The sequence below is a fragment of the Desulfosporosinus sp. FKB genome (genome assembly GCF_002196705.1).
Lineage (GTDB): Bacteria > Bacillota > Desulfitobacteriia > Desulfitobacteriales > Desulfitobacteriaceae > Desulfosporosinus.
This window is the reverse complement of the sequence record NZ_NADJ01000033.1, coordinates 230,686-288,356: the sequence shown is the minus strand read 5'-3', so window position 1 is coordinate 288,356 and position 57,671 is coordinate 230,686. Positions and strand designations below refer to the sequence as shown.

At 42.2% G+C, this 57,671-nt stretch carries 58 protein-coding genes and 2 pseudogenes (1 of these 60 running past the window's edge); 8 read left to right on the top strand and 52 right to left on the bottom strand.

Features of this window, described 5'->3' with window-relative positions:
* Positions 1–233: 233 nt before the first annotated feature.
* The 3 genes from B5Y67_RS12450 to B5Y67_RS12440 all read right to left on the bottom strand — a co-directional run bounded on the left by B5Y67_RS12450 (position 234) and on the right by B5Y67_RS12440 (position 5,592).
* Positions 234–2,147, bottom strand: coding sequence for an APC family permease (locus B5Y67_RS12450; RefSeq protein ID WP_088226744.1), 1,914 nt, complete (start codon positions 2,145–2,147; stop codon positions 234–236).
* Between the two features lie 81 nt (positions 2,148–2,228).
* Positions 2,229–2,912 carry a response regulator gene (locus tag B5Y67_RS12445; RefSeq protein WP_088226779.1) on the bottom strand — a complete coding sequence of 228 codons (684 nt, stop codon included), beginning with the start codon at positions 2,910–2,912 and terminating at the stop codon, positions 2,229–2,231.
* A gap of 1 nt (position 2,913) precedes the next feature.
* A complete protein-coding gene (locus B5Y67_RS12440; protein ID WP_088226743.1) occupies positions 2,914–5,592 on the bottom strand; it encodes a sensor histidine kinase KdpD in 2,679 nt (892 codons plus the stop codon).
* Between the two features lie 463 nt (positions 5,593–6,055).
* On the opposite strand from B5Y67_RS12440, the gene B5Y67_RS12435 reads away from it, so the two are divergent.
* On the top strand, positions 6,056–6,376 hold the full coding sequence (locus tag B5Y67_RS12435) for a hypothetical protein (protein WP_088226742.1): 321 nt from the start codon (positions 6,056–6,058) through the stop codon (positions 6,374–6,376).
* Positions 6,377–6,571: 195 nt separating this feature from the next.
* On the opposite strand, the gene B5Y67_RS12430 is transcribed toward B5Y67_RS12435, so the two are convergent.
* Together B5Y67_RS12430 and B5Y67_RS12425 are read right to left on the bottom strand one after the other, a co-directional pair.
* The gene (locus tag B5Y67_RS12430; protein WP_088226741.1) at positions 6,572–6,691 is read right to left on the bottom strand and encodes a DUF4023 family protein; all 120 of its coding nucleotides are present in this window, start codon (positions 6,689–6,691) and stop codon (positions 6,572–6,574) included.
* A gap of 102 nt (positions 6,692–6,793) precedes the next feature.
* Positions 6,794–7,084, bottom strand: coding sequence for a hypothetical protein (locus B5Y67_RS12425; protein ID WP_088226740.1), 291 nt, complete (start codon positions 7,082–7,084; stop codon positions 6,794–6,796).
* A 465-nt stretch (positions 7,085–7,549) separates the two neighbouring features.
* Between B5Y67_RS12425 and B5Y67_RS12420 the strand changes: the two genes are divergently transcribed.
* Positions 7,550–8,296 carry a C1 family peptidase gene (locus tag B5Y67_RS12420; protein ID WP_088226739.1) on the top strand — a complete coding sequence of 249 codons (747 nt, stop codon included), beginning with the start codon at positions 7,550–7,552 and terminating at the stop codon, positions 8,294–8,296.
* Between the two features lie 94 nt (positions 8,297–8,390).
* Here the strand turns inward: B5Y67_RS12420 and B5Y67_RS12415 are convergent, their stop codons facing one another.
* The 4 genes from B5Y67_RS12415 to B5Y67_RS12400 all read right to left on the bottom strand — a co-directional run bounded on the left by B5Y67_RS12415 (position 8,391) and on the right by B5Y67_RS12400 (position 11,698).
* Positions 8,391–9,074: a PhoH family protein gene (locus B5Y67_RS12415; RefSeq protein ID WP_088226738.1), complete on the bottom strand. Its 684-nt coding sequence runs from the start codon at positions 9,072–9,074 to the stop codon at positions 8,391–8,393.
* 451 nt (positions 9,075–9,525) lie between these two features.
* Positions 9,526–10,164 carry a carbonic anhydrase gene (locus tag B5Y67_RS12410; RefSeq protein ID WP_088226737.1) on the bottom strand — a complete coding sequence of 213 codons (639 nt, stop codon included), beginning with the start codon at positions 10,162–10,164 and terminating at the stop codon, positions 9,526–9,528.
* Positions 10,165–10,452: 288 nt separating this feature from the next.
* Positions 10,453–11,010, bottom strand: a complete 558-nt coding sequence (locus B5Y67_RS12405) for a flavodoxin family protein (RefSeq protein WP_088226736.1) — start codon at positions 11,008–11,010, stop codon at positions 10,453–10,455.
* 469 nt (positions 11,011–11,479) lie between these two features.
* The gene (locus B5Y67_RS12400; RefSeq protein WP_088226735.1) at positions 11,480–11,698 is read right to left on the bottom strand and encodes a hypothetical protein; all 219 of its coding nucleotides are present in this window, start codon (positions 11,696–11,698) and stop codon (positions 11,480–11,482) included.
* A gap of 196 nt (positions 11,699–11,894) precedes the next feature.
* Between B5Y67_RS12400 and B5Y67_RS12395 the strand changes: the two genes are divergently transcribed.
* Entirely contained in the window at positions 11,895–12,887 is a 993-nt protein-coding gene (locus B5Y67_RS12395; protein ID WP_088226734.1) for a polyprenyl synthetase family protein, read from the top strand.
* Here the strand turns inward: B5Y67_RS12395 and B5Y67_RS12390 are convergent.
* Positions 12,884–13,954, bottom strand: a complete 1,071-nt coding sequence (locus tag B5Y67_RS12390; RefSeq protein ID WP_088226733.1) for a tetraprenyl-beta-curcumene synthase family protein — start codon at positions 13,952–13,954, stop codon at positions 12,884–12,886. The two genes, B5Y67_RS12395 and B5Y67_RS12390, sit on opposite strands and share 4 nt — an antisense overlap.
* A 181-nt stretch (positions 13,955–14,135) precedes the next feature.
* Between B5Y67_RS12390 and B5Y67_RS12385 the strand changes: the two genes are divergently transcribed.
* Both B5Y67_RS12385 and B5Y67_RS12380 read left to right on the top strand, forming a co-directional pair.
* Positions 14,136–14,342 carry a hypothetical protein gene (locus B5Y67_RS12385; RefSeq protein ID WP_047809385.1) on the top strand — a complete coding sequence of 69 codons (207 nt, stop codon included), beginning with the start codon at positions 14,136–14,138 and terminating at the stop codon, positions 14,340–14,342.
* A gap of 61 nt (positions 14,343–14,403) precedes the next feature.
* Complete coding sequence (locus B5Y67_RS12380; protein WP_088226732.1) at positions 14,404–14,670, top strand: spore coat protein; 267 nt, start codon at positions 14,404–14,406, stop codon at positions 14,668–14,670.
* 195 nt (positions 14,671–14,865) lie between these two features.
* Here the strand turns inward: B5Y67_RS12380 and B5Y67_RS12375 are convergent, their stop codons facing one another.
* The 22 genes from B5Y67_RS12375 to B5Y67_RS12270 all read right to left on the bottom strand — a co-directional run bounded on the left by B5Y67_RS12375 (position 14,866) and on the right by B5Y67_RS12270 (position 36,614).
* Positions 14,866–15,072, bottom strand: coding sequence for a twin-arginine translocase TatA/TatE family subunit (locus tag B5Y67_RS12375; protein WP_088226731.1), 207 nt, complete (start codon positions 15,070–15,072; stop codon positions 14,866–14,868).
* A gap of 215 nt (positions 15,073–15,287) precedes the next feature.
* Entirely contained in the window at positions 15,288–16,046 is a 759-nt protein-coding gene (locus B5Y67_RS12370) for a peptidase (RefSeq protein WP_088226730.1), read from the bottom strand.
* 104 nt (positions 16,047–16,150) lie between these two features.
* Positions 16,151–16,444 (bottom strand): hypothetical protein, encoded by a 294-nt coding sequence (locus B5Y67_RS12365; protein WP_088226729.1) that lies wholly within the window; start codon positions 16,442–16,444, stop codon positions 16,151–16,153.
* Positions 16,445–16,536: 92 nt separating this feature from the next.
* Positions 16,537–17,826 carry a glutamate-1-semialdehyde 2,1-aminomutase gene (hemL, locus tag B5Y67_RS12360; RefSeq protein ID WP_088226728.1) on the bottom strand — a complete coding sequence of 430 codons (1,290 nt, stop codon included), beginning with the start codon at positions 17,824–17,826 and terminating at the stop codon, positions 16,537–16,539.
* Positions 17,827–17,849: 23 nt separating this feature from the next.
* Positions 17,850–18,866: an Lrp/AsnC family transcriptional regulator gene (locus B5Y67_RS12355; RefSeq protein ID WP_088226727.1), complete on the bottom strand. Its 1,017-nt coding sequence runs from the start codon at positions 18,864–18,866 to the stop codon at positions 17,850–17,852.
* A 96-nt stretch (positions 18,867–18,962) separates the two neighbouring features.
* Positions 18,963–19,946, bottom strand: a complete 984-nt coding sequence (hemB, locus tag B5Y67_RS12350; protein ID WP_088226726.1) for a porphobilinogen synthase — start codon at positions 19,944–19,946, stop codon at positions 18,963–18,965.
* A gap of 209 nt (positions 19,947–20,155) precedes the next feature.
* Entirely contained in the window at positions 20,156–21,334 is a 1,179-nt protein-coding gene (gene nirJ1 / locus B5Y67_RS12345; RefSeq protein WP_088226725.1) for a putative heme d1 biosynthesis radical SAM protein NirJ1, read from the bottom strand.
* Positions 21,327–22,844 carry a uroporphyrinogen-III C-methyltransferase gene (cobA, locus tag B5Y67_RS12340; protein ID WP_088226724.1) on the bottom strand — a complete coding sequence of 506 codons (1,518 nt, stop codon included), beginning with the start codon at positions 22,842–22,844 and terminating at the stop codon, positions 21,327–21,329. Before cobA ends, nirJ1 begins: the two co-directional genes overlap by 8 nt.
* Positions 22,845–23,046: 202 nt before the next feature.
* On the bottom strand, positions 23,047–23,958 hold the full coding sequence (hemC, locus tag B5Y67_RS12335) for a hydroxymethylbilane synthase (protein ID WP_088226723.1): 912 nt from the start codon (positions 23,956–23,958) through the stop codon (positions 23,047–23,049).
* Positions 23,955–25,292 (bottom strand): glutamyl-tRNA reductase, encoded by a 1,338-nt coding sequence (hemA, locus tag B5Y67_RS12330; RefSeq protein WP_088226722.1) that lies wholly within the window; start codon positions 25,290–25,292, stop codon positions 23,955–23,957. The genes hemC and hemA overlap by 4 nt, the downstream gene beginning before the upstream one ends.
* Positions 25,268–25,906 (bottom strand): bifunctional precorrin-2 dehydrogenase/sirohydrochlorin ferrochelatase, encoded by a 639-nt coding sequence (locus B5Y67_RS12325; protein ID WP_088226721.1) that lies wholly within the window; start codon positions 25,904–25,906, stop codon positions 25,268–25,270. The genes hemA and B5Y67_RS12325 overlap by 25 nt, the downstream gene beginning before the upstream one ends.
* Positions 25,907–26,006: 100 nt before the next feature.
* On the bottom strand, positions 26,007–26,867 hold the full coding sequence (ccsB, locus tag B5Y67_RS12320) for a c-type cytochrome biogenesis protein CcsB (protein WP_088226720.1): 861 nt from the start codon (positions 26,865–26,867) through the stop codon (positions 26,007–26,009).
* A gap of 35 nt (positions 26,868–26,902) precedes the next feature.
* Positions 26,903–28,207: a cytochrome c biogenesis protein ResB gene (locus tag B5Y67_RS12315; RefSeq protein WP_088226719.1), complete on the bottom strand. Its 1,305-nt coding sequence runs from the start codon at positions 28,205–28,207 to the stop codon at positions 26,903–26,905.
* A 321-nt stretch (positions 28,208–28,528) separates the two neighbouring features.
* The gene (locus tag B5Y67_RS12310; protein WP_088226718.1) at positions 28,529–29,497 is read right to left on the bottom strand and encodes a polyprenyl synthetase family protein; all 969 of its coding nucleotides are present in this window, start codon (positions 29,495–29,497) and stop codon (positions 28,529–28,531) included.
* 7 nt (positions 29,498–29,504) lie between these two features.
* A complete protein-coding gene (locus B5Y67_RS12305) occupies positions 29,505–29,867 on the bottom strand; it encodes a twin-arginine translocase TatA/TatE family subunit (protein WP_088226717.1) in 363 nt (120 codons plus the stop codon).
* 40 nt (positions 29,868–29,907) lie between these two features.
* Positions 29,908–30,693, bottom strand: coding sequence for a twin-arginine translocase subunit TatC (gene tatC, locus B5Y67_RS12300; protein ID WP_088226716.1), 786 nt, complete (start codon positions 30,691–30,693; stop codon positions 29,908–29,910).
* Positions 30,694–30,697: 4 nt separating this feature from the next.
* Positions 30,698–31,780 carry a cyclic dehypoxanthinyl futalosine synthase gene (gene mqnC / locus B5Y67_RS12295; RefSeq protein ID WP_088226715.1) on the bottom strand — a complete coding sequence of 361 codons (1,083 nt, stop codon included), beginning with the start codon at positions 31,778–31,780 and terminating at the stop codon, positions 30,698–30,700.
* A gap of 20 nt (positions 31,781–31,800) precedes the next feature.
* Positions 31,801–32,904, bottom strand: coding sequence for an aminofutalosine synthase MqnE (gene mqnE / locus B5Y67_RS12290; RefSeq protein ID WP_170932687.1), 1,104 nt, complete (start codon positions 32,902–32,904; stop codon positions 31,801–31,803).
* Positions 32,905–32,922: 18 nt separating this feature from the next.
* Positions 32,923–33,777, bottom strand: coding sequence for a UbiA-like polyprenyltransferase (locus B5Y67_RS12285; protein WP_088226713.1), 855 nt, complete (start codon positions 33,775–33,777; stop codon positions 32,923–32,925).
* Between the two features lie 27 nt (positions 33,778–33,804).
* Positions 33,805–34,566 (bottom strand): polyprenyl synthetase family protein, encoded by a 762-nt coding sequence (locus B5Y67_RS12280; protein ID WP_088226712.1) that lies wholly within the window; start codon positions 34,564–34,566, stop codon positions 33,805–33,807.
* Positions 34,567–34,837: 271 nt separating this feature from the next.
* Entirely contained in the window at positions 34,838–35,215 is a 378-nt protein-coding gene (speD, locus tag B5Y67_RS12275; protein WP_047809365.1) for an adenosylmethionine decarboxylase, read from the bottom strand.
* A 307-nt stretch (positions 35,216–35,522) separates the two neighbouring features.
* Positions 35,523–36,614: an XdhC/CoxI family protein gene (locus B5Y67_RS12270; RefSeq protein ID WP_088226711.1), complete on the bottom strand. Its 1,092-nt coding sequence runs from the start codon at positions 36,612–36,614 to the stop codon at positions 35,523–35,525.
* A gap of 205 nt (positions 36,615–36,819) precedes the next feature.
* On the opposite strand from B5Y67_RS12270, the gene B5Y67_RS12265 reads away from it, so the two are divergent.
* Entirely contained in the window at positions 36,820–37,842 is a 1,023-nt protein-coding gene (locus tag B5Y67_RS12265; RefSeq protein WP_088226710.1) for a molybdopterin-binding protein, read from the top strand.
* Positions 37,843–37,949: 107 nt separating this feature from the next.
* Positions 37,950–38,387 carry a hypothetical protein gene (locus B5Y67_RS12260; protein ID WP_088226709.1) on the top strand — a complete coding sequence of 146 codons (438 nt, stop codon included), beginning with the start codon at positions 37,950–37,952 and terminating at the stop codon, positions 38,385–38,387.
* 81 nt (positions 38,388–38,468) lie between these two features.
* Here B5Y67_RS12260 and B5Y67_RS12255 read toward each other — a convergent pair whose 3' ends face one another.
* The 8 genes from B5Y67_RS12255 to B5Y67_RS12220 form a co-directional block, all read right to left on the bottom strand.
* Positions 38,469–39,047, bottom strand: a complete 579-nt coding sequence (locus B5Y67_RS12255) for a TerD family protein (RefSeq protein ID WP_047809361.1) — start codon at positions 39,045–39,047, stop codon at positions 38,469–38,471.
* A 61-nt stretch (positions 39,048–39,108) separates the two neighbouring features.
* Positions 39,109–39,687: a TerD family protein gene (locus tag B5Y67_RS12250; protein WP_088226708.1), complete on the bottom strand. Its 579-nt coding sequence runs from the start codon at positions 39,685–39,687 to the stop codon at positions 39,109–39,111.
* Positions 39,688–39,711: 24 nt separating this feature from the next.
* Positions 39,712–40,323, bottom strand: a complete 612-nt coding sequence (locus B5Y67_RS12245) for a TerD family protein (RefSeq protein ID WP_088226707.1) — start codon at positions 40,321–40,323, stop codon at positions 39,712–39,714.
* 21 nt (positions 40,324–40,344) lie between these two features.
* Complete coding sequence (locus B5Y67_RS12240) at positions 40,345–41,118, bottom strand: TerC family protein (protein ID WP_088226706.1); 774 nt, start codon at positions 41,116–41,118, stop codon at positions 40,345–40,347.
* 281 nt (positions 41,119–41,399) lie between these two features.
* Entirely contained in the window at positions 41,400–42,236 is an 837-nt protein-coding gene (locus B5Y67_RS12235; RefSeq protein ID WP_088226705.1) for an HAD family hydrolase, read from the bottom strand.
* A complete protein-coding gene (locus B5Y67_RS12230; RefSeq protein ID WP_242975948.1) occupies positions 42,233–43,348 on the bottom strand; it encodes a cysteine protease StiP family protein in 1,116 nt (371 codons plus the stop codon). Before B5Y67_RS12230 ends, B5Y67_RS12235 begins: the two co-directional genes overlap by 4 nt.
* Positions 43,314–44,783: a phosphoribosyltransferase family protein gene (locus B5Y67_RS12225; RefSeq protein WP_088226704.1), complete on the bottom strand. Its 1,470-nt coding sequence runs from the start codon at positions 44,781–44,783 to the stop codon at positions 43,314–43,316. Before B5Y67_RS12225 ends, B5Y67_RS12230 begins: the two co-directional genes overlap by 35 nt.
* On the bottom strand, positions 44,734–45,933 hold the full coding sequence (locus B5Y67_RS12220) for an HpcH/HpaI aldolase/citrate lyase family protein (RefSeq protein ID WP_088226703.1): 1,200 nt from the start codon (positions 45,931–45,933) through the stop codon (positions 44,734–44,736). Before B5Y67_RS12220 ends, B5Y67_RS12225 begins: the two co-directional genes overlap by 50 nt.
* A gap of 559 nt (positions 45,934–46,492) precedes the next feature.
* Between B5Y67_RS12220 and B5Y67_RS12215 the strand changes: the two genes are divergently transcribed.
* A complete protein-coding gene (locus B5Y67_RS12215; RefSeq protein WP_088226702.1) occupies positions 46,493–46,939 on the top strand; it encodes a demethoxyubiquinone hydroxylase family protein in 447 nt (148 codons plus the stop codon).
* A gap of 10 nt (positions 46,940–46,949) precedes the next feature.
* Here the strand turns inward: B5Y67_RS12215 and B5Y67_RS12210 are convergent, their stop codons facing one another.
* The 12 genes and pseudogenes from B5Y67_RS12210 to B5Y67_RS25910 form a co-directional block, all read right to left on the bottom strand.
* On the bottom strand, positions 46,950–48,188 hold the full coding sequence (locus B5Y67_RS12210) for an FAD-binding oxidoreductase (protein WP_242975947.1): 1,239 nt from the start codon (positions 48,186–48,188) through the stop codon (positions 46,950–46,952).
* 928 nt (positions 48,189–49,116) lie between these two features.
* Positions 49,117–50,217: an aminofutalosine synthase MqnE gene (gene mqnE / locus B5Y67_RS12205; RefSeq protein ID WP_088226701.1), complete on the bottom strand. Its 1,101-nt coding sequence runs from the start codon at positions 50,215–50,217 to the stop codon at positions 49,117–49,119.
* A gap of 555 nt (positions 50,218–50,772) precedes the next feature.
* Positions 50,773–50,994 carry a PC4/YdbC family ssDNA-binding protein gene (locus tag B5Y67_RS12200; protein ID WP_088226700.1) on the bottom strand — a complete coding sequence of 74 codons (222 nt, stop codon included), beginning with the start codon at positions 50,992–50,994 and terminating at the stop codon, positions 50,773–50,775.
* Between the two features lie 175 nt (positions 50,995–51,169).
* Positions 51,170–51,370 (bottom strand): hypothetical protein, encoded by a 201-nt coding sequence (locus tag B5Y67_RS12195; protein ID WP_088226699.1) that lies wholly within the window; start codon positions 51,368–51,370, stop codon positions 51,170–51,172.
* A gap of 81 nt (positions 51,371–51,451) precedes the next feature.
* Positions 51,452–52,522, bottom strand: a complete 1,071-nt coding sequence (locus tag B5Y67_RS12190) for a Xaa-Pro peptidase family protein (protein WP_088226698.1) — start codon at positions 52,520–52,522, stop codon at positions 51,452–51,454.
* Positions 52,523–52,896: 374 nt separating this feature from the next.
* Positions 52,897–53,616 (bottom strand): AAA family ATPase, encoded by a 720-nt coding sequence (locus B5Y67_RS12185; RefSeq protein WP_088226697.1) that lies wholly within the window; start codon positions 53,614–53,616, stop codon positions 52,897–52,899.
* Between the two features lie 262 nt (positions 53,617–53,878).
* Positions 53,879–54,264: pseudogene (locus B5Y67_RS12180) on the bottom strand (ethanolamine ammonia-lyase reactivating factor EutA).
* A gap of 222 nt (positions 54,265–54,486) precedes the next feature.
* Positions 54,487–54,855 (bottom strand): pyrrolysine--tRNA(Pyl) ligase small subunit, encoded by a 369-nt coding sequence (pylSn, locus tag B5Y67_RS12175; protein WP_088226696.1) that lies wholly within the window; start codon positions 54,853–54,855, stop codon positions 54,487–54,489.
* A gap of 21 nt (positions 54,856–54,876) precedes the next feature.
* The gene (gene pylC, locus B5Y67_RS12170; protein WP_088226695.1) at positions 54,877–56,019 is read right to left on the bottom strand and encodes a 3-methylornithine--L-lysine ligase PylC; all 1,143 of its coding nucleotides are present in this window, start codon (positions 56,017–56,019) and stop codon (positions 54,877–54,879) included.
* A gap of 108 nt (positions 56,020–56,127) precedes the next feature.
* On the bottom strand, positions 56,128–56,931 hold the full coding sequence (gene pylD, locus B5Y67_RS12165; protein ID WP_088226694.1) for a 3-methylornithyl-N6-L-lysine dehydrogenase PylD: 804 nt from the start codon (positions 56,929–56,931) through the stop codon (positions 56,128–56,130).
* 86 nt (positions 56,932–57,017) lie between these two features.
* Positions 57,018–57,290, bottom strand: coding sequence for a B12-binding domain-containing protein (locus tag B5Y67_RS12160; RefSeq protein WP_242975946.1), 273 nt, complete (start codon positions 57,288–57,290; stop codon positions 57,018–57,020).
* Positions 57,291–57,392: 102 nt separating this feature from the next.
* Positions 57,393–57,671, bottom strand: a pseudogene (locus B5Y67_RS25910) (BCCT family transporter); it runs 443 nt beyond the window's last position.

Here is a 57,671-nt window from a genome sequence, read left to right as displayed (position 1 = left end):
ACCGGAAAGCAATATTTATTATTCCCATAAATTTATAATGTATTTTTCAAAAGAAAAGCCAGCAAAGGTGTCAATCACCCAGCCGGCTTCTATACTCCGCTCCATCTCATTAATTCTCATGCATTTCCCGATTTACTGTGCTAGATTATTGCTATTTTCATACCTACGCCCCAAAAAGGGACTGTCCCAAAGACAGCCCCAGGTAAATAACTCTTAAAATAATGTCTTTCCACTTATTCTTCCTCAGGTGTATGATAAGGAACACTTGTTACTAAAATATTCTTGTGCAATAAAAGCAATAGCTTCATCAGTTGTCCCGTCTGATTGTGCAAGAAATTCTGCCATATCTTAGGCGGGACAAATTCCGGAATGACCAATGTTACTGTTGTAAAGTTAGGGTCTTTTTCGAGAGTGTCCAAGTAACCTAACAAATCATGAACCGTAGCTCTATATGGAGAATCTACAATATCCAAATCGATTTGGATATTGTTTTGTTTCCAATGTCTTTGGAGTTTCTCAGTCCTTTCCTTATCCGAAGCTATGTGTACGGCCGATATTAAGGGCGTTAGCTCATAGCCGTATTGAAGAGCCTTAAGAACAATTCTGTTCAAATCAAATACAGGAATAACGATCTTGCTCCGATATTCAGAAAGCTCAACATTAGAACGACGATTGGCAATTCTGGCAATCTCCTTATTAAATGCTTCGATGTCTTCTTTAGTCGGTTTAATAAGGGTGATTTCACGTTTGTAAACTTTCGAGACAACATGGAAGAAGAACATGAGTAAAGGAATGATTATGGCAACTAACCATGCACCTTCCATAAATTTAGTAATCAAAAAGATAATAAAGACCAAAAATGATATTAGTCCGCCAAATAAAAAGATTATTAAATCTTTGTAGTAACCCTTTGGTCTAGTCTCAATACAATGTTTAGCTAAGCCAAAACCTGTCAGAGAAAAGCTGATAAAAACACCAATTGCATATAAGGGCAGCATGCTGTGGGTATCACCATCAAAGATAACGATTAAAATGATTCCAATAATACTCAAGGTCCAGATTCCTGCACTATAAACCAAGCGATCGCCTAAGTTTTTGAAATAACGAGGAGCATACCCGTCACGAGCCATGAGACTTAAGAGAATTGGCAAACCCACGAAAGGCGTATTTGCTGCGATGACCAAAATAATTCCAATACCTGCCATTAAAATATAATACATAATTGTTCTGCCGAAAATTAACAGTCCGAGTTGATTAATGATTGTATTGTCATCACTGGGGACTAAATGATATTTACTCGCCAGAAATACCAAGCCTATAAGGCCGACTGCGACAATAGAACCAAGGATAAATAAGGTATGAATGGCTCGTTTCTGGGCAGGAGCTTTGAAAGCGGTTACACCATTACTTACTGCCTCTGTCCCCGTTAAAGCCGTTGTACCGGCTGCCATGGCTTTAAGAAAGAGAAATAAGGTCAGACTCTGAGTATTTGCCGCAATGATAGCATGAGAATAGGGTATGGGGGTAATTCCATAAATTAAATACTTTATTAAACCAAACCCAACTAGGCTAAAAATGCTGATGATATACATATATACGGGTATAGCAAAAAGTTTCGCTGATTCTTTGAGGCCCCGTAAGTTGACCACGGTCATAAAAATGATAATAATACAATCGGCTAAAACTTTATGGGGGGTCGGTTCCAACCAACGGAAGATTCCGGTCAAATTCTCAACGGCCGAACTAACGCTAACTGCAACTGTAAGAATATAATCAATGCTCAGACTCGCACCGGCCAGCAAACCTGCTTTTTCCCCCAAATAGGCATTGGCAACAGTATAGGAGCCTCCTCCTTGAGCATATTTTTGAATAGTACGCCGGTAGAGCATTAAAATGCTTGCAAGAAGCAATACAATGGCACCTGTGACCTTCATGGACGCTGCATAACCGGCAGTTCCAGCTAAGATTAGCACGTATAATATTGCATCCGGAGCATAGCCCTGAGAAGAAATGACATCAGATCCGAAGACCGGAATCCCGCCGAAAACTCCAATTTTATGACTTTCCGCACTCTGTGTTTCAAGAGGATGTCCGAATATTAATGTTCTTAGCTTTAACCAAAATAACTTTTTACTGGCAGAAGCCATACTATTCTCCTCCGATCTTTTCCTTATATAGTGTCTCTCTTTTTTCTTTTTTACCCATGCAGCTGCTAGAAAAATAACTAGTTATAATAATCGGTAACCTACCCCAGGTTCGGTGATAATATGGCGGGGGCGTGAGGGGTCAATTTCAATTTTGCGGCGAATTTGCCCCATAAACACCCTTAAATACTGAGTATCATTTTCGTACGCCGGCCCCCAGACAGTTCGCAGGAGAAATTTATGGGTCAAAACTTTACCTGCATTTAATCCCAGATTTTTCATAAGCTCATATTCCGTCGGAGTCAGTTTAATTTCGCTCTCAGATACTCTAACCTGGCGATGAGATAAATCGAGCACTAAGTCATTGAATTTTAAGATCGGTTCTTCTTCAACTCTTTCCGAATGACGTAAGGCTGCCCGCATTCGGGCCAGCAATTCACCCATACTAAAAGGCTTTGTCACATAATCATCTGCTCCATTATCCAGGGCAGTAATCTTATCCGCCTCCTGTTCTTTAACGGATAAAATGATGATTGGAACCTTTGACCACTCCCTTATTTTATTGAGAACGTCCATTCCGTTTATATCTGGCAGCCCTAAATCCAAAATCACAAGATCTGTACTGTTTAAGGCAACTTCGTCTAAACCGGCTTGGCCCGTTCCTGCTTCTCTCACCTCATACCCATGGCTGGTTAAACTGACCCTCAGAAACCTGCGAATCTGTGTTTCATCATCAATGATTAAGATTCGATGTCCTTTCGTATCTATGTTAATCTCCTCCTTCGACTTGAACTTGATCGGAGAGATCATAATCTAAGGGTAAATTAAAGATAATGGTTACGCCGCCGAGTTCATTATTTTCCGCCCAGATATCCCCGTTATGAGCTTCAATAATCCCTTTGCAAATCGACAAACCCAAACCTGAGCCACTGACTTGAAGCGGAGAGCTCAGTCGATAGAACTTGTCAAATACCTTACTCAAATCGGTTTCAGGAATAGGATTTCCCCGATTGGCTACAGCAATTTCTAAGGTTTTTCCAACTTGCTTGACATAAATGAGGATTTTACTTGCCGGATCCGAATACTTAACTGCATTGTCCAGCAAGTTAACTAAGACTTGCTCTATCAATGCATAATCCGCTTGGACTAAAGGCAGCCCCGCCGGAATCTTTATATCAAGAAATCGTTTGGCCAGAACGATATCTAAACGGTTAATAGCCACGCCAATAATATCCTGAATATCGCACCAATCTTTATGCAGTTTGAGCATTCCGCTTTCCAGTCGGGCCATATCCAAGAGATTATTGACAAAGCGATTCATTCTTTCAGCACCTTGCAAAATCGTCTGTAATAAATCATTTCTTGCATCCGGCGAATAGACAGAATCATGGTCCTCCAAGAGTCCTGTGGCTGCCCCGATAATTGAGGATAGCGGTGTTCTTAAGTCATGAGATAAAGAATTGAATAAAGCCGTACGCAGGCGTTCCGATTCAGCTAAAGCATGAGCTTGTCTTGCCTCGTCAGCTAATTTTATGCGATTGATTGCCAGGGCAGCCAAACCGGCAAAGGCATCTAAAAAACGGATTTGTTGAGGATTGACGATTTCTTTTTCCTGAAAAAAGCAAATCCCCAATACTCCTTGGGTGCCTTGCTCTGTAACTAAAGGGAGATACAGCCCTTTGGCTGACCCTAAAGTCTCAGTTCCTTTTCCTGCCTTTTGTCCTCTCTCATAGACCCAATTGGCTGCCGTCATTTCGCTTTCAGTCATAAAGTGATCTGTTGTTGAACTTTGCCGCATAACTAAATTATTTCGTTCATCAGGCAGCAAAATAACAACCTGACCATCTAACGTTTCGCCAATCTTACGGGCAATACTATCCAAAACTCTCTCCAGCTTATCAACTGCCGTTAGATCACGGCTAAGAGAATATAACGCGGAAGCCTGCTGCTCACGCTGCCGGGAATAATTGATCTGGTCTGTTAAACGACCGGAAAGAGTTCCAGTTACAAAACCGGCAAATATTAAAATAACAAAACTTATTACATAACGAAAATCATAGACCGTAAAGGTATAGAAAGGCGGTACAAAAAAATAATCGAAGATAACAACACCTATCCCAGCTGTAATTACAGCAGGTAACTTACCCCAGCGGGCAGCGATGAGAAGAACAGGCAGCAAATAAAGCATAGGAATATTAACCGGACCCAGAAAAGACTCAATAGGTGCTACTGCAACTGTCAAAGCTGTCATCATTACAATGGACATCAAATAAGGTGCTGTTGCCCAAGGCCATCGAGGAGAGATGTGTCTTTTAGAAGAACTTTCATCCGTTTCAATTGTTTTCAGCTTTAGTTCTCGTTCTGATACTTCCTTCCGCCCTGATATAACGTGTACACTGATACCATGATTCTTGCGGATCACTTTATCAACAATAGAACCATGCAATAATTCCTGAAAACGAGTTCGCTCCGGTTTCCCGATAATAACTTGAGAAACATTACGCTTACGAGCCAATGTCAAGAGTTCTTCAACGATGTCATCTCCATGGGGAGTAACAATTTCTGCGCCTAATTTTTCAGCTATACGCAGGTTTTGTTCAATACTGTCCTTTTCAGCTTCATTCTGGGGCGGCCCACCTGGAAGAACTACATGGACAGCCAACCATTCTGAGTTTTGCCGTGCTGCCATTCTTTTCGCAGTCCGAATCAGCTTGACAGAAAAAGGATTGCCGCTTACACATACCATAACCTTTTCTCCCGATGGCCAGGGACCTGCAATGCCATGATTCCGCATATAGGATTCCATCTGGCAATCCACCCGCTTGGCGGTATAGCGCAAAGACATTTCCCGCAGAGCATTAATATTTCCAGGACGAAAGAATTTCTGAATCGCTTCGGCGGCTTCTCCGGGGACATAAACTTTGCCCTCTTTAAGCCTCTGTATCAGCTCATCAGGTGTAATGTCCACCATCTGAATTTGCGAAGCCATTTCCAGAATACGATCAGGCACGGTCTCCTTTACTGTAACTCCTGTTATTTGAGCTACAACATCGTTAAGACTCTCTAGATGCTGAATATTCAATGTGGTATAAACATCAATTCCTGAAACCAATAACTCTTCGACATCCTGATAGCGTTTCTTATGACGCAATCCAGGGATATTTGTGTGGGCTAATTCATCAACGACTACCAGTTGAGGTCGATGCGCTAAAAGGACGTCTAAATCAACTTCTTCAGAGTGGTTGCCTAGATAGTCTTGGGTTTTAGCGATAATAGGAATGCCTTTAAGCAAAGCCTCAGTTTCCGCCTGCCCATGAGTTTCAGCGAAACCAATAACCACATCCACACCTTCGGTTAATCGTTCCCTTGCTGCTTCTAACATGGCATACGTCTTGCCCACTCCTGCAGCCGCACCCAGAAATACAGTCAGTTTTCCTTGGTCTTTCATGATTGAATCACCTGCACACAAAACTTTAGCGTCAAAGGCAAATTATAAAAAGAATAGCAAAATTCAAATGCTGACTTATTATAGCCTAAAACTCCATAAAAATTGTCTAAATATCATCCTGCAAAGCATAAAGAAAATATAAAGATTCCTAAGGCATTTAAACAATTATTCTATCATTTTCCCGTAATTTTATTGCTCCTCCCCTTGTTCCTGCATTATTTGATCCATAAAATTTAAGCTTTTCTCACGGGGAGCTCTTAGTATAATACTTGTTTACTCAATATTTGACAATATCCCTAACAAATAAACTAATTATACCTGTAATAGTTAGCAGCTGAACGGGAGTATTCACCCACCAAAAGATCAAGTAAGAAAATACATGGACTCAGTTCAGAATATAAGGTAAAATATCGTTGGAGTCAGTTTGCTGCATTATGTACGTCAGAATATGGAGGGCCATACTATGTTGAAAGATAATCCTAATAAAATATGGGTCGTTGCCAAACCATTCCAAGCGAATAATCCTGAATATACCCAATATAACGAAGTTGCAGAGGCACTATCCGATTTTGACGATTGGACAGATGATACTGAAACTATTGCGGGGTGCGAAGTATTGTTTCGGGGAATTACTTTAATGCAATCGTTCAAAGGTAACGTCATCGGTGGACTTTGCGAGCAAATTCACCCTGATTGCTCTACCAGAAACAAATTACCCAATTCTGAAGAAATACTTAACTGCGAGGAATGCGTTACAAGGTTAATATTAGACCACGTTAAATAGGACTTAATTTATACCTAAGCTCTCAGACGAGAGCTTTTCTTTTTTCTATTGTCTTTTCTTCATAAGGAGTCTCACGATTGGATAAAAAGAAAAGACCTGAAAGGCGTCAGCACGTCCTCTCAGGCTAATTTTCCATGCATATAATATCTAATGCTGTTTGGCAAAAGATCGTAATTGTTCAGATTCTCTTAATGGTTATTTATTGGTACTGTGCTGCTTATTGGGCAGCTTTCGATCGGGATTTCCTTTTCCCTGATGTTTCTTATTTTGCTCGGCCTTCTCCTGAGCCTGAAGTATTTTATCTAAGTTCTCCATGGTTAACCCCTCCTTGAATTTTGAACCCTTTTTACTTTAACCAAACTGCAGAATTAAATGCTCGGGTACTGAAATTTAACGGAGAAGGCTAGCCAACAAAACTTAAAGATAAAATAATACTTTTACTTCATTTTTAGCTTCAAGTTCTAAGCAGACGTCTTCCTGCCTGGGATTATAATTTATATTGATGATATCATCGAGTCTTATCCAAAAAACATTTGAATCAGATCCCCATACAGAAACTTTATCATCGGCGAAATCAATGTTGGTCACTATTCCGAAATCCATGGTACATTCTACAACACATAAAACCTCTAAACACTTTAAGTTCTTACCCAAAAATTTTTGCTTAAGAAATTTTACAAATTCTATTTTAGAGGATAAGGTCAACAATCACTATTCCCCCTTATAACTATACATTTTCGTTTATGACTTTATATCCCTCTATCAAATTATCATACAACAACTCGGAGAGATAATCCAAGAGATAATTAAAACTTCATTCCCCATTGATAGATCGTCAAAAAAAATTCCCCTCTTCAAGGGGGGGAATAAGGAGGAGGAAAGAAAAATGAAAAAACCTTTATGTTAACCGCTTAAGAGCGAGGAGTTTTCGTTTGTTTTTCGTTTGTTTTGTTGTAACTATCATAAAATATAATTGTTACTCTTCCGTGATCTTTATATGAAGAATGTGTTAAGAATTAAAATATTTTATTTCAAAACGCAATGCAAAATATAACCAGATAATTTCGGTCATCGAACAGCTTATTCACATTTTAGGACAATCGCACGTACTATAATTTGAAACGGATTCCAAAGGGAATTCGTTACAGAAAATTTAGCAAGTGAGGAAAACCTATGGCAAAAAAAGTGTATAAGCTTAAACAAGATAAGGCGGACGAGAGGGATAAACTATTTTACTCCTCCCTCTATAAGCAAATGCCCCTCCCCCACGTCATAGATCTGCGGAGCGGATGTTCCCCTGTCGTTGATCAAGGTGAATTAGGCAGTTGTACTGCTAACGCAATTGCCTCTGGATTACGCGAATACCTGGAACTTCGCAGCGGAAAATTGACACCTCTAAGCCGTTTATGGCTTTATTGGGGAGAGCGCAAACTGGAAGGAACAGTGGATGAAGATTCCGGAGCTAGTATTCGGGATGGTATGAAGGTTCTGCATAAGTTCGGCTGTTCTCCGGAAAGTGATTGGCCCTATGATATTACAAAATTCAAAGAAACCCCGCCCATTGTTTCATTTATTGATGCTCTTCATTTTAGAATAAGTGAATATCACAGGGTACTGAACTTATCGGACCTCAAAACAGCTTTAGCAAAAGGGTACCCCGTTGTCATCGGAATCAAAATCTATGAAAGTTTTGAATCACAAGAGGTTGCCCAAAATGGAATTGTACCACTCCCCCAAAAAGATGAACAATACCTTGGTGGGCATGCAGTATTAGCTGTGGGATACAAAGACGATAATAATAACTCAGGGGTAGTTATCTGCCGTAATTCCTGGGGGGAAAATTGGGGAGATAATGGCTATTTCCTTCTTCCCTACGGCTATTTCGATGAAAATGTTTTAGATATGTGGACTGGTAAATGATTTTATTTTAATTAATTAGTACGAATACCAAAACAGATCCTTAGCTTTAGGCCGGGGATCTGTTTTATCATAAAGCGCTAAATTTATTCACTAGTTAGGCCATTTCAAAAGTATCTGCCCAATTAGCGAGTTCTCCTCGGAAGTTCTTTGTTAGGCTTACTATCTTACAATAGGGTTGCCCTTTAAAATGTTCCATATAGGGAACAAAACCGCTCTTTGAGCTGGGAATATCGGTTTGACCGGAATGACCAATGCAAATTACCTTACAGGAATCGTGTACTCGAGTAAATATTTTTCGCAGTTCGATGGCTGTGAAATTCTGGCATTCATCAATGATAATTGTCATATCTTTAAGGTTGGTCCCACGTAAAAACAAGGGACTTTTAGGATAACACCATATGCCATCCATAACACGTTTTACGCTGACTTTTCTGCGAATAGCCTCATTAGCTAAAACTTCTTCATTATAAATACACTGAACAGGATTTTCATTGATTTCCAAAAGAGCATCAATTAGGGGCTGATGATAGATGCTCTCCTTTTCCGATTGAGTTCCCGGTCTAAAACCCATAATAGCCTCTTGAACCGGATTAAAAATATAAGTAAGCGGTTTTTTTAAAATCTTAGCACAAGCAACAGCCAAGGTCGTTTTCCCAGTTCCTGCTTTCGCATTGACCATTACTAATTGATAATCAAAGATGGCATCCACATATTCACGCTGTTCAGGCGTTAATCTCGGGGCCAGGCCAAACAATAGATTATTTTCTGGAAGCGGCATAATTCTCACCTAATCCTTGTAGAATTATTTCTAAAATTAAAAGTGCATCTAAAAATGTATCCAAATCAGTTTTTTTCTAAGACAGAACCACAAAATCGAAGTGTTTATAGATAACTTCAACATTGTTTCGAAATATTCCTTCTCTGAAGTAGTTTGGAGTCGTTTCTTATCTTTTTAGATTCTGTCAACTTCGTTTGTTTTATTCTAATACTCACCCTAAATGAGTCGAGCGCTTTCCTTCTGATAAGGATAAGCGCTCAATTCATTTAGGGCATCACCGGTAATCAGAGTTTTGCTCTCATCTTCCCATTCCTCTGCAACCCTCTTCTTTGGGTTCCAATTAAAATAAAAAACAAAAGGCTGCAACAACCATTTTCATGGGTTTGTTACAACCTAGGATCCTTTAGCATAATTATTTTATCCATATGAACAAACCATTGTCGGAGATGGCTTAATTTGCCAATTCGAAAACTCCTTTAGAGGCATTATATATGAAAACCTCCCCAGTTTCAATAGTGTAGTACATACCAATGATATCAATTTCCCGCTTATTATATTTTTCAACTATAAAAGGATAGGTTAATAAATGTTTAATTTGTTCTACAATATTGATTTGCTCTGTTAACCATTCTCTCTTCATTATATCGTCTGGATCGCCTAATTCATCTAAAACTCTCGTTTTAACCGTTTGAGCAAGTTCAAGCCATTTTTTAGTAACAGGCAAATGGTTAAGTTCCTCATCTGAAAGATAGATCGAGCTGCATCCTCCGCAATTCGAATGACCGCAAATGATGATCTGTTCGACCTTTAAAACATTCACCGCATACTCGATACAAGCGGTAGTGGCTGACATTGGAGCCTCCTGTTCCAGGACTTGGTGATACTGAGGAACGATATTGGCGATATTCCTTACCACAAATAATTCGCCCGGTAAAGACTTGGTAATTAGTTCAGGAACAACTCGAGAATCAGAGCAGCCAATAAATAAAGTGTGAGGCTGTTGACCTCGCTTTAAGCGACAAAATAAGTTTTTATGCTCCTCATAATCTTGAGTTCGAAATTTTACTAAACCGGCAATCAATTTATTCATATTAGCACCTCCCTAATTTCAAGGCTTCAATTCTTCATCACAACTGCAGATTAGCATTCAAGTTGTTATTAGTCAATCTCAGATATTATAAAGCAAAATGGTAATGATCAGGTATTTTTATATTAGCACCATTGTTACAGCTCCCGAAAGAATGCCCTGCTTAAAACAAACCTATTTTTAAGCAGGAGGTTGTAAATTCATGATTAAAAAATCCATTAATGAGAGTACTAATAGAAAAACCAACGACAAACTTGTCGCTGGCTTCAGAAAGCATGTATAAATTTGTCATTAATTTTTAGGTTTATACGAAGTCGCCATTTCTTTGGCCGCAGCTTTGATGGTCTCAAGTTTATAGCTTTTATTTTTTTGAGTAACTCCAATTAAGTCAAATTTTTCTGCTTTCACTGCCAGAAAAAGTCTTTCCAGGGAAGTAAGGCATGAGGTGAGTCCATTTCCACTTCCCCCTGCAGCTGCTATTTCTATGATCGGCTTGCCTTCCAAGTAAGACTTCTCTCTAAAGGCTTCGCAGCGGCGAAGACGATCCGTGAACGTTTTAGCTGATTCGCTCATCTCGCCAAAATAAACGGGGGTCACGAAAACAAAAGCATCAAAACCTGCTAAAGAAGCGTGCAGTGCTTGAAATTCATCTTGAACTTGACATTCATGGTCATTTCGACAGGGACCCCATCCACTGCCACAAGCATGACAATGACCGATCTTTTGCCGATTTAGATTGACTAACTTCACATTTCCTCCTGCTGCGAGAACACCTTCTTTGGCAGCATTCCCACAGGCTGCCGTTAATCCATCTTGATTAGGACTACTCGTAAAAATTATAACATTCATCAAATCATCCTTAACCTTTCAATTACCATGTTACTATATTGTATCAAGAAAATAATATCTTTAAAAGTGTATTTTCTAACATAACTATGTACTATTTTATATGCACTATTTATGTTTCGGAAAAGGTATCTTAGTTCATCCAAGTCCTATATCAGGTATATTGGACGGCGCTTTCTTTGATTTGACCCCTGACTAAACCGTTAAATTATATAGTAAACTTTTAAAAGTAAATATTGTACACATAATAAACAAGTGCAATACTTGCTGGGATTGTAATTGCCAAAAGGTAAGCCACAATGGTAGGTTTAATAAGTTCCTCCCAAATAGTCTTCTGTCTCATTACGACGTACTCCTTATTTTTTCTCCGGTAATTCTTCTGCTGCTTCTCTTCACTCAATCCTTTGTAGAAAACAGGCTCGCTGATTAGGAGCCTGTTTTAATTTGTAATTTGTAATTTTGTGAGTGAAATTTATTCTTTATTACTATTTAACTGAGTCCCTTCCATAATTCCTCGATTATGAAATACCTCATCGACTTCGAGTGTAAGCTGGCCTCCTTTTGCATTTTTTCGACCATTTGTCCCGTATTTCGGTGTCTGATCATCATCGACAACACTGACTACACCTGCAGGCTCCCATGGTTGACGATTTAATTGAGAAGCATGCTCTTTGTCATTTTCATTGCCCACTGCTATACCTCCTCAGCGTCCCTATTTCAAGTTGAACCTAAAATGAACTGTCAATTTAAGATTTCCCCCATAATTCAAAATTAGTCACTTTTTTTATGATTTTAGATATCTCGTGGATTTATAGTATCCAAGAATGTCCTTTCAGACATAATATAAAGGCGATTTGTATTCTAAATAGAGGGCTGAGGCTGATGCAATGAGTATTCAACAACTGTATAACTCCCCAAAAGCAACGTTAGACGCTTTAAGATTTCCTGAATTACTATTTGTAGAAGATCAACTTCATGAAATACTTAAGAAAGCTGATGGTTTAATTCAAAAAGCTTGTGTTACTTTATTAAAATCAGGCGGTAAAAGAGTGCGTCCTTTCCTGACGCTTTACAGTGGAATGTGCTTTGGCCCTTTAAACTCTTTAATGATTAAAGCTTCAGTTGCCGCCGAAATGATTCACATGGCCTCTTTAATTCATGACGATGTCATTGATGAATCTGCGACAAGACGTGGTAAACCGACAATGAATTCAATCTATGGTGATCATGCGGCCATTCTCACGGGAGATTACCTCTTTGCCGAAGCGTTCAATATACTCTCTACAGAACAGTTATTAAAAACTATGCGCTATTTTATCGAGGCAATTCAAGCCATGTGTGCCGGAGAAGTGAATCAAGCCGAAGCACAATTCTCCGATACTATTGAAAAGGAGCAATATTTTAAGAGAATTGCCCAAAAAACAGGAATTCTTCTGGCTGCCTGCTGCCAATCAGGTGCCCTATTGGCAGACGGCGGGACCGAAGAAATCGAAGCCTTTCGCGAATTCGGACTAAATATTGGGTATGCGTATCAAATCACTGATGATATTCTCGATCTGAGCGGCAGCTCGGAATCATTAGGTAAACCTGTAGGAAGCGATCTGCTTAATGGCAACATAACACTGCCCCTTCTCTATCTTATGGATAACCCAGTTTATGGCGAATGGCTGCGAGAGATCTTGAGTTCTCATAAAATTAACCGTCAAGGACTCCAAAGTATTAATGAAGCCTTAATAAGTTCCCGCTCCCTGGAGCAAGCTTATCTCACGGCTACTCAGTGTATTGACAAAGCAAAAAACTGCTTAGGCAAAATTCCTGCGAGTCCTTACCGAACAGCTCTCACAAATCTTTCAGACTCCATTTTGCTGCGAACATCTTAAAGGCGCTTATGCTTTCGTAACTGACTGCACAGCCAAAAGAGCACCTTTACGCCTACACCATTACCATTGAGCAATTGCCTGGTTATTAAGCGTATTTCCCGATCCTGACTTTTGCCGTCCGATAAGTACATAGCGAGAAGGCCTTGAACGACAGCTCGTTCGAATTTTACAAACCGAAGTGAAGCTGCCTGTTCAAGAGACTTTCTGACAAAAAGTTTCAAGCGAACAGATACTCTCTCCGAACTGGAATAGTATGCTACGAAATTCAACTGGTCCGTTTCACGATCTTCACGAAGATCAATGAAATAGTCTAACAAAATATGCAAACCGCAGATCCAAGGAAAGTAAGCTTGACGTGTTTTGGCAATGTCATCTTCCCTTAAATGGACATCGTGAGAAGCTGCATACAAACGGAAAATTCCTAAGGTTGATCCTGTTGCAGCCGCAAACTCCCAGGCTGTAATTGCCGGGTAGAGTTTCGTGTAAGGCTCAATCCATTGAAGCATAACGGACTCTCGTTGGGCGGCGGCTAAATGTTTATAGGTTTGTAGCTTTGAATAAAGCCGAGCCAAATCTAAAACTGTTTCTTGAACAAGATCATAGGATGGTAAGTCTTTAAGGCTTGCTTGACATGTCCGAACTAGTTGCTCGAGATACCCTCCATCCTGCTGATAAGGATAATACTTGTAATAATCTGACAGATCGACCTTTGGCAGCAACGCTTCCTCCATCGCCAGATGTAATTGAGCAAAGGCCATTTCATTCTCTACGTCTAAGCTATCCACTAAATTATCCAGATAGTCGCTTATAGTCTGATAAGCGACTATAAATCGCACTGTCTCTCTTAGGTTCGCACCGGGATATAAAGCATAGATGCTGCCTCCTTGGCAGTGAAACGCTTTGAGACGAATACTTTCCTGGGCCTGCCTGCTAAGACGGGAATCAGGGATTAATTCAGCCCGCTGCTGCCAGATCATAAGTTCTTCTTTAACCATGGGAAAAACCTTAGTCACAAAATTATAGATTAATGTTGCCCGATTGACAGACCTCTTTTTAACTATGCTCATTCCTTGTTCTCCTTGTTTTGTTTAAGGCGTTGGACTTCAGATATAGTCTTGCCAAATATCTGCATTCCTCAACCTTTTTCAACACCTACCCCTTGGTACTTAACTCCGTCCAATATTTAGAAAACATATTCTTAAACGGAAGGGGAATACTAAAATCATTATGACAGAGGGGAGGTTTACCATGAACACAACAAAACCTGAACTGACAGCCAAAAACCTGGCCATCTTAAATGATCAACTTGGTGCTGAAGCATTACTTGTCCACAAGTTCGCTCAAGCATCCCAAACTGTTCAAGACCCGGCAGTCAGCTCGCAACTATCTTCAATTTCTGAGCTGCATCGGAAACACTATGATACCTTGCTCAATTATCTTAATTCTCATCAATAAATGAAAACAACATCTAACAAATTGACGAGAGCAGAAACCTTACCAGAAAGGGGTGATTTAATTGGCCACACAGACCACATTGTCAGAACAAGAAATCATCACTGACCTGCTGACAAGTGAAAAACATGTTACATCAACTGTAAATACCTTCATCACCGAATCTACCTGTGCCAATTTAAGACAAAACCTGAAGACGATTCTCGATGAAGAGCATAATATTCATGAAAATCTTTACAACATCATGAATTCAAAAGGCTGGTATCCAACGACTGATGCTGAAGCCCAAGAGGTTCAAAAAGCAAAGGATAAATTTAAACCACTTCAATAAGACGCTTTGAGAACCATGTTTACTCCGAGTCTCGGCAAGAGCGGTAGCCGTTGGCTATACTTATGTATGCAACTATAACCGAAAGGGTAACTTAAAGTTATACTTTAAGTTACCCTTTCTAAAAGTACAAAAAAGACGGGGTGCAGTTAACCCCGTCTTTTTATAGCCCCGATGTTCAGCTTTAACTGAACGAGTTCACTCGGCTTTATCCAGATTAACTGCTTTATTTTCCGGAGGATTTGGCCCGGTCTCGTCACCTTGACTCGCTGTCTTAAATTCTTTGATCCCCTTACCTAAAGCTTTCCCCACATCCGGCAATTTTCCCGGACCAAAAATAACTAAGGCAATAACCAGAAAGATACCTGCCTCCAAAGGGGACACAAAACCAAACGTTGTCAACATCTGATCCACCTCCATAAAATTTTGACTATAATACAGTAGAAAACTATAACGTCTTGAAATTAGAATATAGTACAAGTTAATCCTATCGTATTGCGAAACAACAAGCAATATGTTTTTTGTGGAAAGTTAGAAAAAGACTGCATGAAAGCAAGTCTTTTTCTTCAGCTCCTTCGATATGATATCTCTTCGAGATATAACTTGCTTTTTAAGATGATTTACTTTTCGTTAAAGATTTCTTCGTAAGCGAGATATAAGTTCCAAATGACCTCCCATAATTCACCCTGAGCCACAGTAACATTCAAACCAAGCTCCTTGGCTTCTTGATGCCCTATAGGATATCCATGGGAAAAATAGCCCTCAGTTAATGCCCGAGCCACCCTTTCAATACGTTCCGGAGAATCCTTGAACATGTAGTTTGACATCAATATTTCCGCATATTGACGTGAAGCCTTAATTGTTTTTTCATAATCACCAATAAGCCAAGGGTCAAGCTTATTGAGCATTGGAGTTGCCAAAAACGAAACAACTTCAGGGTCACCGCTGGTAGTTATTGATCGCTGCAAGTAATCAAAACAATGCCAAACGGCTTGAACTGGTACAAGAATATCCTTATACACAGGATGTTTAACGAGAGGATCAATAGGTCCCAATTCAGAAAGAGGCCCCATGATGACCTCATCAGCTCCGAGGACCAACATCGATGCGGCGGACTTAGCCGCAAAAGGGACAATAATAGAAAACTCCTGGCAAAACTCGCGAATTAACATAACCACTTTATAAGGAGTATCTACAGTTCCGCCATAACTATGCAAGATCAAATCAATTTTTGGAGTCGGTCCAATCTTCTTCAGTTGTTTATACAGAGGTACTAAAATGGAATCATCCAGCGGAGAATATGAAAAATAGACTAAGACTTTGGAATTTCTCAATCCTTCTAAACGTTCGAGCAAATTAACACGTTCTTCTTCGTTCACACCAAGTCCCCTCCCAGCCATCCTCACGTACCATATTATTCCATTAATTGTTTGATCGTGAATGTCCCGAGATCAGGAATAGCAAAGAACGTCAAAAATGACAATTAGGAGGGTTTCTTGGGCAAGGTTACATTGACCTTTGATTTTTCATGACAGCTCTGGCAAAATTCTTCCCCGCCAAGACCTTTTTTTTCATGACAAGGATAACATTGTTTCCAAGGCTGCTGATTATTATTGACCGCATAGCCATGGCCATGTGGCCCGTTAATCCAAACATCTTTAGGAATTGAAGCGTGTGGATTAGAAGGATCATGATTTTGCGAAATAATGATAACGGCAACTAAAGCTCCAAACAAAGCCACGGTAATGAAAGTTCTTAATAAACGTTTTCTGTCCATAGATTTAAAGCACCCCTGTCGAATCACACTTGCCGGTATTTATCATAGTGTCGTTGCTCTGGCAGCCAGTTGGCACCGACACTTTGGCCTTTCTAGAAGGTTTTTATGACTAAACGGGCTTGCTCAAGAGTATTATCGATATCGGCATCAGTGTGTGCCGTCGATAAGAAAACTGCCTCAAACTGGCTCGGCGCAAAGTAAATACCCTTTTCAAGCATGCCACTGAAGTACTTGGCAAACCGTTCGACGTCTGATGTACAGGCGCTTGCATAATCTTTAACAGGACCCTCGGTAAAAAAGACGGAAAACATGGCCCCGAGAGCATTGACCCATACGGGGAGCCCAACCTCTTGAGCAATACGTTTTAAACCTTCCGCCAGGCGAGTTGTCTTGCGATTAAGCTCCTCATAAACACCGGGTTGTTGTAATAATTTGAGAGTAGTCAATCCGGCATTCATGGCCAAGGGATTTCCTGATAAGGTCCCTGCTTGATAAATAGGACCACTGGGCGCTATTTGCTCCATATAACGTTTTTTCCCGCCGTAAGCCCCTACAGGCAGGCCTCCGCCGATCACCTTGCCCAAACAGGTCAAATCCGGATCAATTCCGAAATATGCTTGGGCGCCGCCATAGCTGATGCGAAAACCCGTCATCACTTCGTCAAAGATCAGCAATGAACCGTACTCTTCCGTCAAACGGCGGACACCCTGCAGGAAACCTTCTTCCGGCAAGACCACACCCATATTGCCTGTAACCGGTTCGAGAATTACCGCGGCAATCTCTTCCCCTTCACGTTGGAAAATTTCCCGAAGTCCTTCCAGATCATTATACTTTGCCGAAATAGTTGTCGCTGCAGTTTGCGGAGGGACACCGGGGGATGTCGGCACACCAAAGGTCAGAGCACCACTTCCGGCCTTAATTAAAAGCTGATCGGCATGCCCATGATAACAGCCTTCAAATTTGACAATCTTTGTTCTGCCTGTAACGCCTCTGGCCAGACGCAAGGCGCTCATCGTAGCTTCCGTCCCGGAGTTGACCATGCGAATCATTTCCATTGAGGGATATGCTTTAAGCACTTCCTCAGCCAGGTCAGTTTCGACTTCCGTCGGCGCACCGTAGCTTGTTCCTCGTTCTGCCACTCGTTTAATCGCTGCCACGACCTCAGGATGAGCATGACCGACAATGAGCGGCCCCCAGGAACCCACATAATCCAGATAGCGATTGCCGTCAATATCCCAGATATAAGCACCCTCAGCCCGATCAATAAATACAGGATCTCTGCCTACCGATTTAAAGGCTCTTACCGGAGAATTAACACCGCCAGGAATAACTCTTTTGGCTTTAGCAAAGGCTTGGCTGCTTTTTTTATCAACAAACGGCAAGTGAATGACCCCCTTTAACGAATCTAAAACGACTCTTCTTCAAGAAAATACTGCATGCTGCTCTTTTTCAATTCAGCTGTACTAAAAATCATGGAAAACTCTGTAATACCTGTAGCCTGAGAAATTCTCTTCATGATTTCTTCGCAATCTTCATTGGTTCTCCCATGGATCATTGTGAATATGTTATACGGCCAATCAGGCAAGGTTGGTCTTTCATAACAATGACTCACCTCTTTAAATTGAGCCATTATTTTGCCGACCTCCTCTGCGCGAGCAGGCTCAACCTGCCAAACGCCCATTGAATTGGCGACAAAACCAGCTTTTTGGTGCCGCAATACTGCACCAAAGCGACGCAAAACATTAGCTTCCAATAGGTTCCTGGCACGGGAAATCAACTTCTCAGCCGGCCAGTTGAGCCTTTCGGCCAATACACTAAACGGGGTTGGTGAGTCCGGTAAATCGCCTTGAATTATTTGAATTACAGCTATATCATCATTCGTTAAATCATAAGGTTGACTGCTTGCACTATGGGTTATAGCCTTTTCTCCGTTTTCCGGAGAAATTAACGGTTCTTCCTGAGTATCTTCTTCGTCGCTAAAATCAAAGTTTACATTAATTTTGAATAAGTGCGTTGCCGGAAGGTTATAGACCTCAGAAATACCTAAATCCGTGCGAATTTTGTGAATGATATGCTCTGCAGCTTCTTCTGAACGGGCTATCAATGTAAACCAGACATTATAGTCATGATTGCGTACATAATTATGAGTTATACCTGGGATTTTATTAATCAATTTGGCTAGAGCCGGAATTTTCTCTTCCGGAACTTTTGCTGCACACAAGGTACTAAAATAACCTAACTTCCGCGAATCAAAAACTCCGCCCAGGCGACGGATAATTCCTTCATGGCGGAGTTCTTGAATCCGCGAGAAGGCATCTTCTTCTGTCGTACCTACAATTTGGCCAAGAATTTTGTAGGGATGAATGTCGATAGGAAATTGTTTCTGGATCTCGTTAAGTAAAGCACGATCGGCAGAATCCATACTAAACCCCCTTCCTTCCTTGATACAAGCACCACGGCTCCTCAGCCATGTAGCCCCCTTCATTATTGCAAGCATTTGTTGTATGCCAGGATACTATCACAAACGCCCCTCCTCGTTTAACCAACGTGCAACATCAAGGGCATGATACGTAATCAATAAATCGGCTCCCGCACGTTTCATACTGACCAATGCTTCCATCACGATACGTTTTTCATCAATCCACCCGTTGGCAGCTGCAGCTTTTACCATGGAATACTCCCCGCTGACGTTATAAGCTGCGATAGGCAGTCCAAATCTTTCTTTGGTGCGATAAATGATATCGCCATAGGCCAATGCGGGCTTAACAATAATTAGATCTGCACCTTCTTCAACATCTAACGAAGTCTCCAGCATGGCTTCATTTCCGTTAGGCGGATCCATTTGATAGGTACGGCGATCCCCAAATTGAGGCGCTGAACCTGCCGCTTCGCGGAAGGGCCCATAGAACCCTGATGCAAATTTTGCCGAATAAGCCATGATAGGTATATGGGCATAACCTTCCTTATCCAGCAAATCACGAATAGCGGCAACTCTTCCATCCATCATGTCGGAAGGGGCTACCATATCCGCCCCGGCCCGGGCATGAGAAAGCGCAGTTTGAGCTAAAAGGTCTAACGTCGGATCGTTCAAAATCTGTCCTTGTTCAATCAGGCCGCAATGTCCATGGTCGGTATATTCACAAAGACATACATCCGTAATAACATACAGATCAGGATAATATTTTTTGGCGATGCGCACAGCTTCCTGGACAATACCATGCTCCGCATAGGCCCCTGAACCAACACTGTCTTTGCTCTCGGGAATTCCATACAACAAAATCGCAGGTATCCCTAATTTTACCACTTCATCCAAAGCTTTTACAAATTCGTCCAGAGAAAAGTTATATACCCCCGGCATTGCAGAAATTTCCACTCTCTTCTTCTCACCCGGCATGACAAACATTGGATAAATTAAATCATCAATACGAAGATGATTTTCCCTGACCATCTTCCGAATTGTCTCACTTGCCCGTAAGCGCCGCGGGCGTCTTTTCAGATCCATGCCACTTACCTCCTAAAAATACTTTATCCTAACACAAGGCATTTTTGCTGCTCCAAAACTTTATCGACCTCAAAGGGAAATTGCCTCGCCCACAAGAGTAAACTCATCGCATGAAGAGGCAGTCTTTCTATCCTCCAGTGAACGCGTTCAGCTACAGCTGAACATCGGGGCCACTCCCACTTGTAGAAGTGGGAGTCTCACGAGCCATTTCATTCTCTTGCCCCAATTTCCTCGTCTGTCAAATAGCAAGCAGGGTCAGATTCCCAGAAGTCTCCTGTCACAGCCTCCGCACGAGTCCGGAAGTTACCGTTACACATAGCCAAGTACTTGCAGGCAGCACAGCGACCTTTCAGCAAGGGCTTCCTATCTTTAAGCCCGGCCAGAATCGGCTGCGAAACATCTGTCCAAATATCGCCGAATTTACGTTCTCGAACATTGCCGAAGGTAATGTGTTGAGTAAATTGGTCAGGATGCACATACCCCATAGGGTCAACTTCGCCGAAGGCAATTCCTGAGCGGTTCCCTCCGTTAAGACCAATCAGACCCTTAATCCTTTCAGCCTTCTCCGGGTCGTCTTTAAGCGCTTGAACGTACATATAAACCCCATCGCAGTGATTGTCAACGGTTAAAATTTCCTTTTTTAATCCTCGTTCTTCAAAATCCCGCGTACGACGAATGATCGTCTCCATTGCCCGGCGAGATTCTTCCGGAGTGACATCATCACTGATCATTTTGCTGCCGCGGCCTGAATAAACCAAATGGTAAAAGCAGACTCTGTCAATATTTTCGGCTTCGATAAAATCAAAAATTTTATCTAATTCCTGCAGATTATGATGATTAATTGTAAAACGAAGCCCTACTCGCTGGCCAACGGCAACACAGTTTTGAATGCCCTCCATAGCTGCCTTAAACGCGCCTTCTTTACCCCGAAATTTATCGTTCACATCTTGAAGGCCATCTAAGGAGATCCCCACATAGGACACGCCAATTTCTTTCAGCCGTTTGGCAACCTCAGGAGTAATTAGGGTACCATTGGTTGATAAGGTTGCCCGTAATCCTTTGGAAATCGCATACTCTGCCAACTCGAAAAAATCGGGGCGAATTAAGGGTTCTCCGCCTGAAAAAAGAATAACAGGCGATTTAAAGTCCGCCAAGTCATCGATAAAATGCTTGCCTTCTTCAGTCGTTAATTCTCCTGTATATTTTTGAGCATCAGATTCCATATAGCAGTGAGCACATTTCAAATTGCACGTACGTGTCGTGTTCCAAACAACGACAGGACCGGAGTCCGTCGTTGTGCCATGTTTTGCTCCCTGGGAATTCTGACTGTAGCGCAGGGAATCTCCGAAATACTCAGTATCAAATAGAAGCTTAGTAATACTAATCATATTTTTTTCCCTCCAGTAAGGCTTCAACAAGTCCTTGAATGGTATATTCTAAAGCTTCTCGGTGGATTGTCAGGCCCATTTCCCGGGCGGTAGCACTCGTTATCGGTCCAATTGAATAAAGCAAAACATTCTGCAATAGCTCTGTTTTTCCGTCCAGTAATTTAATAAAGTTCTTCACCGTTGATGAACTTGTAAACGTCACCCTATCAATTTCCTTATTTTGCAGCATCCTTTGCAGATCTGCCCGATTTGCACTGCCGAGAATTGTTTTATAGGCAGGAACATCCCAAACTTCAACGCCCATGGCTTTAAGGGAATCAGGAAGAATATTTCTGGCTTCTTCAGCCCTGGCCAGTAGTACCTTATCCCCTGCCTTAACGCGGTGCCTCAAACCTTCGACAACCCTTTCGGCCCGATACTCTTCAGGTACAAAAGCCACTCGCAGTCCTCGTTTCTCCAGGGCTGCTTTTGTGGCCGGACCGATAGCGACAAGCTCTATGCCCGCTAAATCGCGGACGTCTCCTTGTTGTTCCAGTAGTTCGGCAAAAAACGTTTCAACTCCGTTGACACTTGTGAAAATGAGCCATTGAAAACTCTTCAAGTCTTTCAGAGCTTTCAATAACAAAGACCCATCTGTTGGCGGAGCAATCTCAATCGTCGGAAATTCCCATGCCTCCCCGCCAAGCGCCTCAATGACTTGAGATAATTCACTTGCCTGGTGACGTGCACGGGTGACAATAATTCTCTGGCCAAATAGAGGCTTCTTTTCAAACCATTGAAGTTTTTCCCGCAAAGAAACGACCTCGCCAACAATGATAATCGAAGGATTGGTAAATCCTTCTTCTTTGACCTTTTCGGCAATGTTACTTAACGATCCCACCAGGGTGCGCTGTTCCGGCCTTGTTCCCCATTGAATAATACCGACAGGGGTAGTCGGTTCTTTTCCATTTTCCATAAGTTTTTGGGCAATCAAAGGGAGATTCTCCATACCCATGAGAAATACAAGCGTCCCGTGGGATTGGGCAATATGATTCCACTGAATTGCGGTTTCATTTTTGGTCGGATCTTCGTGACCTGTTATGACAGCAAAGGATGAGGTTAAGTCACGATGAGTAACGGGAATTCCTGCATAAGCCGGAACTGAAATAGCCGATGTAATCCCCGGAACCACTTCAAAGGGAATTCCTGCTTCCAACAAAGCTTCGGCCTCTTCTCCGCCTCTCCCAAATACAAAAGGATCCCCGCCTTTAAGACGTGTAACAATTTTTCCTTCAAGTCCTTTAGTTACGAGAAGCTGGTTAATCTCATCCTGCTTAAGGGTATGACGATCCGGCGATTTTCCAACATAGATAAGTTCACACTCCGGACGTGCCAGATTCAAAAGCCTCCGGGAGGCCAAACGGTCATAAACTAAAACATCCGCATTGGCAATACATTCAGAACCTTTAAGGGTAATTAGTTTTGGATCTCCCGGACCGGCACCAACTAAATATACATATCCTTTATTCAAAACAGAACACTCCTATCTATGCTGAAAATGCCATTAAGAAAAGGGGGACGGTTCTAATTATCTAGAACCGTCCCATGTTCCTTGAGTTTAAAACCATGGGATTATCATTAATTATATCAAATCCTCAACCATATATTGTGATCTGAAGCACTTAATCTCAAGTTTAGGCCATAACACCAGGACTACAGACTAAATTCAGTTCCTAACGAATTTCCGCTAAAATTTCTGCGGCTCCTAAGCTAAGCAATTGATCGGCAGCTTCGACCCCAACCTTCTCAGGATCAATCCCTTTCCCCTGCACTTTAAGCAAGCGATTACCATCGAGACTGGAAACCATTGCTTTAAGATGAATCTCTCCGGCCTTAATCTGTCCCAAAGCGCCGATGGGAACCTGACAGCCGCCTTCAAGCCTGCGCATTAACGCTCGTTCCGCGCAAACGGCTTTTTCGGTCTCAGGGTGATTAAGCTGAGCTGACAATTCACGAATATCGTCCCTATGTTCAGCAATTTCAACAGCAATAGATCCTTGACCCACTGCTGAAAGCATTATATCCTCAGATAAAATTTGGGTAATCCTCTCTTCCCAGCCTAATCGTTTTACCCCTGCTGCAGCCAATACAATCCCATCCATTTCAGACTCCTGCAGTTTGCGCCAGCGTGTTTGCAGGTTTCCTCGCAAATCCATAAAGCGCAGATCAGGTCGGAAATGTTTAAGCTGAGACTTCCGGCGCAAACTGCTTGTTCCTACCAAAGCTCCCTCAGGCAGTTCTTTCAGGAGTCTTCCATTCTTGCTTAAAAAAACATCTCTTGGTTCTTCTCGTTCGCAAAAAGCACAAATATGCAAACCTTGCGGCAAAATTGTCGGTAGGTCCTTAAGGCTGTGAATCGCCATATCCAATTGATTATTTAACAATCCGTATTCCAATTCTTTTGTGAATAACCCCTTATCTCCGATTTTTGCCAGGGGCACATCTAAAATTTTATCACCTTTGGTCTTCATCGGCACGAGCTCAAAACCAAGGTGAGGATAGAGGAGCTCAAGTTGGTGTTTCACCCACTCCGCTTGCCACATGGCTAATTGACTGTCCCGAGTTCCGATTCGAATGTTCTTCATTCTGCCCTCCCATGACGCACAGGCCCAAGATGCTGATTCACAAGGGTCATTTGCCGTTTCGTTTCCTCTTCAACGTCTAAGTCAAAAAGGTTTTGTAAAATCTCTGTATACAGATGCCCTTGGGATGTGGATGCATACTCTTTAAGATTGGTGATTGGTAAATGCAAAAGCTGATTAACAATTGAGTTAGCCATTGACCTGACAATCTTCTCTTGTTTCGGTGTTAATCCGCCTAACCGATCTAAGGCACGTTCGAGTTGGACATCTTTTATTTGTTGACCTTTTTGCTGCAAGGCAACAATGGTTGGAACAACAAACAATGAATTATGCCATTTTACGAAACGATTCATTTCTTCATCAATGATCTTTTCTGCTTTGAGAGCAGCAAGTTCGCGTTCCTGATGATGCCGGTCAATCACTCCCCGCAAATCATCGATATCAAACAAGGTAATATTCTTAAGCTCTCTGACCCCAGGGTGAATATCGCGCGGAACAGCTATATCAATGAGCAATAAGGGACGGCCCTGACGTTTTTTCATGATCGTCTCCAGGCGCTCAGGTTGAATCACAAAATGAGTCGCTGCTGTGGCCGAAATTACAATATCAACTGTCTCCAGATACTTATCCATTTCATCAAAGCGTACAGCTTGTCCCGCAAATTCCTTAGCTAGGGAGACTGCTTTCTCATAAGATCGATTGGAAACCATGACTGTCGAGGCTCCGGCTGCTACTAAATTTCTAATAGTCAAGGTGCTCATTTCGCCGGCACCTAAAATTAAAATCCCTTTGCCTTGCAGCTCTCCGTACTGCTGCTTGGCAAGCTCAACCGCCGTATAGCTGATGGATACAGGATGTTGATCAATTTGAGTCTCCGTACGTATTCGTTTGCCTACAGAAAGAGCAGTTTGAAAGAAGACATTAATGGCCTTGTTCGTAACCTCAGCGTCATTAGCTTGCTGATAGGCATTGGCAACCTGGCCAATGATCTGAGTTTCTCCGCGAACCATTGAGTCTAAGCCTGCCGTCACCCGAAAGAGATGGCGTATAGCATCGTAAAGGGTATGCACATAGAGATATTGGCTTAGAAGTTTTTCTTCAATACCGTGATGAACCGACAAAAATTTTTTGATCGAGGCGGTACCCACCTCAACGTCTGTCGTTGCAGCGTATATCTCAGTACGATTACAGGTACTGAGGATTAATACTCCTTCAAGCCCCGGATAACTCCTGAGGGTTTTTAAGGCCTCCTGAATCTGGGAGGAATGAAAACTCATCTTTTCTCTGATTTCCACAGGTGTACTTTGGTGGTTTAATCCAACAGCGACAGGAAACACTGTTTAATCACTCCTTCCGCTTCGGATAGACGATCCCCTTGAATAAGTTTTCTTACTTCGCCGTCCGTTATACGATCCCAAAAAACGCCCCGTTTTTCGGGAGGTAAACTTGTTTTTACTTTGATACGCCAGGTTTTCAATAAGGACAGATACTCTTTCATTTCAGAACCATAAAGCATTTCCAATTCCTGACGAATTTGCCGAGCTACAATGGGGCTGCTTCCACCTGTAGAAACGGCAATTCTTAAATCGCCCTGTTCCATAATGGAAGGAACAATAAAGCTGCATTTTTCAGGATCGTCCACAACATTTACAGGACGATGATGTGTTTTGGCATCAAGTGACACTTGTTGATTAACCTCTTCATTCTCTGTACAGGAAAAAACAAGGCAAGCTTCTCCAATATCTTCTGAAGAATACTCTTTTTCCAGCCAATAACATGCTCTGTCATCAATTAAAGTCCTCAGTTCCGGCAAAACTTTTGGGGAAACAATCCGAACAACGGCACCATTACTCAAAAGGGTTTGAACCTTCCGCAGTGCAACGTTGCCTCCTCCGACGACCAAAACAGACTGATCTTTCAAATCCATAAAAATCGGATAAAACTGCGGCATAAAACACTGTCACCTTCTCCAACTTTCTCCTAGATATAATTCGCCTTATTCAGACATTTCCCCTGCCCAACCTTAAGATTTCTTACTATAAATACATTTCCTATTGGGCATAAGAGTGTAATCCAGGTAAGAAGTAGTTAACGCCAAAAAAAGTAAAGAGTACGGCTACAAAACCTAAAACCGCCATCCAAGCCGCACGTTTGCCCTTCCAGCCATACATCAAGCGGGCATGTAAATAAGCTGCATAAATAATCCAAGTAATTAAGGACCAAGTTTCTTTAGGGTCCCAGGACCAATAAGTGCCCCACGCATAATTTGCCCAGATAGCTCCGGTAATAATGCACAGGGACAAAAGCGGGAAAGCAAACCCAACAACTTTATAGGACAATTCATCAAGAGTCTCTAAATCAGGAAAACGGGCTATGATTCCCTGAGGTTTTGCTTCCCATCCCTTGCCTTCTTCTTTCAACTTAAGAAGGTACATTACCCCTAGACCAAAGGAAATAGCAAAAGCTCCATAGGCCAACATAGCTGTCACAACATGGAAGGTAAGCCATTGACTCTTTAAAGCGGGAGGAATTGCCTGGGCTACCCGTTCTTCAGGACCCATGCTCATGATAATAAACAGCAGGAGCAAAACGGGAATAGGCAGTACGAAAGCGCCCAAAGACCTTAACTTATAACGATACTCAATATACAAATAGACTGCCATAATCCCCCAGACAAATGTCAAAAGGAACTCATAGCCATTGGACAACGGCGGATGCCCCGAAATCACCATGCGAATAATAATCGCTGCGGTATTGGCAATTAAGCCAAGGCCCGCAACGTAGGTTGCCAAAGTACCAATCAGGTCTCTTTTTAAGCCCATCCAAACCCAGTATAACATCATACAAAGAATATAAGCCATTACCATAACATAAAAAGCAGACGATTCGAGATTTTGTAAGCCCAGATTCAAGATTTAATCCTCCCCTTCCACGGACAATATATCCACTATTTCGCTTGAATTTCCCGAACTAAACGGTCGAATAACTCTTTAAGGCCTCCGGCGACCTTTCCTGTTGAAACTCCCATGGTTATCTCACCCTGATTACCTTGTTCAGCCTGAAAAATCCCCGCCACAAGGATTGAGCGCCAATAAAAGGACAATATTAGACCCAGAAGCAATAAAGCACAGCCTAACCAGATAACCATGACCCCAGGATCCTGCTTAACTTGTAAGCCGGTAAATCCAGAGTTTCCATCGAGGGTGAGCTTATAGGCACCTTGAATGTCAATAGTTTGTCCAAAATCAAGTTGTCCGGATTGCACCGCATTCTCCGACATACCTTTAAAAACTTCGAAAAGCATGGAAGGTTTTTGAGGATCACTGGTTATAGCTGAAGCGACGAGATAAAGGTCCGTCCCCGGGGCCTGGAAATAGTTCCCGCCTCGGTCTTCCAGGATAACAGGAACCTTTTGTCCTTTGACATCGGCGGTCAAATGAACGCCATTTATAAAACTGGATTGATAGAAGGTTACCCCTTGATAGGTAAAAGGGTGATTCACGGATATAGTATGGCGGGCCATGACCCTGCCATTTTCCAAAATACTCAGATCAGTATACCAATTATCTCTCTGACCATTGGCCAAGAAACGGTCTTCAGCTGAATTAATCAAGACATCAAACGTTTCTTTCACCGTTCCTCGGGATACTTGTATAGATTGAATAGGAACTGTTGTCCCAGTTCCAGCCATTAAGTATCCTTTAAAGCCCATTGAAGAGCCGATAACGGCTCCAATCACTAAAACGACAAAGGACAAGTGAGTAATAAAAGACCCCCAATTTCCCCAGCGTCGCTTTATAGCGATAAAACTCCATTGCTTATCTTTTTCCTCAAAGACGACTTTAAATCCCCTGCTCTGTAAAACTTTTTGAACGGAACTCCGAAGGGATTCCCTATCCCCCTTCCAAGTCCCTTGAACCTTCTTGGGTATGTTAGTACGGTTTTCAGGGGGGTGAAGTTTAAAGGTACGATTATAAATCCCTTGAAACCTTTGGATACTGCAAATGATCAGGTTAATACACAAGACGCCTAATAACAAACGAAACCAATATGTACTATAAAGATGGGTAAATCCCAACTCCTGCCATATCTTCCCCACCGCCTGAGCTTTATCAGGATCAACATCTGCCTGAGGAAATAAGGTCCCTACACCTGCAAAAAAAGCAATAACTCCCAGCAAAACCAGTCCTAATTTCATGGAACTGAAGATGCGCCATAATTTGTCCACGGCACTCTCTTGATGTTCCTTCATTTGATTGCCTCCTTACCAAGCCTCTCTGCTACTGCCGATAAAGCCAGCAATAGGATGAGTATCACACAAAAGCCGGGTCTATCGAACCTTAAATGAAAGGCTTTATAAACCCGACTTATTAGCTCTCCACTTACGAGGCCATAGATCCAATGTAACCCTCATTTGTACTAGTTTATCATTTCCAAAACCGGAATTCAAGCAAGCGCAGCCTCCAGCGATCTTGAGAGAATGCAGCCTTAACATCGGACTTAAATAATGTGTCTTATGGAATATAAAACCTTCCGCAGCAAACATACGGAAGGCTAATTTTCCTGTAATATCTTAAAATTTTCGAATGGCAATGAAGTCAGCTAAATCTTCCAAAGCCTTGCGAGATGAAGCCTTCGGGAGATCTTGGAGGCGTTTTTTGGCTTTGCTGATATAGGCATCGACAATCTGCATGGACTGATCAATTGCCCCTGTCCCTTTAATCAGCTCAATCGTCTCTGCGACTTCAGCGTCAGTTTTATCAACCTTCCTCAATAACTCATGAAGATGTGAACCGCTGGGAAACGACTGCAAAGCCAGAATCATGGGTAAGGTCATTATTCCCTGGCGAAGATCCCCGCCGATGGGTTTTCCAAACTCAGACGGTTTAGCCGTGATGTCCAATACATCATCAACAATTTGAAAAGCCATGCCCAAAGAATGTCCGTAAGCTCCTAAAGCCCAGACCTGGTGTCTCGGGGCCTCGGAAACCAGAGCCCCCAATTTGCAGCAAGCAGAAATCAACAAGGCTGTTTTCCTTTTAATCCGGAAATAATACTGCTTTACGTTTTGCTCCACATCAAAAGAGGCTTTAATCTGTTGGATCTCCCCTTGACACATTTCCACGCTTACCTCTGCCAAAATACGAGAAACCTCAGGATGATTTATTTGGGAGATGAGAATTAAAGCTTTGGCCAGCAAATAGTCCCCTGTTTCCACAGAAACTATATTTCCCCAATTGGCTTTAACCGTCGGTCTGCCTCTTCTTGTCAGGGAAGCATCCACAACATCGTCATGGACTAAGGTCGCCATGTGAATAAGCTCTAAAGCCATAGCCACTGGGATGAGCTTATCTAAAGAATAAGCATAAAATTTTCCGGCTAAGAGAGTAAAAGCCGGACGTAAGCGTTTGCCTCCGGCAGTTAACAAATGAATACCGGAATCCTGGAGAATCGGATAGTCCGTCTCCACAAATTTGGTAAGTTCCTTTTCAACCCGTTGAAGATCTGAATTTATCTGATTAAAGAGCCAGAGTTGTTTCAAAACCGATTCACCTGCTCGCACCCTTTTCTTCATAAGATACCATATCTGATGGCAGATCCGCCAGCGGATCTGCTGGATTTTCATCCTCAAACGTCAACAATTCTTCATCAGTTTCAGGCTTTTCTTTTTCCTTTTCCATTTGTGCCTGAGGTGGTTTATCCCCAGGTTTATAGTCCGCCAAATTCAACGCTTTGTTAAACGTATTGCTGGGGGTATCAATTGTATTCTGAATTTCCTTGGTGACATCTTGAGTCGCTTTGCGAACCTCATAGACTATTTTGCCGATTGTTCGGGCAATTTCCGGTAGGTCCTCTGGCCCAAACAAAATCAATGCAATACCCATAATTAGGAGGATTTCTGTAAAGCCCATTTTTCTGCCCCCTTTATCCCATAAACTGACTTTCTCATCATCATTGAATTTCACGTTTTGTTAAATTTTCACTGGCTGCGAGGGCTTTTGCTCTGTTCCGGGCAACAATGTACCCCAGCCAAATACTAATTTCAAAGAGTAGATACATGGGGGCCGCCATCAAAAACTGCGTAAATAAATCCGGCGTCGGGGATACAATGGCAGCCAAAATGATAATGATTAAAAGAGCCCAGCGTCTTTTCTTAGCTAAAGTTCTAGGTGATAACAAGCCTATGCGGATTAAAATTAAGAGAACGATCGGGAGCTGAAAGACAAGTCCGAAGGTCCCGAGAAAGGTTATAAGAAAACCCAAGTAGGAAGTTTTCGTCACAAAAGGTGTCGATTGAACTGCACCACCGCCGGCATAAAGCAAGAACTTAATCCCCACCGGCAAAACGACAAAGAAGCACAGTGCCGCACCACAAATAAAGAGCAGGAGAGAACTGGGAACAACCATATAAAGATATTTTTTTTCTTTTTGCTTTAAGGCCGGCAGTATAAACGCCCAAACCTGCCATAAAATAACCGGAAGAGCTAATGCAACCCCTATCAAGAGAGAAACTTTCAGCTTGACCAACATAGGTTCCATCGGCGTGGTGGTAATAAACATGATATTTTTCAGTCGGGTGACGGGGTAAGCTAAATAGGCAAACGCCTGATCACTGAAAAACCATCCCAGAACAGTTCCTATAGCTACAGCATATGCGGCAATAACGAGTACTTTACGAAGAGCGAGAACATGTTCCAAGAGCGGCATATTGCCATCTCCACGTGGTCGCCTGCGCATCCGGCTACACTTCCTTCCCGTAGACCTTTAACCGCTCATAATATGTATTTCGCTGAATTGCTTGATATCCGGCATCTTCAATGCAGCGGACAATTTCCTGTAAAGGAACACGAGTCTGCACTCCAGCAGCACGTACAACATTTTCTTCGAGCATGGTACTGCCAAAATCGTTAGCTCCAAAACGCAAGGCTACTTGAGCCATTTTAGCACCTTGAGTAACCCAGGAGGCTTGAATATTAGGGACATTGTCCAGCATCAAGCGCGCAACTGCAAGAGTTCGCAAATACTCCACACCAGTACTTCCTTCTCCGCCCAGTTCTGTATTGCTGGGCGCAAAACTCCAAGGTATAAAGGCGGTAAACCCATTTGTCTGATCCTGGGCTTCCCGGACATGAATCATATGCAAGATGCGTTCTTCAAAGGTCTCTACATGACCAAACATCATAGTTGCAGTAGATTTCATTCCCAGGCGATGAGCCTTGGTCATAACCTCCATCCACTGCTGCCATTTTATTTTGTTCGGACTGATAAGATGTCTGACTCGATCTTCGAGAATTTCCGCCCCTCCTCCGGGAATCGAGTCCAATCCCGCATTTTTGAGACGGGCAATAACCTCTTCCAGGCTCAATTTGGATTTTTCGGCCAGATCCCAGATTTCAGGCGGGCTGAAGGAATGAATATGGATGTTAAAATGAGCTTTAATATCCCTCAGCATCTCTTCAAAGTATTCCAGGCCTAAATCAGGATGTAATCCTCCCTGTATTAAGAGTTGTGTTCCTCCGACTGCAACTGTTTCTTCAATCTTAGCATGTAAATCGTCTCTTGACAAAATAAATCCTTTAGGATCACCCGGTTTACAATAATAAGCACAAAACTTGCATTGGCAGGAACAGATATTGGTATAATTAATATTTCGATCGATAACAAAGGTAACAACTTTATCCGGATGCATCTGCTTGCGAATGAGATCGGCTCCCTGCCCCAAGGATAGAAGATCGGCGTCTTGTAACAATCGAACGCCATCAGAAAGGGATAACCGTTCTCCGGCTATACGTTTCTCAATGATCTTTAAAGTCTCTAAATTCATGCCTTCTCACCCTCTCTATCCTAGTTGGTCTTTAGGACACGATAAAGAGTATCCCTTTCCACAGCATCTCTTCCAGCCTTTTGAATCATAGTAATGAGAGCGCGTTTGCTCATAACTTGACTTGTCTCCGCTCCAGCTGAATGAATGATTCGCTCTTCAACAACTGTTCCGTCAAGATCGTCGACCCCAAAAGCCAGGGAAACTTGGGCCAACTTAGGTCCCAGCATAATCCAAAATGACTTAATATGATCAAAATTGTCCAGAAGGATCCTGGAAACTGCTAACATTTTAAGATCTTCAAAACCAGTGGTGCTTTCGACTCCCACTTGTCCTTCTAATTTTGTGTTCTTGGGATAAAAGGGCATTGGAATAAAGGTTAGAAAGCCATGAGTACGATCCTGTAGGTCCCGAAGCTGGAGAAGATGATCAATTCGTTCCTCGGCAGTCTCAACGTGACCGTAAAGCATGGTAGCGTTTGTCCGCATCCCTAAACCATGAGCTGCTTCTTGAATTTCCAGCCAGCGCTGCCCGGAAACCTTCTTCTCACAGATTTTGGCACGGACCCGCGGCGCAAAGACTTCTGCTCCCCCTCCCGGCAGTGAATCAAGGCCCGCTGCCATAAGCTTCTGCAGAACTTCCTGCACTGAAAATCCGGTGATTTGGGTAAAATAATCCACCTCTACGGCAGTAAATGCTTGGATACAGGCCTGAGGCAAAATCCCCTTTACCCTCTGCAGCATCTCCAAATAATACTCAAAGGGGAGATCCGGGTTTAAGCCTCCGAGGATGTGAATTTCCGAAACTCCTTCTCGAGTTGCTTCTAAAGCTGCTTTTTCAATTTCCTCAAGGGATAACGTAAAGGCCTGAGGGTCTTCCTTTTTAACTCCATAAGCACAAAAATGGCAAAGATTCGTACAGACATTCGTATGATTAATATGCCGGTTGACGATAAAATACGTTTTGTTGCCATTTTTTTGCTCACGTATCAGGTTGGCCATATATCCGAGAGCCAAAATGTCCCGGCTTTTCATTAGGCGAACGCCGTCTTCAAAATCCAGACGCTTACCTTCTTCAACCTTTTTGATCAGGTCATATAATTCACTTTGCTTAAACAATGAGGTCAGTTCCTTCCCCTCCGCTTCTTAATGCAAAATAATTAAATCCAAAACTGAAAACACAAAGAGCATTACGCTCAAATAACCATTCAAATTAAAAAAAGCTACACCGACCTTAGAGAGATCGCTGGCCGAGACGATACGATGCTGGCGAAAGAGCAGAAACACCGCAATCCCTACACCTAAATAGTAAAGCCAACTCATGGACATCACAACTCCCACCGCTATAAAGAGCAAAGGAGCCAAAACATGTAAGAATGCTGAAATTTCCAACCCTCTCTGAACCCCAAAAATTGCCGGTATTGAATTCAACCCTTCCTTGCGGTCAAACTCTACATCCTGACAAGCATAGACAATGTCAAAGCCCGCCACCCAAGTGACGACTCCCAATCCTAAAAGAATTGGCGTCAAAGCCCAATGTCCCGTTACTCCGATCCAAGCTCCGGCAGGAGCTAATCCCAGGGAAATTCCAAGAACGAAATGGCAGGCCCAAGTAAATCGTTTGGTATAGGAATACAGGACTAAAAAAAAGACAGCGATGGGCATTAACCACAAGGCCAGCAAATTAAGCTTATAGGCTGAGTACCCCAACAATAAAAAAGAAAGCACAGTATAGCTATACACTTCAGTAACTTGCAGATATCCGGCAGGAATAGCACGTTGAGCAGTTCTGGGATTTCGAGCATCGATGTGCCGATCAATCAGACGATTTAGGGACATTGCCGCTGTCCTCGCTCCAACCATAGCTAACGTGATCCAAAACAATTTAACACCTGAAGGAATTCCGCCGGAGGCTAAAAAAGCACCTAAATAGGCAAAGGGTAAGGCAAATAATGTGTGCTCAAACTTAATCATTTCCAAAAAAACTTTTAATTTATGCATCGTTTACTCCATCCCTGCATTAAACCTCTAAATCTCAGGGAGAGGTCTGCTTGCAGATAACTGTTTAACCATGAAACTATAAAGCTCACGAAGAGGCTGTAATTGAAGTTGAGTTTCCGCCGAAATTTCGGTAAGGATATCATTTGCCTTCTGAAGAATTGATTGGATAACAGCCTCTTCAAGGTGCTGCTTTGAAGCACCCCAAGCCATTCCCAACTGTAAACCAAAAGCTTCAATCTGGCGTTGCAGGGGAAGGGAAACAGAGGCCAATTCAGCACTTAAACGGGCTGCGCTTGCCGTCAGTGATGCACATTCCTTTTCAATAATTTTCAGCCATTCGTCTTTTGATAGTTTCTTGTCACGCGAAAGCCAGCGTGAAATCCCGCCTTCACTCATAGTTCCAATCACTTGAGCCAAGGGGGCAAGAAATTGCAGGAGTTTTTCCTGGCAAAGATGCAAAAAAAACTTTCCATAGAGTAAATCCCCAACCAAGACCGGAAACTGACGAAGTTCTTCAGCAAGCTCACTATCATCTTTCATCAACTTATGAACTTGATTCGCCATATAAATAAACTGGATGGTCTCTGCTAAGGCATCTGATTTTTGGCCTTGATCTCCACAGGACCGGCTGACAGCTAAGACGATAGCCGGACAAACTGTTTTATCCAATTCATCCATATCTAAATGAACCAATTCTTCGAAACTTGCAGGTTTAAAATTTATTTCTTGACGCAGTCGCGCCTGTACCAAGTTCAGCTTCTCCACGAAACTGAATTCTAGCGGCATCATGTTATCGCTCCTTGTTCTCCATTCAGACATTAACCTATTACTTATTCTAGATATTTAGTAAAAGTCCTGCCCAGTTATTTATTCTATACAGATAATATGACATTATTATTCTTATTGTATGTAAAACACCACTCGAAATATAATAGACCTTGCAACTTCTTCAGTTACAAGGTCTATCTAGTACCCTTCAGAAAGTCAAACTTTTGATTGATATAAGTCAGAATTTCTTTATCCGCACTCGTTTTAGTCCGGAGTAAAATAAATATCCCTCCTAAATATTTACCGCTTTCTTAGGATCCTCAACAATTCCTCGCTTAATTTCTGTTGCTGTCATATGACCCGCTTTGAAATGATCCGTCAGATAATTACATGCATCCCAGGGATTGACACGGTCCCCGCAAGTAAAGACGTCAACTGCCGCATATCCAAGTTCCGGCCAAGTGTGGATGGCTAAGTGAGATTCCGATATAACAACTACCCCACTTACTCCTTGAGGACTAAACTTATGAAACGCTACCTCACGCACCTCAGCACCTGCCTCCAGGGCTGCGTCGACCATTAATGCTTCGACTTTTTCCCTATCATTTAAAATGTCGAAACTACACCCATAAATTTCAGCCAACACATGACGTCCAAGAGAATTTGCCAATTGTGATCTTTGCCCCCTTTTCTACTAAAAACATGAAGGAATCTGAGCCAACCGCATTCTTAGAATGGGTCCTCCCAAATTTCCATCAGGTTAAATTTTAGCACAAAGTTTGGTGTTGTCAATAAAAATTTATACATATTCGTGATATCCTTGAATAGTCTATAATTTTCTCGGGATAAGGTTAATTAATGTCTGTTTTCCTTCGAATTACTCTAATATTCACTACTTATCACATGTATCATATGTAAACCAATTAATCTGCGAACATCGTCCACTGCCACTGATTCGCCAAAACTTTTCAGGCCTTCTAAACACGGTTTTGAACTTTTATTAATTCAGCGAGAATGCATACGGCAATTTCTTCAGGAGTTTCCGCCCCAATATTCAAACCAATCGGGGAATAGAGTTTTTGCAGAAACTCCTTAGGTATGCCTTCCTTTTCTAATTCAGATTTCAAAGCATTGACCCTCCTGCGGCTGCCAATCATACCGACATAGGCTGCCTGCTGCGTAATCACTTTTTTTAAACATACTTTATCATAACGATGACCTCGAGTAACGATAACGACATAGGTTTCTGGAGTAATCGTCAGAGAATCTAAAACTGCTGCAAAATCATCACAAAGAACGCGGTCTGCCATCTTAAACCGCACTGAATTAGCAAAACTTGGCCGATCATCAACAACAGTTATCTCATAACCGAGAATTTTGGCCATGGCTGCCAGAGGCAAAGCAATATGCCCGGCCCCCAAGATCAACAATTCTACCGAAGAAGACGGTGGTTCAAGCAACAAGCGATAAGCGGCCATTGACCCTGATCCATCGATACCAGTAAACTCAGAATCTAGATTAATGAGTACCGGTTTGGAATATTTGATTGCGCTTCGAGCATAAACAAGCCCTGCTCGAGTAAGGTCATCCTGGCCAAGATCACCCACAGCCTCTCCGGTATTACTTAGAAACAGCTTTTTCCCGATCAACTGTTTTTCGGGAGCTTCCAACACGGTCATAAGAAGCGGAAAATCTTGCTTTTCTAAGGCGTTTAGATAGTCCTGATAAAACTGAATTTGTTCAGCAGGACTCTGGGGACCCAAATATTCAATTAAGAGTCCCATCACGCCTCCGCAGACCATCCCCTCTTCTTGGGCAATATCTGCAGTCATATTCAAAGTATGTATTTTCGTTGAACGAGATGTCAAAACATTAAGGGCTTCCCGCCGAGCTTCAGCCTCCCCGCATCCGCCGCCAATAGTTCCTACCGTTGTTCCATCGGCATATACCAACATTTTTACGCCAGGCTTACGCGGAGTTGAGCCTAAAACACTGCAAATTGTAACCAATGCCGCCTCAATATTTTGTTCGAATACCTTCTTTAACCCCTGGAAAACCTCTTTCTCCATTAGCTCACCTCCCTGATCACCATGTTATTTGTTTAAGAACATTTTATTATTATATCAATAAACCCCTTGATTTACACTCTTTTAGCGAATCGTAAGACTCCAATTCTTGACCTCTTCACAAGAATAGGATACCATGCAGGATAGAGACAAACTTGATTAAATATTTAGTAAAAAGACTTTTCACGAATGTATTGGAGGCTATCCTATGGAAAAAATTAAAGTTCAGGACGCTGTCGGTGCAGTTTTGATTCACGACATGACGGAAATCATTCCCGGAGTTGTCAAGGGTCCGCGTTTTCGCAAAGGACATGTCATCCAAAAAGAAGATATCCCCGTTCTTCTCGGAATGGGAAAAGAACATATCTACGTCTGGGATCAAACACCAGGGCTCATCCATGAAAACGAAGCGGCTGAACGCCTTGCCCGATCTGTTAGAGGTCCGGGCCTGGATCTCGATGAACCTAAAGAAGGAAAGATCAACATTACCGCTGCCTGCGACGGACTTCTTTACGCTTCCGAAGATGGTATTTTAGCTTTAAATACCCTTGAAGATGTAGTCTTGGCCACTATCCATAATTATCAGCCGGTAAAAAAAGGAGATAAAATCGCCGGAACCCGTGTTGTTCCTCTGATGATCGATGAAAAAGTGATCCTTGAAGCAGAACGAATAGCCCAGACTTTTCCTAATCCGATTCTCGAAGTTCGCCCTTTGAAGACCTTCAAGGTTGGAATTGTCACAACAGGAAGTGAAGTCTTTCACGGACGGATCAAAGATAAATTTGGTCCCGTGCTGCGAGGAAAAATTGAACACTGGGGATCAATCGCCCTTGAACAAACATTTGCCAGCGATGATATTTCTATGATTCAAAGTGCCATCCAAGATCAACTTAGGCAAGGGGCTGAGATGATTCTGGTTAGTGGAGGAATGTCTGTTGATCCTGACGATGTCACCCCCACTGCCATCAAGGAAATGGGAGCTGAGCTGATCACCTATGGCGCTCCTGTTTTGCCCGGCGCCATGTTCTTACTCGCTTATTTGGGAGATGTGCCTATTATGGGCTTACCAGGCTGCGTTATGTACTCCAAAACTACCGTATTTGATTTAGTTGCTCCCCGTATCCTTACTGGAGAACGGCTTACCCGCCTGGATATTGTTAAGCTTGGTCATGGGGGTCTTTGTTTAGAATGCCCAACCTGCACCTACCCTCGCTGCTCCTTCGGCAAGTAAAATCGTTCTGCTTAAGCTGAACAACGAGATGGTCTTTTGTTTTGTAGCATTTCAGGGGCAGGATGAATATCCTAAATTACTTAACATCCCTTTAAGGAGGATTGGGTATGAGGATAAAAAGCTTCCTGCAGTTCTACATAAGAACCCTTCTGCCCCTTGCTGCCCCTTTTATGATTCTTGCGTTCTGTCGCTTGTTTCTGCAAATGGATTCTAAACTGCTCATTTATGGATTTGCTTTTGCCTTTATTGCCAGTTTCTTTCTCACACTTAATTTATGGGAAGTACATTTCGTAGTTAAATTCGAGAAACGTCGCGAATACCTAACTAACCTAGAAAAGAATTTGGCAAAACTCGGGTTTGCTAAAAAATGCACTGAAGGATTCTTAACAACCTTTGAAAACAAAGACTCCTCATTTCTTAACCGAGAAATTAAAGTCTATCTATTCCACGACAGGGCTCTCATTATAACCCCTAAGAAATACCTGCCTTTTTTAGACAGAGATCATAGAACAAAGCTTTCCTTACTCTTTCGATACTTTGCCTGAAAAGGAAAAAGCCGAAGCGAAGTTCCCTAACCTCGCTTCGGCTTTTAGTATGGATTTAAGCCAAGTTAACAGACCATGGCATCAGCCTGCTTGCAAGCCATAGTTCGCGCACAAGGCTGCAAGTCCTCCGGAAAAGCCGCTCCCAATCGCATTGAATTTCCATTCTCCCTGATGGCGGTAGAGTTCACAGACCACTAGAGCAGTCTCAACGGAAAAATCCTCTCCTAAGTCATAGCGCATGATTTCCTGGTCGTTGACTTCATTAATAACACGAACATAGGCGTTGGAAACTTGTCCGAAATTCTGACCACGGGCAATCGCCTCGTGAATGGTTACGGTAAAGGCGATCTTCTCGACATGACTGGGTACACTAGCCAAGTCAATTTTAATTTGTTCATCATCACCTTCACCTTCTCCGGTAAGGTTATCTCCTGTGTGCTGTACGGAGCCGTCTCCGCCTACGAGATTATTGTAAAATATGAAGTCTTCAATGCCCCCTGCACGACCATTTTGGTCAAGCAAAAAGGCCGAGGCATCAAGGTCAAAATCTGCCCTGCCTGAATATTTATTGGTATCCCAGCCCAGTCCCACTATAATCTTCGAAAGCCCCGGATTTCCTTTTGTTAAATCGATTTTTTGTCCTTTTTGCAAACTAATCATGCTAAACACCTCATTAATTTATCAAAATTTGAAATTCACCTGCTTGTTGCTTTAAAGGGGCTTAGACATCCAATCCAAAATCTTTGCATAATCCGGCGAGTCCATTTTGGTATCCGCTGCCGATAGCGTTAAATTTCCACTCTCCATTGCTGCGATAAAGTTCTCCTACTACAATGGCTGTCTCAACTGAGAAATCTTCACCAAGATCATAGCGGATGATCTCTTCGCCTGTCTCCTCGTTAAGAACACGAACATAAGAATTGGAAACTTGTCCGAAATTTTGGCGGCGTTCCTTGGCTTCATGAATCGTAATGCCAAAGGAAATTTTAGCCACACTGCTTGGTACTGCAGAGAGGTCAACTTTAATTTGCTCATCATCGCCCTCTCCAACTCCGGAACGGTTATCTCCCGTATGTACCACAGAGCCTTCAGGGTTTGAAGTATTATTGAAGAAAATAAAATTTCTATCCTCGGCAACTTTTCCCTCAGCATTTAACAGAAAAGCTGAGGCATCAAGATCGAAATCATTGCCGCCATCATACTTATTAACGTCCCAGCCAAGACCGACCACAATCTTTTTTAAACCAGGATTTCCTTTGGTTAAATCTACTTTCTGACCCTTTTGTAAACTGATAGCCATAATAATATCCCCTTTCAACTATACTTATTGATAACGGCGAATAATTTCGCTTAACGATGCATCTCTAGTCGCTTCCCCAATAGCTGCGAATTTCCATTCACCTGAATGGCGATAAACCTCAGCTACGATTAAACTAGTTTTCCCTGAATAGTCTTCTGTTAAATTAAAACGGCAAAGTTCTTGGCCGTTACCAGGGTTAACCACCCGGATGAAGGCATTGGCAATATGTCCAAAATCCTGTCTCCGTCGGACACAATCATAGATATTAACGACAAAAACAATTTTGTTAACTTCGCCAGGCACTTTGGTTAAATCCACATGGATTTGTTCATCATCCCCTTCTCCGGAACCCGTAAGATTATCGCCGCTATGTTTAACACTTTTATCGGCACTTTGAAGATTCCCAAAATAAATCAAGCGGTCTTTAGACGTAAGCTTATCGTTGGCGTCCAACATCAGGGCCGATGCGTCGCAATCAATCTCCGCAGGCTTGCTTCCTAAGAGATTACCAAAAAAGCCTCCCGATTTTGTTTTGGCTACTTCATCCCATCCTAAACCAACCATGATTTTCGCTAATCCTGGATTTCCTTTTGTCAGATCAATTTTTTGCCCTTTTTGTAGGTTTATAACAGCCATGACTCATCCTCCATTCCAAATTTAAGATATTTTACTTTCCTTATCATCATCTTTAGGATTATTTTTGCCAACCAGCGACTTAAGGAAATGTAAGATAAATGTGCTAAAAAATACAACAACTAAAATCACAAAAAATATAGCATCAGAGACAATATAACCGAACACAGAGGCCATCATTTTAGCACCGATAAGGAAGATCAAAATATAGGCCGTTGTTTCAAGTTCAGGGAACTTCTCAATTAAAATGAGGAAGATTCGAGCAACTCCCCGCATCATTAGAATCCCGAAAATTGCACCGAGAAATAGTACCCAAACTTTTCCGCTTACTCCGAAGGCAGCTAAAACACTATCGACACTAAAAGCAATATCCATCATTTCCACCTGGAGAACAGTACCCCAAAAGCTTTTGGACTTTCCTTCAACAGGAGCATCTTCTTCCCCATTGTTAAAGAAGAAATACTTCGCCGACATCCAGAGCAGGTAAAGAGCTCCTATCATCTTAATCCAACGGATTTGAACCAGATAGACTCCAAAACCAATGGCTAAAAAGCGAAAGAGGTAAGCACCCCATATGCCATAGAAGAGGGCTTTCTTTTGCTGCCGCTTAGGTAATTCCCGCACGATAACAGCTAAAACGAGAGCATTATCGGCCGATAAAAGTCCTTCCAAGATAATTAGGGAACCGATAATCCCAAGGCTTACAGGGTCGGATATCGTCGCCAGTAAAGCATGGAGTGAGAAAAACTGAGCGTAACTTTGCGATATTCCCTGAAAAAACGTTGAAACCGAATCCAATTCGAACCACTCCTATTGTCACAAGTTTATTTATCGTTTACGAATCTGCTTTTTTAAATACAATAATTAGCGTTTCCTCTACCTGAGATTTCTAGATTGATAGTATCACAAGAAAGAAGAGCAAAACACAGATTTTGGGATGTTCACATAACTTTCACATTTTTCCTCCATTATGTTATTTTAACCATTACTTTAACACAAGAATACATTTTAAGCCATTAATCTTACAATGTTTACCACATTTCATTGTACTTTATATGGATACAATATACAACTTCCTACTAAACGAGTATTCTCTGGACGTTTTGTAAAATTTCTTCCGAAGCACCTATACCGCTTGTCCTGGTAAATTGGATTCCTTTCGGGTCAATTCCTTTTGCAGCAAACACTCCAGTTTGATATTGCAAATACAGTTCGCCGTGGGACGGTGCAAAAGCAACATCAGCCTTTTGCAGCAGATCAAGGTCTAAGAGGGAATCTCCGGCTGCCACAAGTGTACTTAGGCCTTCTTTTTCCTGAAGGTATTGAATGGCAGACTTTTTACTGACATGGTGGGGAATGAGATAAAGTTTCCTCCCTTGAATTGAAAGATTCCAATGCATCTTGCCTGCCCAAAGAGCAAAATCCTCTAATTCAGGAAGAGGGATTTTAGTACGATCAACAACACAATAATAGAAAAGGTCATCAGCCAGTTTGTCTGAGTCTTTGAGTACCCATGAAGGATGAGATATTTCCCGAAACTTACTGAGCAAATCCCGGGCCTCAGCACAATAGCCCCATCCTGTTAGTACCCGTTTTTTCCAGACGTTATCTTCGCGGCCTTCTTTTATAATGGTTCCGCCATTACTCGTCACTGCATACCGGGGATATATTCCATATCCTTGAAAATTCACCCGAGAATATTGAAGCTTTGTCCGGGTAGTAACGGGTACGAAGAGAATCTTCCGGGATAGTTCTTTTAAAAGCTTGAGAGCGCTTGGAGACATAAATGAGATATCTTGATTATCTAATTGTTCAACAGATAAAAAAGTATCGACATCGAGAGAAGGGGTTATGGAACGGTGAGAATAGATTAAGGTTTGGTCAAGATCGCTGGCAAATAAAACAGGTTTCGTCATGGCAATTGTTTAATGATACCGCAGCAGGCATAGGTCAATTCCGAAAATACTTCAACCGGAACTTGTCTATCCTTTGCCAACAGCAGAATATGTTTCAAGTTTGGATTATCGGGATTGTTGACCAAGATCCTTTCAGGCAGCCGTCGTAAAAGCACCCGCGTTGTTTCCCCAAGGCCGGGTTTAAGAAGATTGATATCTCCGATTCTATAGGTTCTTTGAATCAACTCTAAATCCTTCTGACCTTTCCAGGTTACCTCGGGGTTCTCCTGACGCAGATTCCATAAAGCTTCGCTGTCGAGCCGTTGAAATTGTTCTGAGACGGTATCTACAAAAAGACTCGAAACATTTTCGGCCTCAAGTTCTTGATAATATCTTGCTCCATGGAAATCCCGTTCTCCTATTAAATCCTTTCTTAACACTGTTCTGCTGATCAGCCCTGAGACTGTAGCGTTCAAGCAGGCACTTGGAATGAGAAAGTCTTCTCGAGTCCCGAAAGTTTTTACGCAATGTCCCGGGTCTGCGAGAACGGCTAAATCACTGTCGAGTTTGTATCCATACTTTTGTTCAAAGTCCCGACATGCTTCCTGAAGGGTCTTGGTTATGGCCCCTTTTCCGGTCCAACCGTCGATGAACTGAAGTTTATGGTTAGGGTGTTGTTGGAGTATATAGAGAATAGCATTCTCATCTATACCCCTCCCGCGGATAATTGAAATACTGTAGTGCGAAAGGGTTAAATTGCGTTTTTCAAGGAGATAACGTTTAATTAACACCCCAATCGGCGTTCCGGCACGGGCTAAGGACACAAGGACCGTTTGTGGTCCATTTCTGTGCAGAATTTGTTCAGAAGCAATCCCCACAGCTTCAGCAACTTTAGAGGAACTCTCGCGCAATGATTGATGGAAAAGCCGGAGATATTCTTCACCGGGTTGGTATTCAACAGGAAGCATTTCCGAATAATGTCCCCCAGATTGAATCAAACGCTCCCTGGTTTTTAAATCTGTTTCCCGAATCAGACCATTGAGGTTTTTTAAGAGGAAAATGACATCCTGCGGACTATAACTTCCCATAGGCAAAGGATCAGGGATTGGCTGCCGTGGGATTCTTAGGGTCACTCAAAAATCTCCTTTCTGGCGAAGAACTACAAATAACGAATACAGCGTGAAAAATACCCTTAGCTTGAATTATTTGCTGGAGAGGGTATAACCTTTTACGACTGACTTCCCTTTCCATAAAAAAATAGACGTCATCATAATAATTTTCCGGCAGATTATAGACATAATTGATGATCCCCGGATCTTCAGGGCACAGGAAGCTGCATCCGTTTTGAACTGCGTAATCGGTTCTGGCTATAGTATAAATAGGGCTCCTTGTCGTAGAATGGAAGCTTACGCCCTCTCCCATGTAAGTCGAGATCAACATAGGAAAGTACATAAATTCTCCGGTTCCCAGACAAAGTGTCTTTGATCCCTGGCGCATAAGTTTTAGCTTTCCGCCAATTTTTCGCGCCAAGGAGATGCTTTTCTGATGGTTACTCCACGACAGACCGAACCTTCCCGTCAATCTGAGATAAGGCGTTTTATTCAGCCAGCCGCTGGAATCCTGTGAGTAAACAGCTACAAGCTCCGACTCATCAAAAGGAAAGTATTTTGATATAAAGTGAGGTTCAGGCAATGGCTTTCCTTCTTCTTGTGACAGCTGTCCAAAAATCTGAGGTTCCCAAGAAGGATTAACATTAGCATTTTGTTCTTTTGCCAAATCGCTATACTTAAATTCTCCTCCCATTAGGGACAAAGCTTGGATTTCTGTACCTAGTTCTGATTCCACCTGTTTAAACCTTGCCCGATGTTCTGCTGATCTCCAGTCCAATAAAGAAAGAATCACATAATTCTTCTTCGGGTATTGACGATGAATAGCCTGAATGATGTTGAGAACAGTATTTCCTGTCGTCAGCTCGTCATCAATAAAGACGATAGTTTGCGCAGTTTTTAGGTCAGCATTGTTCATGACGTAACAGCGGTGATTAACAGCATGCGAATGCTCCTCACGGAAATCGAGTTCGGGTTTCAGGCAAGGAATTTCTTCCCGTGTCGTATGAAGGTAACAAGCATTGTCAAATAGGCTGAAAACAGAATGTCCCAAAGCTGTTGCCGTTTCCGCAAAGCCGATAAACAAGGTTTTCTCAGGAGGTGCTATAAGTGGTTTTTTTATCAATGTTTCAAAAACCTCAGACATCTGTTGTTTAGTCTTCAGGGCCTGAATTATTGCCGCATAGCAAGGGTGTTCGATGCCTAAAAGTTCCTTAGCGTATTGAACAGCCAAGGCAGCTCCCGCCAGAAGCGGCAATAAGGGATTAACAGGAATATGTTTGCCGAGAACCTTACTGACAAACAAAAACCTTCGCCGTCTATTTTTCCTTAACGCTAAGGCAAACAAAGACTCAGGATCCAAATCAAAAGGGTTGCTTTGAAAACAGATTTCCAAGCTAAGGTCTTCCGCCTTATACTGATACGTCTTGGGTAAGTAAGCCGACAAAATTTTGTTGTTCATGAAATACTCCATAATTTTTTGCTCGAAGTAAGATTCTCTGTGCCCACTGATAATGCGGCTTGGGTTCATTCATTTTATTGGTATAAGGACTCCTGATAACTCCTTGTTGACCATAGGTCCGTTCTAAAATAGTCATGGCATCCAGATATTCTTCATGGCCTACTGCATATAACGCCTGAACAGGGATCAGATGGCTGGGGTGAATAATTGTTTTGCCAATAATTCCGTTTTCCTTATCTAAGATAACCTCACGCATTAAGCCGTCTACATACTTATTTAAGAGCTGACCGCGAACCTTCGTGCCATGTCTTCCTTGATGAGTCTTCTGAAACTCTTCAAAAGGGCTTTTGCGCAGCAGAGGTTTTAAAACTCTGCCTTCACCCGCAAAGTATTCCCATACAGGCCCGGAAACTACATAACCGCTCTCTGCACGGCCGAAAATATTGAGAATATCGGCAATACAATCGCGAATGACTGTGATATCATATATGGTTACATCCGGCCCTCGTCGAATCCCGAAAAGGCCGGAAAAGTCTGTTGCCCCTATCCGCACATTTAAAATATAGTCTTGATATAAATCAAGAAGCCGTTTTATCTCAGCCAATTCTTGGTTCCGAGTTTCGCGATACATTACTTGAGGGCTTTCGATAATCGGCATCCCATAGAACCGGTCAGAAGATTGATAGTTCAGATCTCGAAGGATTTCGAGGTAACGAAAGCTATCGGAAGAGAACTTCGGGAAAACAAAACCGGTTAGCAATTTTGAAAACCCTTCCAGCCTATTAAAAAGTCTAAGCATTTGCTCAGGATCACGAACTCGAATAAAAATCAAAGGAAGATCTTCGTTGGATAACTCCCCTTCTTCAAGCGCTAAAGCAAGTCTCCGCACTTGAGCAGTTAAGTTTTCTTCGGCAAGAGGTACTTCCGTATCTCCAATGGAATCTTCCAAACAAAATACGGTTGAAGCCAAACCGAGACACTTTTGCATAATAATATCCTGAGCGATGGTTATGCGAGTCCCAGGCATATAAAGGGTCCCGCCAAGGGCAAATGCAAGGGCAGTACGCGGGGTGTATTTATCGAAAGGCTCCGGCGCTTTAAAAAACATCATATCCAGACTCTCGCCTGCTAAATAATTAAAATGTCTCACCTTGTCCCCCTAACTAACTATCTATAATCTTTCCTTCAAAGCCCACAGCATCTGACCCGAAGGATCTGTTTTCATCCTTTCTGATGATGCCGCATCAGCGGCAGGGGTATCTAATTAATGAATTCTAGCTCACTATTTTAAATCCCTTCTTTTGGCAAGCTCAATTTTTCCTCTTCTCAAGTAAAAATCCTTAATTTCTATCCAGTGAACTCGTTCAGCTAAAGCTGAACATCGGGGCTTCGGTGACGAAAGCACTTAGCCCATAACAAATTCTATCGCGCTGAAGGGATGGACTCTGCCCCCACCGAAGATAGAAATTTGTTTAGCTTTTTGAAATCTCCTGAGGATAAAATACTAAAATACCGGGGTTACAACGATAAAAGAGTATCAGTAATGCTCTTACAAATACTCTTTTATCGTTTTGTTAATGCTGTTGCGCTGTATTTACATGAAATTTGCATAAAAAGTCGCCAATTGATGAATTCTTATTACAATTAGTAATTGCCTTTGGCAAAGATAGTAAATCAAGAAGCAAAATAAAGAAATTATAGGAGATATTATGGACCCAAAATTACTGGCACGGTTTAAAGAATTTTATACCCTGGAAACGTTTCAAGTTGCCTATTATCAGGAACAAACTAATGCCTCGACCGATGAATACTATTGCTATGCCTTTGAAAAGATGGCCCAAATTGAGAGCGGTCATGTCGCATTTTTTGCCGAGGAACTCGACAAGGCAAATGTGGAATTGCCCGTGATTAAGGGATCGGCGTTTAACCTCGCAGGTACTTTTCTCGGAGACGTCGTTCGATCAACAGGATCACATAGTACCTGTAAGCTTGGTGTAGCTTTGGAAAATAAAGCCATAAAAACATATCAGGCGTTTATTCATGAGTGTATTGATAAGAAGTATTCAATTCTGCGCCGAAATCTCATGGAATATCGCCTTGATGAAGAATTCCATAGTCTTTGGCTCCAGAGCTATATGAAAAATCATCCGAATTAATTAGTATCGATTAAAAAACAAGAGCTTCCGACAAGCTGCCTCTGGAAAATCGCTTGGAAAAGAGCAGCTCACTATTAACCTCTGAAGAACTTCCTTTAAGAATAAGATCTGCTAAAATACGCCCAATCGCTGGGGCATGCATAAACCCATGACCACTTAATCCACTGGCCGCGAAAAAACCTTTTAGTTCGGGAACTTCGCCGAGAATAGGATGAAAATCGCAAGTTTGTTCGCGGATTCCTGTATAAGTACGAAGCCACTTAATATTCAGGGCAGAAGGAATTGCCTCCATAGCCGCCAAAAAAAAGTCTTCCGCCAAGGATTTGTCAACGGTCTCCTTCATACCAGGCCGTGTATCTTTATCGGTTCCCCCCAGTAATATTGTCTTCCCGCTGGCTTCCTGATGGAGATAAAAACCGGTGGCCAAATCAACGATCAATGGAGCCGCTGCCGGCACATCCTTAGGGTTTGTACAAACATATACCTGGCGGCGAAAGGGCTGAACGGGAATCTTTATTCCCGCAGTCGCTGCCAGCCCAGCTGCAAAAGGACCGGAAGCATTCACAACCCTGGTACTCCAAATCGTGCCTTTTGTGGTTTCAACACCTTGAATAGAATCCCCTTGAGTCATAATTTTGGTAACTTCCTGTTCAAAATTGACGGCAACTCCTCTGCGGCGCACCCAGGCATAAAGAGCGGCCAGGACAGCATAGGGATCTGCATAGGCGTCCCACTTGCCAAGAGTTCCCCCCAGATAGTGACCTCGCTGCAAATAAGGGAAATTTTTCTCCAAGTCTGCTTGAGAAAGCAGGTTAACAGGAATCCCCTCAATGTTAGCTTGTTCTGTTGTTCCTTTCAGATCGTTCCATCTCGATTCCTGAGAAGCCAACATTAAGTATCCTCGTTCCCGGTACCAACAGGGGACATCAAATACCGTTTCGAAATTAAGGAAAAAATCCCGGCTTTGGAGACTCAGTTGCCGGAGAAGCGGGCTAGTGAATTGATAGCGAATGCCACCAGTACAGGTACCGGTTGAACCCAAGCCCAGTAATTTCTCTTTTTCTAAAACAAGAATCGAACATTGAGGATCAAGCTCTAAAATGTGATAAGCAATACTTAAGCCGATAATTCCGGCACCAATTATAATCACGTCGGGGTTCGGCCCTTTGCTGTTTTGGTTCATTGACATCACAACCACCTTTAAACATATACTAAATATACTAAGTGTTTTTAATTCATTTTTATCCAATCGCAAGACTCCTACTTCAATAAGTGGGAGTAAATCGCATACCTTGCTTCGGTGGGGGTAGAGTTCATCCTTCAGCGCGATAGAATTTGTTATGGGCTAGGTGCTTTCGGCGAAAGTGTCCATAGGACACTTTCGTCACCGTGGCCCCGATGCTATTCGCACACTTTTTCCAAACGGTTCTTAAAGATATAATTCGGCAAATGAACCCTCTCTTCCTGCGATGAAGATATTGAATTTTTTGAATCATCATGATAAATCATTTCTAGTCCTGAATCACAATCACCACAAGTAGCGCGGACAAAAAAATATAAGCCCTGTCCGAAGACAGAGGCTTATAAAGAGCATACAGTGATCTACCTTGCACCGTTATAGATAGCTTAATACCTGAAAATGATCTTGCGACCATTATCAAGCAGGTCACAACCTATAAAAATGGTTCGTTCGACTATACAAGATATCTACCCAACCATATACAACCTCACGGCTGTATATGACCGATCAATTCATAGCCACGCAAGTTTCCTTGTATATCTATGAAAAAAATCAACACCCGGTATAATCTTAGCTCGACCTTTTATAATAAGTTGGAACCCTATAACAATCAATAATAAACAATTAAAATCGACTGCAATAAAGCCTTTCCCCACCATAAAAGATCTTCCCGCCGACAATAGACAAGCGTTTTATCACCTGAGAATCATCTTTGGCCGACCCATATAAATCCGTAGAGAACCTATATGAATCTTGGCTCGACCACTGTATACCCTTGATACTATAGTGCTCAATTCCAAAATAACTATACATTAATTTGGCTTTATTTAAATTCCTTATTTTTCCAGAGTTCATGTCTCTTCAAGAGTGCCTAAAATCTGTCCCTGAGATGATAATCATCATCTCAGGACAATCGTTAGGAGATTCGTTTCGATCTTTAGGGTTCATAGACTTTCCGAACGTTATAAAAGGTATCTCGTTCAACGGCTGTTAAGCCAACTTCATTAATCATACGAATCAGTTCTTGTTCAGTTTGTTCTTGCGGACTTGAGGAACCGGCAGTATGGTAAATCTTTTCCTCCCGGACTACTCCGTCCAGGTCATTGGCGCCAAAATTGAGGCACATCTGCGCAAGCTGTAAGCCGGAAGATACCCAATAGGCTTTAATGTATTTAAAGTTATCCAGGATTAGGCGTGCTGCGGCAATAACCTTTAACGTCCGCACAGCACTGGCCTGGGGCAAATAGTCAAACTTTGTATTTTTGGGATGGAAGGCCGTAGGAATTAAGGCGTAAAAGCCGCCGGTTTCATCCTGCAGCTCACGTAGAGCCAGAAGGTGATCAATTAACTCTTCATCCGTTTCAATTATTCCAAAGAGCATATTCGCATTTGTGGGTATCCCTAATTGATGAGCAATCCGATGAATCTCTAACCAACGCTCAGCGCTTAATTTACCCGGGCAGATGATATCACGCACACGCTGACTAAAGTTTTCAGCTCCCCCGCCGGTAACAAAACGGAGACCAACCTGTGCTAAGGTTTTAAGAATAGTTTCTACGGGAACTCCCTCTAATTGAGCGAAGTAATCATATTCGGCGGCAGTAAATGCCTTAATGCTGACTTGAGGTACGCTTTCCTGGACTTTTTTCAGCATTTCTACATAGAAAGAGAAAGGCAGTTCAGGATGAATTCCTCCTACCATATGAATTTCATTAGCACCCAAGGCAGCAAAATGTTTAGCACGCTCCACAACCTGTTCAATGCTCATGGTATAAGCACCTTGTTCATCTAAATCTTTACCAAAGGCACAGAAACCACAGCGCACTTTACAAACATTGCTATAGTTAATATGGGCGTTGTTATTGAAATAAACTTGATCACCAACTTTAGCATGACGTACCTCATTGGCTAAGTAGCCTAACCCTGTGAGGTTGTTTGTTTGCAATAAACTTACGCCATCAGCGCGATCCAAACGTTTTCCCTCATTCAGTTTCTTGTATATATCGTCCAATCCGGACAGAACAGAGCGAAATTGCACTTAAATTCCTTCTTTCAGTACTCTAACTTATTATGCTTTTTGCGGAAGAAAGACGTGTAACCATGGTACATCTACGAATTGAATTTCATTTTCCGTAACTGTCATAACTATAATTACAGACCAACAGTGAACTCGTTCAGCTAAAGCTGAACATCGGGGCTTCGGTGGGGATAAAAGCAGGCTAAAAGAAAAAATTAATCGAGCTTACCACCCGATCAAATCATCATAGAACCATTATTATAATTGTATCGCTTACAGAATTGTATTGTCAAATCATGCATTTTACCTATGGCTGACAGAACCCTGGTGTTACAGATTGTTACAACTGAGGGACCCACCTTCTTAGCAATATCTACTACAGGGTAAAAGGATGAATTATTTCCGGCATTGATAGACGTTAGCGAGTGTTCTCCCGCAACATCCGCTAAAATTGGTTCAGCACCATCCAGTATTATCCATCTATACATCCAGACCGTATGATATCAGGTTTATGACAGAACAAAAGCAAACAACCCATAAGCCATTAGTCATACAGTGAACCAAAGCTTATGTTATTTAGAAATTAATTTCGGTCAAAATCTCTTTGAGCTTTTCAAGTTCCTCTTTAGTCAATGTAACACCCTTTCCCATCTTAGTATGATCCGGCGACCATTCTCGCAGATCATACTTTGGGGTCTTATCGTTCCAACTAACAAGATTGAGTTCTTTTTTCCAGCCTTTCGGTGATTCCGCTAGAACTCCAATTATCTCTTTGATTTCGAATTTGATATCCGCCATTTCATAACCTCCATCTCAACAAATTATAATACCCAATTTATCTAATCCTAAGGCTTTCACTTCTACAAGTTGGAGTGGTTCCCATACCTTGCTTTGGTGGGGATAGAGTCCATCCTTCAGAGCGATTGCATTTGTTATTTATCATTTATAGAAGAAAAAAGAGCCTCTTAAGGCTCTAAAATTGTTTTAGTAAACATTTGTCATCACTCATTCGTTTACAATAATTAAACATCTTTCTGCCATTGGTATTAGGAATTTCCACATAACATTCGCTGCATTTATGAACTGTTTTTAATATTTTATCCTTATCCCTCTCGTCTCTGATTTCTTTCCAAACGTCAATAAGGACATCTTTATTTACTAGTTCGCAGTGCATTAGTAAATCCCTCCTTTCCTCATAATTATTTCGGCAGGAGGAAAGAAATTCCTTTATTTATCTTGGGAATTTCACAAATAATCAACCGATTACTTGCAATTCTTTGGGATAATGGTTAAGAACCTCACAACCGTCCTCGGTAACCATCACCAGGTCTTCGATTCTAACGCCAAACTCCCCAGGCAAGTAAATTCCCGGTTCAACGGAAAAAATCATCCCAACCTCAAGGGGAATCTCCGAGGCAAGACTTACATCAGGAGGCTCGTGACATTCAACTCCGATCCCATGGCCCAGACGATGGGTAAAGTACTTGCCATAACCGCCCTTAATAATAATATCTCTCGCTGTTTTATCGATTTCTGAGAGCAATACTCCTGGCTTTATTCTGGAAATAGCAGTTTCATTGGCAAGTCTCACAAGATCATAAACCTGACGTTGCTGATCGGAAACTGTTTTATAGAAAACCGTTCTTGTCATATCACACCAATAGTGGTTTAAAGGGGTAAATATATCAAAAATCACACTGTCGCCTGCTTTGAGAACCGTACTGTCACTATTATGGTGAGGGTCTGCACCGTTTGCGCCAAAACAAACGATTTGGGTCCCTTCACAATCCGCCCCATTTTGCAAAAAATACTTGTTTACTTGCGAAGCGAGATAGTTCTCTGTCACTCCATCGTTGAGCTGAGAAATAATCGTTCCAATAACTTGATCATTGATGCGGGAATTATTACGCATGAGCACAATTTCAGGTTCATCTTTCATCATTCTCGCCAGATCCACAGGTGCAGAACCGTGAACAGGTATAATATCCTTCCTCAACTCCATTAACTCAATTAAGAACTTGCTGTACCAGAACTTATCAATTCCCAATTTTCCCGGTTTGACCGTTTTGGCAAGATCTTTAACAGGATTATCGCTGTCAGTATGACAAGTCAAAGGTAAATCGGGCATGCTTTCCAGCCCAAAAATTTCATTGCCAAACAGAACAGCATTGCCCGAATCATCCAAATATAGGGCAATCATACGTTCATGAGGCTCAACCCAATAGCCTGTTAAGTAATAGAGGGAGGCTATCGACGACACAACGATCTGCTTAAGCCCCTCTTTTTTCATATTCTCGATAACACCATTAATACGTTGCTTCTTCATTCTTCTCGTCTCTCCAGTTTAATAAATTTACCTTCTTAGGTCTCTCAAGCATTTTTTATACCCCTTTAGCCGTGAGGCTATTGGGCGATTTCCCAGACTGTCCAGCAGCACAAAACCTTCTCGCGGCAAGTTAGAAGCTGATTTTTGAGGAACTGAATATAGGAATTGCATATCTGGAAGTTAGACCTTTTCTTTCAGCAGCTTCAAATAAAGCTCATGTATTGTACTATTATAGCAAACAAACAGTACCTTAGTAATTGTGTCATTATTCTTCAGAAAACGTTAAACTTCATCGATAGCTGTCTCCGCAGCTTTTTCTTGGGATATCTAAAACCCCAGTGAGAATTCATCCGCCTCAGATTTGGTCGGTCACTCTACTCTTCAAATAGTTTCCGCAAATAAAGTTCTCGATTAGTCATAAAACCTTTCGTAATTTGATAATGAGAAGTATTTTCATAGTCTATCTCGGTGATCGGTGAGGTGTCAAAATTGAGAATCCGTGCTCCCGGGTAAGCTAAGATTATTGGAGAATGGGTAGCAATGATAAACTGAGATTGGCCGTCTCGTTCCAATTCTTTAATGATACTCAGCAAACTCAGTTGACGAATCGGGGAAAGAGCTGCCTCAGGTTCATCCAATAGATATATACCTCTTTTTCCAAACCTATTGGCAAAAACAGAAAGGAATGACTCCCCATGTGATTGGGCATGAAGAGATTTACCTCCATAGGATTGATATGCCTCTGGGCCAAGACTATCAATATGTGAGGCAAAATTATACAAACTTTCTGCTCTGAGAAAAAAGCCATTTGCGATTTTAGGTGCCCAGGAAAGCCTGATAAAGTCACCTAAGGCCGTTTCCGATGCCGCCATCTCATAAACGTTATTCCTGCCTCCCCCAGCTGTGTTAAATTCACATTTATAAGCGATGGCTTCCATTAACGTTGATTTGCCCGTACCATTCTCACCAACAAAAAACGTCACATTGCTTTTAAAATCAATAGATTCTAATCCTCTAAATGCAGGTATGGAAAATGGATAGGACCGTTCATCTGATATCCGATCATTTAAGAACGTTAATTTTCTCAAGAACATCCTTCAATCTCCTAACTCCAGGGCACTGATACTTCAAGGCAAGGCTCCACTGTTAAATATTGCTTGGTCCTTTTCTACAAGAGAATATATTTCGAGATACAAAAGGAAATTTACCATCATTTTACTACTTGTAACTCATAATTAATAGTCCGACAACCCCTAATCTTCAGGCCATCTAGTTGATAAAACGCCAAAAGTTGCTTTGCTTTCGGCGAGTCTATAAAGATGTGCATTTAAAGACTAAATACGCAAGGTTTGGTAATCACTGATTAAATACCAAAGTCTTCATAATTACCGGTACAACACGTCCCCCCATTAAGGGTTTGCCAATATCGATATAATCACATTCGCCAACCTCAACCTGATCAATACAAATCACTTCCAGAGTGCCAAGAGATTGGGCTTCAAGCGATTGCCCCAGTACCTTGCCGTAATCATCCGCTAAGGTCAAAATAAGCGGTCTGCCATCATCAAGATAGCTGCGCATGTCCTCCAATATTTCTGAGAAGCAGCGAAGGGTGCAACCACCAGCACATTTCTTAAAGGCAGTGTCTGCTCCCTTACATGGATTGTGCTTCCGCTTAAATTGACGGACTGGGTACCCGTACCAATAGCTGTAGCCCTTACTGTTTCAGAAGGCTTTTCCAAGACATACCTTCGGCGAAGATCTCCGAGGCCTCTTTACACTGAACTTTAAGGCCCGTATGTTCTAAAACCTCCAGAGTTGAACGGTGAATGGCATATAATTCTTCCTCAGAGAAACCATTAAGTCCAAATCCGTCGATTTTGGAGGACCCGCTTGAACCATAGTTCTCAATCTCTTCACCTCCAAAATTTTATTTAGGACACTTAAATATGACCGAAAATCGGTTATAAGCCCCCCCTTTCAAATGAACTTTCGTTTTCAGTACTTTTTAAAAGATTTGAACCATAATGTTGGGTGAAAAAACTCTGGGAATATTTTCGCAGTTTCCATTCTGGGATTTTACAATCTGAACAAACAGCGAAATACCATTTGTTGCGCAGCCAGCGTGCAGCTCGACTGCGTTTGGAATTGCGCACTATCATAACGTGATTACAGTGGGTTGTCACTTCAGCATAACCGCCCTTTTCCACAATAGCTTTGACCCCATGTAAAATCCCCGCCTGGGACGGCCAAAGCTTTAATTTATTGAGAAGTCTGAAAAAATCAACTCTCTTACGATAAAATCGTTTGCCTGATACGTGATCAGCCATCATCATCCCTCCAAAGGTATGGAATCAACGATATTCTGATATTTGAAAATAGCGGCAAAGACAATTCATCGTTTCCAGCCGCTTGCCTGAGACTTCCGCCCAATTTTCCCCCTTAAAAATTAACGTTGCGACCCATTGGGAACGTCCGTAATGATAATTCGTTATGGCCTGATCAGCTCCCCAAAAATCCGAAATTAGCTGCAAAGGTTCTGTTACTGCCATAATGTGTTCACCGAGGACTTCAAGTTTTTCCGCTCCGACTCTGATATGCTCGAAAATCACCTGTTTGGGAACGCTACTACTCCTTGCAACAGGCAGCTGGCCCTTCACAAATACCGTATGTAAATCTTCCAACATATTAACACCGGTAGAATGCCAAACAGTAATTGGGGTTTGACTTGGCAAGCGCGCATCAATTTCCAGAACCTTAAGTATCCCGTTGTCATTGATGACTTCGATGTCCATGACACCCGTCAGGTTAACTAAACCCGCAACCTTTGAAGCCATAATCTTTAATTCTTCTTGTAGATCAGGAAGTAAGTCCGCAGGAGCCAAAACACGTTTACAGTCAAACAAAGCATCCATTTCCAACGTCGTCACTTGATAACTTATTACGCTACCTTTAAAGCCCATAACTTCCAGGGAGTAAGAGGGACCGGACAGATGCTCTTGAACTACCCAATTCTCTATCAGATCGGTTGCTTGACAAAAAGCTGCCAGCTCCATACTGGAGGATATCTTTTTTACGCCCTCGCTGCCGCTTTTTCCTGACGGCTTCACAATGAGAGGCAGTTTGGCTTCCGGCCAGTAGGCCGGCGCAGGAATGTTATTTTCACGAAATAGTTTATCCGAACTGATTTTTGATGAACTAATTTCATAGGCCTGACAATCAAAAGCCAAAGGAACATCCGCAGCAAGAGAGATTCCCTGTAAGGAATGAAGAGCTGACCAATTTTCAAGTGCGGGAATTATAAAATCGGCACTGTGGACAATATGTTTTAGTTTGTCAACGTCACGTATAACATCCAGGCAATGAAATTCATGACAGAATCCCTGGGCCGGTACAAAACAATCCTTGTCAACTAAGGCAACCTCCCAGCCTGCCTGGTTCGCTAAGTAGGCAGCCTCTAAACCCTGAAGTTTTCCTCCAACAACAACGATTTTCATTCATCTCACCTGCTGCTTGCACATGGCACTTTTTGGATAATTAAGCCAGTTAAAATAGTCTTCCGGAATCTATGCGATCCTTACCACCCCCCGTGTAAAAACAAAAATCTAGATAATTGCCATGGCTAACATCACTGCAACACCAATTTCCAAAGGATCATGAACCACCCGTCCTTGCAAAGCCGCATAGGTATTGGTCGTTAAACCCAGCGGAATACCTGGGGCGGCAATCATTACCTCAGGATGCAGGTCAGCCAGGTCTAAAAAAGCTGCTTGAGGTGATGCGTCTACAATATATTTAAACTTAGGTAATTCGTTTCTGAGGTCCGTTAAGACTTGAACATCTGTTTTTTCTAAATTTCTGACCTTCAAGGGATCAATGTCATGCACCGCAGCCTTAGCACCAATCTCTTTGAGGGTTGAGATGGCCACGCTGCCAACTTCCCCTGCTCCAATGACCAAAACGTTTTGCCCGCACAAACCTCCGCACATGTTGTTTAAAGCTGTCACATAGCCGCGTGCCGTTGCCGCCCCATTATCGACAACACTCTTTGTTACAACGTTAAAGGCGATAAAGCGCTGGTCATCGGCCATAAACAAGAGTTCTGCTCCTCCGGTTATGGCTTCATGGATTCCAGAAATATCACGATGAGCAGTAACATAAGCAGGATACCCCAGGTAACTAATAATACTTCGGACTGAGTTTGCAAAATTTGAAATAATCCCTTCGCCGGCAGTAATAGGAATTACTGCTGTCTTCATTCGGAGCAAATCAAATTGATCTTCAGACGCCCCAGCAGCCTGACAGGCAATTCTGCGCAGCGTTAACCCTGTGATCTGAAGAAGCTCCAAATCATGCTCTTGCAAGCTTTGATCAATACCAGCAAGATCGTTCTCTGTAAGACGAGTCATCTTATCTCCTTCTTTAAAGCTAAAATGGTCAATACCATGGTCACTCGTTAATCAGGGTTGACTTCAGTATTATTGAAGTTGAATTATTAAATATTGAGACGATGACCGTACAAATAAGACAAGCTTCGGCCAACTTTTTTAATAGTTCTATGCTCTTCAATAACCATAGCCAAACTTTCCGGTACAAACATCTCGCCCGCTTTAAATTTCGGAGACACGATATCCATCCCAGCCAAAAGGCCTTGCGAAATAATATCCATTGGGTTAACACCTTGATCAACCAAATTATGGGGCATTTCTTTCACTGCATCAGCATTTCCCTTAAATACTGTTTGAGCTAATTGAGCAAAGTCACTCATTTAATCGTTCCTCCTCATTTCTTTGTTCAGAAAAACAGAATCTAATGTTAAATCTTTCATTAATTACTTTGCAAATTTGGTGCCAAACATCATCTTATTGAACTACAAATTGTAATCGCTATGTTTAACAGTAGCTCCATTAAGAAGCGTCTGCATAACTATATAACCGTAAACTAAAAGAATTACAAGCATTATGCCGGCAAAGGAAAGCTGGGACCATATGGCAACTATCGCATCGCCCTGGCCGCTTTTCGCTAAAATATCAGCAATAGGAACAATTCCCTTTTGCAGAACAAAATACCAAGCCCAATAAAAAATCGCCCACCCTTGAGGCATACCCGATTTATAATATGGGTCAGTGTACAAACTCATGTGTACAAA

What these genes read in the sequence shown, in the direction of transcription:
- B5Y67_RS12270 (WP_088226711.1), bottom strand. Translation starts at nt 36,614, where the DNA reads ATGGAGAAAGAGGTTTTCCAGGGGTTAAAGAAGGTATTCGAACAAAAT.
- B5Y67_RS12395 (WP_088226734.1), top strand. Translation starts at nt 11,895, where the DNA reads ATGAGTATTCAACAACTGTATAACTCCCCAAAAGCAACGTTAGACGCT.
- B5Y67_RS12405 (WP_088226736.1), bottom strand. Translation starts at nt 11,010, where the DNA reads ATGAATGTTATAATTTTTACGAGTAGTCCTAATCAAGATGGATTAACG.
- B5Y67_RS12190 (WP_088226698.1), bottom strand. Translation starts at nt 52,522, where the DNA reads ATGAAGAAGCAACGTATTAATGGTGTTATCGAGAATATGAAAAAAGAG.
- B5Y67_RS12315 (WP_088226719.1), bottom strand. Translation starts at nt 28,207, where the DNA reads ATGAAGGAACATCAAGAGAGTGCCGTGGACAAATTATGGCGCATCTTC.
- B5Y67_RS12265 (WP_088226710.1), top strand. Translation starts at nt 36,820, where the DNA reads ATGGAAAAAATTAAAGTTCAGGACGCTGTCGGTGCAGTTTTGATTCAC.
- B5Y67_RS12200 (WP_088226700.1), bottom strand. Translation starts at nt 50,994, where the DNA reads ATGGCGGATATCAAATTCGAAATCAAAGAGATAATTGGAGTTCTAGCG.
- B5Y67_RS12325 (WP_088226721.1), bottom strand. Translation starts at nt 25,906, where the DNA reads ATGCCGCAGTTTTATCCGATTTTTATGGATTTGAAAGATCAGTCTGTT.
- B5Y67_RS12430 (WP_088226741.1), bottom strand. Translation starts at nt 6,691, where the DNA reads ATGGAGAACTTAGATAAAATACTTCAGGCTCAGGAGAAGGCCGAGCAA.
- B5Y67_RS12390 (WP_088226733.1), bottom strand. Translation starts at nt 13,954, where the DNA reads ATGAGCATAGTTAAAAAGAGGTCTGTCAATCGGGCAACATTAATCTAT.
- pylC (WP_088226695.1), bottom strand. Translation starts at nt 56,019, where the DNA reads ATGAAAATCGTTGTTGTTGGAGGAAAACTTCAGGGTTTAGAGGCTGCC.
- B5Y67_RS12225 (WP_088226704.1), bottom strand. Translation starts at nt 44,783, where the DNA reads ATGAACAACAAAATTTTGTCGGCTTACTTACCCAAGACGTATCAGTAT.
- B5Y67_RS12435 (WP_088226742.1), top strand. Translation starts at nt 6,056, where the DNA reads ATGTTGAAAGATAATCCTAATAAAATATGGGTCGTTGCCAAACCATTC.
- B5Y67_RS12410 (WP_088226737.1), bottom strand. Translation starts at nt 10,164, where the DNA reads ATGAATAAATTGATTGCCGGTTTAGTAAAATTTCGAACTCAAGATTAT.
- B5Y67_RS12250 (WP_088226708.1), bottom strand. Translation starts at nt 39,687, where the DNA reads ATGGCTATCAGTTTACAAAAGGGTCAGAAAGTAGATTTAACCAAAGGA.
- B5Y67_RS12260 (WP_088226709.1), top strand. Translation starts at nt 37,950, where the DNA reads ATGAGGATAAAAAGCTTCCTGCAGTTCTACATAAGAACCCTTCTGCCC.
- B5Y67_RS12285 (WP_088226713.1), bottom strand. Translation starts at nt 33,777, where the DNA reads ATGCATAAATTAAAAGTTTTTTTGGAAATGATTAAGTTTGAGCACACA.
- pylD (WP_088226694.1), bottom strand. Translation starts at nt 56,931, where the DNA reads ATGACTCGTCTTACAGAGAACGATCTTGCTGGTATTGATCAAAGCTTG.
- B5Y67_RS12215 (WP_088226702.1), top strand. Translation starts at nt 46,493, where the DNA reads ATGGACCCAAAATTACTGGCACGGTTTAAAGAATTTTATACCCTGGAA.
- tatC (WP_088226716.1), bottom strand. Translation starts at nt 30,693, where the DNA reads ATGCGCAGGCGACCACGTGGAGATGGCAATATGCCGCTCTTGGAACAT.
- pylSn (WP_088226696.1), bottom strand. Translation starts at nt 54,855, where the DNA reads ATGATGGCTGATCACGTATCAGGCAAACGATTTTATCGTAAGAGAGTT.
- B5Y67_RS12415 (WP_088226738.1), bottom strand. Translation starts at nt 9,074, where the DNA reads ATGCCGCTTCCAGAAAATAATCTATTGTTTGGCCTGGCCCCGAGATTA.
- B5Y67_RS12365 (WP_088226729.1), bottom strand. Translation starts at nt 16,444, where the DNA reads ATGGACAGAAAACGTTTATTAAGAACTTTCATTACCGTGGCTTTGTTT.
- B5Y67_RS12195 (WP_088226699.1), bottom strand. Translation starts at nt 51,370, where the DNA reads ATGCACTGCGAACTAGTAAATAAAGATGTCCTTATTGACGTTTGGAAA.
- B5Y67_RS12305 (WP_088226717.1), bottom strand. Translation starts at nt 29,867, where the DNA reads ATGGGCTTTACAGAAATCCTCCTAATTATGGGTATTGCATTGATTTTG.
- B5Y67_RS12255 (WP_047809361.1), bottom strand. Translation starts at nt 39,047, where the DNA reads ATGATTAGTTTGCAAAAAGGACAAAAAATCGATTTAACAAAAGGAAAT.
- B5Y67_RS12185 (WP_088226697.1), bottom strand. Translation starts at nt 53,616, where the DNA reads ATGTTCTTGAGAAAATTAACGTTCTTAAATGATCGGATATCAGATGAA.
- B5Y67_RS12385 (WP_047809385.1), top strand. Translation starts at nt 14,136, where the DNA reads ATGAACACAACAAAACCTGAACTGACAGCCAAAAACCTGGCCATCTTA.
- B5Y67_RS12420 (WP_088226739.1), top strand. Translation starts at nt 7,550, where the DNA reads ATGGCAAAAAAAGTGTATAAGCTTAAACAAGATAAGGCGGACGAGAGG.
- hemC (WP_088226723.1), bottom strand. Translation starts at nt 23,958, where the DNA reads ATGAAGAACATTCGAATCGGAACTCGGGACAGTCAATTAGCCATGTGG.
- B5Y67_RS12375 (WP_088226731.1), bottom strand. Translation starts at nt 15,072, where the DNA reads ATGTTGACAACGTTTGGTTTTGTGTCCCCTTTGGAGGCAGGTATCTTT.
- B5Y67_RS12235 (WP_088226705.1), bottom strand. Translation starts at nt 42,236, where the DNA reads ATGACGAAACCTGTTTTATTTGCCAGCGATCTTGACCAAACCTTAATC.
- B5Y67_RS12245 (WP_088226707.1), bottom strand. Translation starts at nt 40,323, where the DNA reads ATGGCTGTTATAAACCTACAAAAAGGGCAAAAAATTGATCTGACAAAA.
- B5Y67_RS12355 (WP_088226727.1), bottom strand. Translation starts at nt 18,866, where the DNA reads ATGGATTCTGCCGATCGTGCTTTACTTAACGAGATCCAGAAACAATTT.
- B5Y67_RS12160 (WP_242975946.1), bottom strand. Translation starts at nt 57,290, where the DNA reads ATGAGTGACTTTGCTCAATTAGCTCAAACAGTATTTAAGGGAAATGCT.
- nirJ1 (WP_088226725.1), bottom strand. Translation starts at nt 21,334, where the DNA reads ATGATTAGTATTACTAAGCTTCTATTTGATACTGAGTATTTCGGAGAT.
- B5Y67_RS12440 (WP_088226743.1), bottom strand. Translation starts at nt 5,592, where the DNA reads ATGAAAGACCAAGGAAAACTGACTGTATTTCTGGGTGCGGCTGCAGGA.
- B5Y67_RS12450 (WP_088226744.1), bottom strand. Translation starts at nt 2,147, where the DNA reads ATGGCTTCTGCCAGTAAAAAGTTATTTTGGTTAAAGCTAAGAACATTA.
- hemB (WP_088226726.1), bottom strand. Translation starts at nt 19,946, where the DNA reads ATGGATCTGAAAAGACGCCCGCGGCGCTTACGGGCAAGTGAGACAATT.
- mqnC (WP_088226715.1), bottom strand. Translation starts at nt 31,780, where the DNA reads ATGAATTTAGAGACTTTAAAGATCATTGAGAAACGTATAGCCGGAGAA.
- B5Y67_RS12280 (WP_088226712.1), bottom strand. Translation starts at nt 34,566, where the DNA reads ATGATGCCGCTAGAATTCAGTTTCGTGGAGAAGCTGAACTTGGTACAG.